We start from the raw sequence: 55,551 nt of genomic DNA on the forward strand, positions 1-55,551 counted from the left end.
TAACCTGCGGCAGAACTCCCGCGCGCTGGGCCTTGGTCTGCGCCGCCTGGGCCTGTTCACCAGCATCGTGTTGTTCGACCAGCGCGTGTCGATGTGGACCAGCCTGCTCGGCCTGACCGTGGCGGTGATCGCCAGCCTCAAGTTCGGCATGGCCTTCCTGCTGGTGTACCTGCTGTGGATCGGCATTACCCGCCTGATCCTCACCATCATGCTGCTGTGCTCCGGCCACAACGTGGGCCCGGCCTACCCGCTGATTCTCTATTACAACCAGATCGTCGGCGCGCTGATGAAGATCTACGTGTTCTTCCGCCTCGACAAGCAGTCCTGGACGCGCCAGCCGACTGCCCTCAAGCGTGACCTCGCCAGTTTTCAACAATGGTTCAACACCTGGTCCTCGCGGACCATGACCTTCTCGGCTGCCAGCATCTTCGTCGCTGTGCTGTTCATGGTCGTGTGAGCCCAACCCGGATCGGAACTAACAGGAACAAACCCAGATGAATACCGCCGTGAACGTCAACGTCGTGCATGAGTCCGAAGCCCAGCGCCAACACGCCCGGGTGCGCATCCCCGCCAAGCTGCGTTTCCTCGACAAAGAGCGCCAGGCCCACGATGTGAAGGTCGACGACCTCTCCGCCGGTGGCCTGAGCTTCCACACCAAACAGCCACTGTCGGTCGGTGAAGTGCTGCGCGGTCGCCTGCAGTTCACGGTCGACAACCTCGGCCTGTCGATGGACATCGAGTTCCAGGTACGTGCCTACGACAGCGGCAGCGGCCGCACCGGCGCGCAATTCCAGAACCTCGAACCCCGCGACATCGCCACCCTGCGTCACATCATCACCACCCACCTGTCGGGTGAGCTGATCACCGTGGGCGACGTGCTCAGCACCCTGCAGCGCGACAACTTCACCAAGGCGCGCAAGCAGAAGGACAGTGGCTCCGGCCTGTCCGCCTTCGGTCGCCTCAAGGCGGTGACCGTGACCCTCGGCGTATTCGTGGTTGGCGTGGCCGCCTTCGGCTTCGTCGCCAAGTCGCTGTACGGCATGTACTTCGTCAGCCATGCCGAAGCCGGCGTCGTCGCTGTGCCGACCACCACTGTCACCATGCCGCGCGACGGCACGGTGAACAGCCTGGCCGAAACCGGTGGGCAGATCGTCAAGGGCGCGCCGCTGGCCAGCTTCACCACCAGCATGCTGGACATGCTCAAGGGCAACCTGGACGACTCGCAGCTGGAGCCGGCGAAAATCGAGGAGCTGTTCGGCAAGCAGCTCTCCGGCACCCTCACCAGCCCATGCGATTGCGTGGTCGCCCGCCAGCTGGTGGACGACGGCCAGTACGCCGCCAAGGGCCAGCCGATCTTCCAGCTGGTACCGCGCACAACCACTCCGATGGTCGAGGCACGCTTCAGCTACCGCCAGTTCGACGAGGTCAAGCCAGGCACCCGGGTCAACTTCCAGGTAGCCGGCGAAGACGAAGTGCGCACTGGCCAGATCGTCAGCAGCGCCAGCCTCAACAGCGACGACCTGGCCTCCGACATCCGCGTGCAGATCAAGCCCGACAGCGCCATGCCGGCTGAACTGGCCGGCCGCCCGGCCTCGGTCAACAGCGACCGCGGCCCGTCGCTGAACTGGCTGATCGACAAAGCCGTCGCCCGTGGTCTGTAAGAGGATCCCGTGATGATCTCCCATAAGAAAAGCGCAAGCCTGGGCCTCTGTGCCCTGGCTGCGGCGATCGCCCTGGCCGGCTGTGCGGGCCTGCCCGACCAGCGCCTGGCCAACGAAGCCCTCAAGCGCGGCGACACTGCGCTGGCCGAGCGCAACTACAAGGCCTTGGCTGACCTCGGTTACAGCGACGCGCAAGTGGGCTTGGCCGACATCAAGGTCGCCACCCGGGACCCTGCAAAAATCAAGGAAGCCGAGGCCACCTACCGCGCCGCGGCCTCCACTTCGCCCCGTGCCCAGGCACGCCTTGGCCGCCTGCTGGTGACCAAGCCCGACAGCACCCAGGCCGAACGTGAAGAAGCCGAAACCCTGCTCAAGCTCGCCGCCAAACAGGGTGAAAGCAATACCCTGATTCCGCTGGCGATGCTCTACCTGACCTACCCGCAGAGCTTCCCCAAGGTCAACGCTCAGCAGCAGATCGATCAGTGGCGCGCCGCCGGCAACCCGGAAGCGGGCTTGGCCCAGGTACTGCTGTACCGCACCCAGGGCACCTACGACCAGCACCTGGGCGACGTCGAGAAAATCTGCAAGGCCGCGCTGAACACCACCGACATCTGCTACGTCGAGCTGGCCACCGTGTACCAGAAGCGCGGCCAGGCTGATCAACAGGCCGCCCTGCTCGGCCAGCTGAAATCCGCCTATGCCCGTGGCGCAGTGCCGGCCACCCGGGTCGACAGCGTCGCCCGAGTGCTGGCTGACCGCAGCCTCGGTCAGACAGACGAGAAAACCGCCAAGGATTTGCTCGAACAGGTCGCCCCGGCCAACCCGGCGTCCTGGGTCAGCCTGGCGCAGCTGCTGTACGACTTCCCCGAACTGGGCGACAACGACCAGCTGATGGCCTACATCGACAAGGGCCGCGAGGCCGAACAGCCACGCGCCGAACTGTTGCTGGGCCGCCTGTACTACGAAGGCAAAACCTTGCCCGCCGATGCGGCCAAGGCTGAGCAACACCTGCAAGCCGCCGCCGACGCAGGCGAAGTCAGCGCCCACTACTACCTGGGCCAACTGTACCGCCGTGGCTACCTGGGCAACGTCGAGCCGCAAAAAGCTGTCGACCACTTGCTCGCTGCCGCCCGTGGCGGGCAGAACAGCGCCGACTACGCCCTCGCCCAGCTGTTCAGCGAAGGCCACGGCATTCGCCCGCAACCGGGCAACGCCTGGGTATTCGCCCAGCTGGCCCAGGTCAACCCTACCCCTCAGTCCAGCGAACTGCTGCAACAGCTCGACCAGCAACTGACGCCTGACCAGCGCAACCAGGCGCAGAGCCTGCTGGCGCAGGAAAAGCAGGCCCGCGGCAGCATGGTCCAGGGCGCCAACAGCACCTTGGCCCTCGAAGCCCTGCAAGACGACGAAAAAGAAGTAGAAGGTGAGGACTCGCTATGACGCTCAATCCATTCGTGAAAGCCGGCATTGGCCTGAGCTTCGCCCTGCTGTGGTCCTGCCCGACCCTGGCGGACATGACCGCCCAGAAAAACTTCGGCCTGGATGTGAAGATCACCGGCCAGTCGGAAGACGACCGTGACCTGGGCACCCGCCCTGGCGGTGACGTCAACGGCCTGGGCCTCGACCTGCGCCCGTGGGTGTACGGCGAGCGGGGTAACTGGAGCGCCTACGCCATGGGCCAGGCGGTCACCGCCACCGACACCATCGAAACCGACACCCTGCGCCAGAACGACGACGGCACCAGTACCGACACCGCCGCCGATGGCCGCAAGCAGGACAAGAGCTACCTGGCCATGCGCGAGTTCTGGGTCGGCTACAGCGGCCTGACCGCCTACCCCGGCGAGCAACTGCGCCTCGGTCGCCAACGCCTGCGCAGTGACGACGGCATGTGGCGCGACACCAACATCGAAGCGCTGAACTGGACCTTCGACACCACCCTGCTCAAGGCCGACCTGGGCGTGGCGCAGCGCTTCAGCGAATACCGCACCGACCTCACCGAGCTGGCCCCGGAAGACAAGGACCGCACCCACTTCTACGGCAACGTCTCCACGCAGTGGACCCCTGGCCACTGGGTCGGCCTGCGCGCCCACCACACCCATGACAGCGGCAGCCTGAAGAACCCGGGCGAGACCGTCGACGCGCTGGACAAGACCCGTACCGGCGACCTCACCTGGCTGGGCCTGGAAGCCAACAGCGACGCCTACAACTGGCGCAATGACCATACCGTCAACTACTGGGGCAGCGTCACCTGGCTGACCGGTGATCGCGACTCCCTCAGCAGCCAGACCGTGGGTGACCAGACCGTGGCCACCGGCAAGCAGAGCGGCAACGTCAACGCCTGGGCCACCGACCTCGGCATCCGCCTGCGCCTGGACCCGCAATGGCAGGTCGGTGCGGCTTACGCCCGCGGCAGCGGCGGCGGTGGCGACGACGGTTCGAACAACTTCGAGCAGACCGGCCTTGAGAGCAACCGCTCCAACTACACCGGTACCCGTTCGCGCGTGCACCGTTTCGGCGAAGCCTTCCGCGGCGAGCTCGGCAACCTGCAGGCGGCCACCCTGTTCGCCTCCTGGCAGCTGCGCGACGACTACGACGCCAGCCTCATCTACCACAAGTTCTGGCGTGTCGACGGCAACCAGAACATCGGTTCCAGCGGCATCAACGCAGTGGTCGACGACAACGGCGTGAACCGCCAACTGGTCGATGGCGAAAAAGACCTCGGCCAGGAAATGGACGTGGTCGTCACCAAGTACTTCAAACAAGGCCTGCTGCCGGCTTCGATGAGCCAGGCAATCGACGAACCTTCCGCCCTGGTACGCCTGCGTGCCGGTGTGTTCAAGCCGGGTGACGCCTACGGCAAGGAAGCGGACTCGTACATGCACCGCGCCTTCGTCGACGTGATCTGGCGCTTCTGAGGCCGGGAGACCCCTGATGAACCTTCACCCGCACATCCGTCACAGCCTCCTGGCCAGCGCATTGCTGCTGGCCAGCGGCTTGGCCACTGCCGCAGAACCCCAGGTGATCGCCAAGGAGCTGCAGCAGGCCAAGACCTACACCGTGGCCAGCGCACCGATCGAGCCGCTGCAGATGGACCCGCCGAAGCTGCCCGACCTGACCGGCTACACCGCCGAAGCGGTGCAGAAGAAGATCGACCGCCGCCACAAAGGCAAGGTCAGCGTGCGCCGCATGTTCCAGGAGGACACCCTCAAGGAATTCGTCGGCGGCGACAACAAGGCCGCCGAATGGGTGCAGCGCCAGCACGGCATTCCCCAGGCGATCTTCATCGATGACGGCCATCTCGACCTGGTCGAGCTGAGCAAGAAGGTGCCCAAGCAGTACCTCAGCGAAGTCGAGCCGGGCGTGTACCTGGCGCGCCTGCCGATCGTGGTCGGGCAGAAGGGCATTCTCGAAATCGACGGCAAGGTCAAGCAGCTGCGCCTGTCCCAGGAAGGCGGCTCGTTCCTGGTCAACGACGGCAAGCTGTTCGTTACCGACACCCAGGTGACCGGCTGGCGCGAGAAGGACAATGGCCCGGCGACTTTCCGCTCGCCCAAGGAATTCCGCCCGTTCCTGCTGTCGTGGGGCGGCACCGAGACCTACATCGTCAACACCAAAATGGCCAGCTTCGGCTACGCCAAGTCCAAGTCGTACGGCGTGAGCATCTCGCAGTACACGCCGAACATGTCCAAGCAGAAAGGCCGCAGCGAGCCGACTGGCTGGATCATCGGCTCGACCTTCAGCGACATGTGGTACGGCTTCTACTGCTACGAGACCCAGGACTTCGTGGTCAAGGACAATACCTACCACGACAACATCGTCTACGGCATCGACCCGCACGACCGCTCGCATCGCCTGATCATCGCCGGCAATACCGTGTATGGCACCAAGAAGAAGCACGGCATCATCGTTTCGCGTGAGGTCAATGACAGCTGGATCATCAACAACAAGAGCTATGACAACAAGCTCTCGGGTGTGGTGATCGACCGTAACAGCGTCAACAACCTGATCGCCTACAACGAGATCTACCGCAACCACACCGACGGCATCACCCTGTACGAAAGCGGCGACAACCTGATCTGGGGCAACAAGCTGATCAACAACCGCCGCCACGGCATCCGCGTGCGCAACAGCGTGAACATCCGCCTGTACGAAAACATCGCCATGGCCAACGGCCTGGTGGGTGTGTACGGGCACATCAAGGACCTGTCCGACACCGACCGCGACATCGCCCTCGACCCGTTCGACACCAAGGTGTCGCTGATCGTGGTCGGCGGCGAGCTGGCGGCCAACGGTTCCGGCCCGCTGTCGATCGACTCGCCGCTGTCGGTCGAGCTGTACAAGGTGTCCATGCTCGCCCCGCGCAAGGCCAGCGGCATCAGCCTCAACGGCGTGCTTGGCGAGCGCCAGGATGAAATCCTCGACCTGCTGGTGCGCCAGCAGAAGGCCGTGCTGATCGACCCGGTCGAACGCCAGACCGAAATGATCGATTAAGGAAGCCCAGACCATGACTCCACACCTGATGAAACTGCTGGGCCTGTCCGCCGCCCTCCTGGCCATCAGCCAGGGCGTGCGCGCCGACGAAGTGAAGGCCCCGACCTTCACCGCCGAGCCTTGCTGCCAGCTGTGCCCCGAGGCGCATGACGCCAGCCGCTACACCACGCGCTACCAGCAGAACTTCACCACGCTGGTGCAGGCCCAGGGCGACTGGCTGTTCCGTACCCGCGAAGACCTGCGTACCGAGTTCAACACCACGCCGGCCGGCTACAAGCGCCTGCAGCAGGTGCACGACGCTTTCAAGAAGCGCGGTGTGGAGCTGGTCGTGGTCTACCAGCCAACCCGTGGCCTGGTGAACCGCAACATGCTCAAGCCGGAAGAGAAAGCCGCCTTCGATTACCAGAAGGCATTGGGCAACTACCAGGCCATGCTCAAGCGCTTCGCCAGCATGGGCTACAACGTGCCCGACCTGTCGCCGCTGACCAACGAACAGCTGGCCGCCGCCGACCAGGGCAAGGACTTCTACTTCCGCGGTGACCAGCACTGGACACCGTATGGCGCCGAGCGCGCAGCGAAGATCGTGGCCGACACCGTGCACAAGATGCCGGCCTTCGAAGGCATCCCGCGCAAGGAATTCGAAACCCACAAGTCCGGGCGCATGGGCAAGACCGGCACCCTGCACAACGTTGCCGGCCAGCTCTGCGGCACCAGCTACGCGGTGCAGTACATGGACCAGTTCGCCACCGAACCGAAAGGCTCGACCGGCGGCGGCGACGACCTGTTCGGTGACAGTGGCAACGCACAGATCACGCTGGTCGGCACCAGCCACAGTGGCAAGAACTACAACTTCTCCGGCTTCCTGGAGCAGTACATCGGCGCCGACGTGCTCAACGTCGCCTTCCCCGGTGGCGGCTTGGAAGGCTCGATGATCCAGTACCTGGGCAGCGAAGAATTCCAGAAGAACCCACCGAAGATCCTCATCTGGGAGTTCTCGCCGCTGTACCGCCTGGACCAGGAAACCATCTGGCGGCAGATCCTTGGCCTGCTCGACGACGGCTGCGATGCGCGCCCGGCTCTGATGAGCGCCAGCACCACGCTCAAGCCTGGCAAGAACGAGCTGATGGTCAACGGCAAAGGCGGCGTGATCAAAGACCTGGTCAACCGCAACCTGCAGATGGACGTCAAGTTCGAAGATCCTTCGGTGAAGGTGCTGCAGGCCACCCTGTGGTACCTCAACGGGCGCCACGAGGACATCAAGCTGGAGAAGCCGGAAACCTCCGACACCGACGGCCGCTTCGTCTTCCAGATGCGTGAAGACGAGGACTGGGCCAGCCAGAACCTGCTGGCCTTCGAGGTCCAGGGACCGGAAAGCGGCACCCAGAAAGTCGAAGCCAAGCTCTGCAAACGCAACAACTTCGCCGTGCCCGCGCAGACTGCGCAGGCTGGCCAGTGAGGCGACCATGACCATGCTCAAGCGAATCTTCAGCCCCGCCCTGCTCACCCTGGCGATGTTCGGCGGTGCCGCACAGGCTGCGCTGGTACCTCCACAGGGGTACTACGAGGGGATCGAAAAACTCAAGACCAGCGACGGCAACTTCCGCTGCGAATCGGCGCCCAAGCCCTACACCGGCCCGCTGCAGTTCCGCAGCAAGTACGAAGGTTCGGACAAGGCCCGGGCCACGCTCAACGTCAATTCGGAAAAGGCCTTCCGCAAGTCTACCGAAGACATCACCACGCTCGAAAAGGGCGTGAGCAAGATGGTCGGCCAGTACATGCGTGACGGCCGCCCGGCCCAGCTCGACTGTGCCCTGACCTGGCTCGGTACCTGGGCACGTGCCGATGCACTGCTGTCCACCGACTACAACCACACCGGCAAGTCGATGCGCAAATGGGCGCTGGGCAGCATGAGCGGGTCGTGGCTACGCCTGAAGTTCTCCAACTCGCAGCCGCTGGCCGCGCATCAGGCCGAGGCCGAGCTGATCGAGAAGTGGTTCGCTCGCCTCGCCGAGCAGACCGTGCGCGACTGGAGCGACCTGCCGCTGGAGAAGATCAACAACCACAGCTACTGGGCGGCCTGGTCGGTGATGGCCACCGCCGTGGCCACCGACCGCCGCGACCTGTTCGACTGGGCGGTGAAGGAATACAAGATCGGCGCCAACCAGGTGGATGACCAGGGCTTCCTGCCCAACGAGGTCAAGCGCAAGCAGCGCGCCCTGGCCTACCACAACTACGCTCTGCCGCCGCTGGCGATGATCGCCAGCTTCGCCCAGGTCAACGGTGTGGACCTGCGCGCCGAGAACAACTTTGCACTGCAGCGTCTGGGCGAAGGCGTGCTGGCGGGCGCGCGCGACCCCATCCACTTCAAGGAACGCGCTGGCGAAAAGCAGGACCTGACCGACCTCAAGGTCGACAGCAAGTACTCCTGGCTCGAGCCCTGGTGTGCGCTGTACCACTGCGTCGGCGACACCCTGCAGCGCAAGCAGCACATGCAACCGTTCAACAGCTTCAGGCTTGGCGGCGACATGACCCGGGTCTACGACCCGAGCGCAGAAAGCAAGAAATGAATTGAACCCCATGTGGGGTCGGAACCTGTGGGAGCGGGCATGCCCGCGAAAAAGGCACCGCGGTGCATGGCAAGGGCTTCGCCCTTGTTCGCAGGCATGCCCGCTCCCACAGGGATCTAGGTGACCTTCCGGTCTTGCACTGGGGGGTTTGGGGGGCGCTGTGCCCCGGATGCTGTGAACAAAAAGGAGAACCGGGATGGTCTTCTCGTCCAACGTGTTCCTGTTCCTGTTCTTGCCGGTTTTCCTCGGCCTGTACTACTTGAGCGGGCAACGCTATCGCAACCTGCTGCTGCTGGTTGCCAGCTACATCTTCTATGCCTGGTGGCGGGTCGACTTCCTTGCCCTGTTCGCCGGCGTGACCCTGTGGAACTACTGGATCGGCCTGAAAGTCGGCGCCGCCGGCGTGCGCACCAAACCGGCCCAGCGCTGGCTGCTGCTGGGCGTGGGCGTGGACCTGGCGATCCTCGGCTACTTCAAGTACGCCAACTTTGGCGTCGACAGCCTCAACGCGATCATTACCTCGTTCGGCCTGGAACCGTTCATCCTCACCCATGTGCTGCTGCCGATCGGTATCTCGTTCTACATCTTCGAGTCGATCAGCTACATCATCGACGTGTACCGCGGCGACACCCCGGCCACCCGCAACCTGATCGACTTCGCGGCATTCGTGGCGATTTTCCCGCACCTGATCGCCGGCCCCGTGCTGCGCTTCAAGGACCTGGTCGACCAGTTCAACAACCGCACCCACACCCTGGACAAGTTCTCCGAAGGCTGCACCCGCTTCATGCAGGGCTTCATCAAGAAAGTGTTCATCGCCGACACCCTGGCGGTGGTCGCCGACCATTGCTTCGCGCTGCAGAACCCGACCACCGGCGACGCCTGGCTCGGCGCCCTGGCCTATACCGCACAGCTGTACTTCGACTTCAGCGGCTACAGCGACATGGCCATCGGCCTGGGGCTGATGATGGGCTTCCGCTTCATGGAAAACTTCAAGCAGCCGTACATCAGCCAGTCGATCACCGAGTTCTGGCGGCGCTGGCACATCAGCCTGTCGACCTGGCTGCGTGACTACCTGTACATCACCCTGGGCGGCAACCGCAAAGGCACCTTCAACACCTACCGCAACCTGTTCCTGACCATGCTGCTGGGCGGCCTGTGGCACGGCGCCAACTTCACCTACATCATCTGGGGCGCCTGGCACGGCATGTGGCTGGCGATCGAACGGGCGCTGGGCATCGACACCAACCCGCAGCGCTTCAACCCGGTCAAGTGGGCCTTCACCTTCCTGCTGGTGGTGGTCGGCTGGGTGATCTTCCGCGCCGAGAACCTGCATGTGGCCGCCCGCATGTACGGGGCCATGTTCAGCTTCGGCGAGTGGCAGCTGTCGGAACTCAACCGCGCCCAGCTCACCGGCCTGCAGGTGGCGACCCTGGTGATTGCCTATCTCACCCTGGCGTTCTTCGGCCTGCGCGATTTCTACCGCAACGCCAAGCCAACGGCAAACGCTACCCCGGTACAGGTCAACGCCGACGGCTCGATCGGCCTGGACTGGACCCGGGTGATGACCCGCGCCCTGATCCTGCTGCTGTTCGCAGCCTCGATCCTCAAGCTTTCGGCGCAGAGCTACTCGCCGTTCCTGTACTTCCAGTTCTGAGGTGGACGACATGAACCGGACATTACGCATCACCTATTCCCTGTCGTTCCTCGGCCTGCTGGTCGGCATGGGTGCTTGGTCCACCGGCGGCTTCGAGAGCTTCCACCGTACCGAGCAGATGACCCTGCTCAACGGCAAACTGGCCAAGGCCGCCGAGACCCACTACGACGACCAGTTCCCGATCAAGCGCCTGGGCACCAACCTCTGGGCCGCGCTGGACTTCAAGCTGTTCAACGAAGGCCGCCCGGGCGTGGTGCTGGGCCGCGACCAGTGGCTGTTCAGCGACGAAGAGTTCAAGCCCACCGCCGGTGCCGAGCAGCTGATGCAGGACAACCTGGCACTGATCCGCGGCGTGCGCGACACCCTGCAGCAGCACGGCAGCCAGCTGGTGCTGGCGATCATCCCGGCCAAGGCGCGGGTGTATTCCGAGTACATCGGCAAGGAGCAACCGGCCAGCCTGCACGACGACCTGTACAACCAGTTCCATGCCCAGGCGCGACAGGCCAACGTGTTCGCCCCTGACCTGATGGCCGCGATGGAACAGGCCAAGGCCCGTGGCCAGGTGTTCCTGCGCACCGACACTCACTGGACGCCGATGGGCGCCGAAGTGGCGGCGCAGGCGCTGGCCGAAGCAGTCAGCCGCCAGAACCTGCTCAATGGCGACCCGCAGACCTTCATCACCGAAGCCGGCAACACCGCCCCGTACAAGGGCGACCTGACCAACTTCCTGCCACTGGATCCGCTGTTCAGCAACCTGCTGCCGGCCCCGGACAACCTGCAGCAACGCACCACCCGGCCAGCCGAGGCCGAAGGCGATGGCGGCGACGCCCTGTTCGCCGACAGCCAGATCCCGGTCGCCCTGGTGGGCACCAGCTACAGCGCCAACCCGCATTGGAACTTCCTCGGTGCGCTGCAGCAGGCACTGCACAGCGACGTTGCCAACTACGCCGAAGACGGCCACGGCCCGCTGCTGCCAATGCTCAAGTACCTGCAGAGCGATGCCTTCAAGAACGCCGCGCCACAAGTGGTGGTGTGGGAATTCCCCGAACGTTATCTGCCCATGACCAACGACCTCAGCAGCTTCGATCCGCAGTGGATCGCGCAACTGAAGAACTCCCGTAAATCCGAAGAAAACCTGGCCTTGTCGTCCACCCGGACGAATCACTGATCGATAGAGAGGAAATGCACATGACTACCAAGACTTCCATTGCCAAAGCCCTCACCCTCGCGGCCGGCCTTTCCCTTGCTTCCATGCAGGCCTTCGCCGGTGCCGACGCCGCCCTGTACGGCCCAAGCGCACCAAAGGGCTCGACCTTCGTGCGCCTGTACAACGCCGCCAGCGCCCCAGCCGCAGCCAGCGTCGGCAACACCCAGATCAAGCAGGTTGGCGCCCAGGCCAGCAGCGACTTCAGTTTCCTGCCAGGCGGTGACTACACCGCCCAGGTCGGCGGCAAGAGCGTGCCGGTGAAGCTGGCGGCGGACAAGTACTACACCCTGGTCAACAGCGCCAACGGCGCCCCGCAACTGATCGAAGAACCGCCGTTCAAGAACAAGCAGAAAGCCCTGGTGCGGGTGCAGAACCTCAGCGACCAGGCGGTAACCCTGAAAACTGCCGACGGCAAGACCGAAGTGGTGCCGTCGGTGGCCACCAACGGCCGTGGCGAGCGTGAGATCAATCCGGTCAAGGTCAATCTGGCCTTGTTCGAAGGCAACAAGAAAGTCAGCGACCTGAAACCGGTCGCCCTGGAGCGTGGCGAAGCGGCCGTGCTGTACGTAACAGGTTCCGGCAGCAACGTGTCGCCGGTGTGGGTAACTCGCCCCGTGGCTAGCAACTGATCCCCCTGCCTCATAACGACTATTGGAGAAACATGATGATCCCGGTAATTCTTTCTGGTGGTAGCGGTTCCCGTCTGTGGCCTCTGTCGCGTAAGCAGTTCCCCAAGCAGTTCCTGGCACTGACCGGTGAACACACCCTGTTCCAGCAGACCATCGAGCGCCTGCGCTTCGACGGCATGGACACCCCGATCGTGGTCTGCAACAAGGACCACAAGTTCATCGTCCAGGAGCAGCTCGCTGCCCTGAAACTGGAGACCCAGGGCATCCTGATGGAGCCGTTCGGTCGCAACACTGCGCCTGCGGTGGCGATGACGGCCATGAAGCTGGTTAACGAAGGCCGTGACGACTTGATGCTGGTGCTGCCCGCCGACCACGTGATCGACGACCAGAAGGCCCTGCAACGCGCCCTGGCCCTGGCCACCGTGGCTGCCGAGCGCGGCGAGATGGTGCTGTTCGGCGTGCCGGCAACCAAGCCGGAAACCGGCTACGGTTACATCCGTTCCAGCCAGGATGCTCTGCTGCCTGAAGGCGTGGCCCGGGTCGCCCAGTTCGTCGAAAAGCCCGACGAGAAGCGCGCCGCCGAGTTCGTCGCCGCCGGTGGCTACTTCTGGAACAGCGGCATGTTCCTGTTCCGCGCCAGCCGCTTCCTTGAAGAACTGAAAAAGCACGACTCCGACATCTACGACACCTGCCTGCTGGCCCTGGAGCGCAGCGATGAAGACGGCGATGTGCTGAGCATCGACGAAGCCACCTTCGCCTGCTGCCCAGACAACTCCATCGACTACGCGGTAATGGAAAAGACCCAGCGCGCCTGTGTGGTGCCGATGTCGGCCGGCTGGAGCGATGTGGGTTGCTGGTCGTCGCTGTGGGAAGTGCACGACAAAGATGCCGACGGCAACGTCACCAAGGGCGACGTGGTGGTGCAGGACAGCCGCAACTGCATGATCCACGGCAACGGCAAGCTGGTGTCGGTGATCGGCTTGGAAAACATCGTCGTGGTCGAGACCAAGGACGCGATGATGATCGCCCACAAAGACAAGGTCCAGGGCGTCAAGCAGATGGTCAAGACCCTCGACGAGCAGGGCCGCAGCGAAACCCAGAACCACCTGGAAGTGTATCGCCCGTGGGGCTCGTACGACTCGGTGGACATGGGCGGCCGCTTCCAGGTCAAACACATCACCGTCAAGCCAGGCGCCAGCCTGTCGCTGCAGATGCACCACCACCGCGCCGAGCACTGGATCGTGGTGTCCGGTACCGCTGAGGTGACCTGTGACGAGAACGTGTTCCTGCTCACCGAGAACCAGTCGACCTACATCCCGATCGCCTCGATCCACCGCCTGCGCAACCCAGGCAAGATCCCGCTGGAGATCATCGAGGTGCAGTCCGGCAGCTACCTGGGCGAGGACGATATCGAGCGCTTCGAGGATGTGTATGGGCGTACCTCGACGCCGGTCGAGCGTGGCGTATCGGTGAAGACCATCGCACAGTAAGCACCACCCCAGGGGCCGCCAATGCGGCCCCTTCCTTTTGAGGCCAAACCGATTTGGCGCTACGATGGTCAGACCTGCGCAACCAAGGTCTGCCTGCCCCATGATCATCGGTGCCTTTCTCATCCTCACCTGGCTGGTACTGCTGTTGCGCTACCCGGCCAAGGCCCTGCCGATCTCCCTCGCTGCCGTCTGTGGCCTCGGCCTGGTGACCCTGCTTGTCATCTGGCAGGACACCCGCGAAGCCTCGCAACTGGCACGCCTTGACCTGCGCTTGAGCTACGCCCCCGAACACTGCCCTGCCGACCGCGCCCTGCAAGTGCGCATGAAGAACGGCAACCAGGCGCCACTGACCGAACTGCGCTGGCGGGTAGCGGCGTATGCACCGGGCGATACCGTGAACCTGGCGGAAAACACCTATAACGCACCGCGCTACCGTGGCCCCGGAGAGTTGCAGCCGGGCGCCGAGTGGAAGGACTGCCTGCCGCTGCCACCCCTGCGCTCCGGTTACCGACCGCAGACCTTGGAATTCCGGGCTGAACACCTGCAAGGCTCATTCGCCAATTAATTGAAGGCTTACTCCATGCCCACCGTCCTGATCACGGGTTGTTCCAGCGGCATCGGCCGCGCCCTGGCCGACGCCTTTCGCGATGCCGGCTACCAAGTCTGGGCTACCGCCCGCAAGCCTGAGGATGTCGAGCGACTGAACGCGGCCGGCTTCAGTGCCCGGCAACTGGATGTGAACGACAGCGAGGCCCTGGCCCGTCTTGCCGAGGAACTCGAAACCCTCGATATCCTGATCAACAACGCCGGCTACGGTGCCATGGGCCCGTTGCTCGACGGTGGCGTCGATGCCCTGCGCCAGCAATTCGAGACCAACGTCTTCGCCGTGGTCGGCGTCACCCGCGCCCTGTTCCCGCTGCTGCGTCGCGCACGCGGCCTGGTGGTAAACATCGGCAGTGTCTCGGGGGTGCTGGTCACGCCGTTCGCCGGTGCCTACTGCGCGTCCAAGGCCGCCGTGCATGCTTTGAGCGACGCCCTGCGCCTGGAGCTGGCGCCGTTCGGTATCCAGGTGATGGAAGTGCAGCCGGGGGCGATTGCCTCGCAGTTCGCCAGCAATGCGCAGCGCCAGGCGGACCAGGTGCTGGCGGCGGATTCGGCGTGGTGGCCGCTGCGCGAACATGTGCAGGCGCGGGCGCGGGCCTCGCAGGACAAGCCGACGTCGGCGGCGGCGTTTGCACAGGGGGTGTTGGCGGCTGTTGGCAAATCGCCGGTGCCGGCTGTGGTGCGGTTGGGCAATGGCAGCACGGCGCTGCCGCTGATGGCCCGCTTGCTGCCGCGGCGGTTGCTGGACTGGGCATTGCGCAAGCGCTTCGGGTTACTGCGGCCCCTGTGAGTCCCTGTACCGGCCCTTTCGCGGGGCAAGCCCGCTCCTACAGGGGATCGCGTTTTCTTGTAGGAGCGGGCTTGCCCCGCGAAAGGGCCAGCACAGGCGACAAAAAATCAGGCAATGGAACGCAGTACCCCGCCATCCACCCGCAAGGCAGCCCCGGTAGTGGCACTGGCCTGCGTGGATGCCAGGTACACGACCATGTTTGCCACTTCCTCGACAGTCGCCAACCGCTTGATCAACGAAGTCGGCCGGTGCTCGGCCAGGAAGTTGGCCTCCAGCTCATCGGTGGAAACCCCCTGCTCCTGCGCCAGCTTGGCGAAGAAGTCGCCCACTCCCTCCGAGCGGGTCGGCCCCGGCAGCACCGCATTCACCGTTACCCCGGTACCGGCCAGCGTCTCGGCCAGGCCACGGGACACTGCCAGCAGCGCCGTCTTGGTCATGCCGTAATGGATCATTTCGGTCGGGATCTGCAACGCCGACTCACTGGACAGGAAGATCACCCGCCCCCACGTGCGCTGCGTCATGCCCTGGGCGTAATGGCGCGACAAGCGCACAGCGCTGAGCACGTTGACGTCGAAGAAGCGCTGCCAGTCGGCATCATCGATTTCGAAGAACGGCTTGGGCTCGAAGATGCCGAGGTTGTTGACCAGAATATCGGTGTGCGGTACTTGGTCGAAGAGCTTCTGCGCACCCTTCTGGGTGCCCAGGTCGGCGGCGATGCCGATGATGCGCGCTTGCGGCAGACGCTCGCGTACCACCTTGAGTGCTTCATCGACACGGGCCTGAGTACGGCCGTTGAGTACCACTTCGGCACCCGCCTCGGCCAGGCCGATGGCAATGGCCAGGCCGATGCCCGCGGTGGAACCGCTGAGGATGGCGCGCTTGCCGTTCAAGGAAATGTGCATCTGTGCTCCCTCTCTAACTGTGAGAATTCTGCGGCTGCTCATCGAATGCCTGCCAGCCACCGCCCAAGGCCTTGTACAGGCCCACCAGCGCCTGCGACACCGCGGCCGAACTGTCGATCCACTGTTCTTCGCTGGCCAGCAAGGCACCCTGCACGGTCAGCACGTTGAGAAAGTCCACCGCACCTTCCACATACTGGCGCTGGGCGGTTTCCAGGGCGATGCGGTTCTGCCGCACCGCTTCGGCCAGGTGGTCGCGACGCAACTGACTGGCGTTGTACAGGCGTAGCACATCGTCGATCTCGTGCCAGGCGCCGAGCACCACTTTGCGGTAGTTCAGTGCCGCTTCCTGCTGCTGCGCCTCGCGCAGTTGCAAGGTGCCCTTAAGCCGGCCGCCCTCGAATATCGGCAACGACAACTGCGGGCCGAAGGCGAAGCGACGCGAATCCCAGCCGCCAAAATCGGCCAGCTGCATGGCCTGGAAGCCGACGCTGCCGGACAAACGGATGCTTGGGTAGAAATCGGCCTTGGCGACACCGATGCTCGCGGTGGCGGCATGCAGGCGCGCTTCGGCCTGGCGGATGTCCGGGCGGCGCTCGGCCAGTTCGGACGGCAAGCCGATGGCGAACGTCTGCTGCGGTGCCGGCAGCTCACCGCCCGGCAGCAACTCGGCCTGCAGGCTGCGCGGCGGCTCGGCGGCGAGCAGGCTGAGGGCGTTGATCAGGTCGTCGCGCCGGGCTTCCAGGCTTGGCAGGCGTGCTTCGATGGAGGCGACCTGGGCACTGGCCTGTGCCACGTCGAGCCGGGTGGCGACGCCTTCGGCCTGACGGTCCTGGGAAAGCTTCAGGCTGTGCTCGGCGACCTTGAGGTTGTCGCGGGTCACGTCCAAGGTATGTTGCACGGCGCGCAGCTGGATGTAGTTGCCGGCGGTTTCCGAAAGCAGCGCCAGCAGCACGCCACGGCGGTCGTTCTCGGCCACTTCCACGGAGGCGTCGGCCGCTTCCACCTGGCGCCGCACGCGGCCCCAGAGGTCCAGCTCCCAACCGGCGACCAGGTCGCCCTGCCAGAGGTTGAAGGCTGACTTACCGGCGTTGCCAGAGGGGTCGCTCAGGCCTTGGGCGCTGTTGCGGGCGCGGCTGTAATCGACATTGGCATCGACCGACGGTGTCTCATCGGCCGCTACCGTGCTGCGCAGGGCGCGGCTCTGCAACAGGCGCGCACTGGCCATCTGCAGGTCGAGGTTGTTGTCGGCAACGCGCTGGATCAATGCGCTCAGGCGGGCATCATGAAAGGTTTCCCACCAACGCAGCTCCAGCGGTTCAGCGTGTGGCTGGCTGGCAGCGGCTTCGCCTTGCAGCGCTGCCCAGTGCTGTGGTGCCTGGCTGGCGGGGCGCTGGAAGTCCGGCCCAAGGCTGCAGCCGGCCATCAGCACGGCCAGCAGCAGCGGGCTCAAGCGTACGGCAGGTTTCATCGCGCGCTCACCTCTTTGCCGGCCAGCTTGTCGCCCTGGGTGTCGATGGTCGCTTCGACCGACATACCTACGCGCAGGCGTTCGAGCAGCGGTTGGCCGTCATCGAAGACGATCTTCACCGGAATGCGCTGCACCACCTTGGTGAAGTTGCCGGTGGCGTTGTCCGGCTTCACCGCAGCGAAGGTCACGCCGGTAGCCGGGGCGATACTCTCGACATGGCCCTTGAGGGTTTCACCCGAGAAGGTGTCGACGCTAATGCTGACCGGCTGGCCGGGCTGCACGTGGGTCAGCTGGGTTTCCTGGAAGTTGCCGACCACATAGGCATGCTGCAGCGGCACCACCGACAGCAGGCGTGCACCTGGGTTGACGAAGGCGCCGACGCGCAGCGCGCGCTCCCCGACCATGCCGTCGATCGGCGCGGTGATACGGGTGTAGGACAGGTCCAGCTGGGCCTTTTCCAGGCCTGCTTCGGCACGTTTCAATTGGCCATCGGCACTGGCCACCTGGGCCGTGAGGATGTCCACTTGCTTGCGTGTTGCCACCAGCGCCGCCTGGGCATTGGCCAGCCGTGCACGGGCCTGGTCGACCCGGCTGCGCGCCTGCTGGGCGTTCTGCACGGTACCGGCGCCCTGCTCGGCCAGGCGGCTGTAGCGGTTGACCTCATGGTCGGCGAACGCGGCTTCAGCCTGGGCCGCCGTCACTGCCGCCTGGGCCTGAGCAATCAGTGCAGCCTGGCGCTCCAGGGTGGCACGGGCATCGGCGCTCTGCGCCTTGGCCACCAGCAGTTGGGCCTGGGCGGCATCCAGCGCGGCCTGGTAGTCACGTGCATCGATGGTCGCCAGCAACTGGCCAGCCTGCACCTGCTGATTATCTTCGACCAGCACTTCCTTGATGAAACCGGCGACCTTGGGTGCGACCACGGTGTAATCGGCGATCACATAGGCATCGTTGGTGCGCTGCCGGTGGTCGCTACCGAACAGCCAGGGGCCGACGATACCGGCCAGCACGGCCACGGCGAGCACCGAGCCGATGAGAAGGGTTTTGCGGTTGTTGGTCATGTTCAGTGTCTCGAATTCATCCAGGGTTCAGGCCACCGCGCGCGGCGGATAGACCCGGGTAGGCACGAATGGGATCAGGCAGATCAGGGCCACGGCGATGCAAGCCATGACCAGGTACAGGTCGGCCGAAGTCAGCACCAGCGCCTGGTCGTGAATACGTTTGGCCAGGCCCACGGCGTTGTCGTCGATCAGCGGGGCATTGCCCAGGCTGTCCACCAGGTGATTGGAATGGAAGTGCCGGCGCAGCGTGCCCAAGGCATCCAGCAGACCACTGGCTATCACGGCAGCCAGGCCCTTGACGGTGTTGAACCAGCCGGAAGCGAACGGGCCCTCCTGCGGGGTCATCCCGTTGGTTGAGAGCATCAGCAGCGGCAGCACGGCCATTGGCTGGCCGAATACCTGCAGCAGGTAGAACGGGTAGAAGTCGCCGCGAATCCACTCGCTGGTCAGCAGGCTACTGCCCGCGCACGACACCGCCAGCATGGCCAAGCCGGTGGCGAGCACCCAACGGCAGTCCACTGCACGGATATTGCACAGCGCTGCAGTCAGCGGCAGGGCGATCAGCTGTGGCATGGCCACCAGCATCATCAGCGGGCTGGTCTGCGCCGGGCGGTAACCCTGGATCTGCGCCAGGTAAGCCGATGGAATGCTGCCTACGCCGGACAGCACGATGAGCACGCCAGCCAGCGTCACCAAGGCGAAGCTGAGGTTGCGCCGCTGCAGCATGCGCAGCTGGAAGAACGGCAGCGGCTCGGACCATTCGTTGTACATGAACAGCACCAGCAGCAGCACGCCACCGCCCAGCAACCAGCAGATCAACGGCGAATCGAACCAGCCCCAACGGTCGCCCAGCGACAAGCCGAGTACGATGCAGCTGATGGCTGGCAGGCCGAGCAACACGCCGCGCCAGTCGAACTGCTTGAAACGCTCCAGGCGCAGCGGGTCCTGCGGTAAGCCCCAGCCGACACAGAACATGGCCAGCGCCGAGGGCAGGATGATCTGCCAGAACGCCCACTGCCAGCCGACGTATTCAGTCCACAGGCCAGCCAGCGGCGTGCCGAGGTTGGGCCCGAAGGTTGCGGTCAAGGCGTAGCAGGCCAGGCCGTAGACCTTGATGCCAGGTGGCAGGAAGCGCAGCGCCACGCTCATCAGCATCGGCGGCAAGGCGCCCGAGGCGAAGCCCTGGAGCACGCGCAGCAGCATCAGGCTGTGCAGGTTGGGGGCAAACGGTTGCAGCAAGCCGAGCACGGCGAACAGGCCGACCGCACTCATGGTGAAGCGGCGCAGGGAAAAGGTGGTGGCAAGCCAAGGGGCGAAGGCCATGGCCGATACCGAAGCGGCGCTGTAAACGGCCAGCAGCCAGGCGCCTTCGTCGGCACCGATGCCCATGGCACCGCGGATATCGGCGAGAGAGATCTTGGTGACCGACTCGTTGAGGCCAGCGCAGAGCACCGCCAACAGTACGCCGAACAGCCCGACCACCACCCGCAGGCCGAACGCCGTCTGCGCAGGCGCGGCCGGCGCGGGGGCGACGGCAATCGCGGCAGAAGGGGCGGACAGGGAACTCATGGGCAGACATCTCCAGCAACAAATTTGCGACTGGAGCAAGTCTAAGAAGGTCGAATGCTGACGAAAACTGACTTCTCGGCAGGTTTAAGTTGCGCCAGGCGCAATCCGGCTCAAGGATCGACGCTACAACAGGCCTTCAAGGTCTGGCGCAGCCAGCGATGCGCCGGGTCGTTATGAAAGCGCGGGTGCCAGGCCTGCAGTACCGTCACCCGCTCCAGCGGCACCGGGATCTCGAACGAGCGCAACGGCAGCCCGAGCTTGTGCACGCTGTTGAGGATATTGGCCGGCATTGGCAGGATCAGGTCGGAATCCGGCAGGGAGAACAGCGCCGAGTGAAAGCTCGGAGTGATCAGCGCCACCCGCCGCTGCACCTTGAAGTTAGCCAGTTCGACATCGATCGGCCCGTTGGCGCGGCCACGGCGGGACACGCTGATCTGTGGATAACTGGCAAAGCTGTCAGGGGTGATGGCTTGGTCGAAGATCGGATGATCGCGTCGGGCCAGGCCGACATAGTAAGTCTGGAACAGGCTCTGCACCTTGATCTCCGGGCCGAGGTCGACGGTCGAGCTGATGATCAGGTCGGTGCGCCCATCGCGCAGCACGCTGTCGTCATCGCCACCGGGGCTTTCCGGTACGAAACGCAGCACCGTGCGCGGTGCCTGTTCGTGCATGCGCCGTAACAGCTGGGCGCCATACAACGCGATGAACAGGTCATTGGTGCGAATGTTGAAGGCGCGATCGAGCCGAGGCAGGTCGACTTCATCGGCACTGCGGAACACCTCACCGGCCTGCTCCACCAGCGCCGCCACCTGCTCACGCAGGGCCAGCGCCCGCGGCGTCGGCACCAGACCACGGCCGGCACGCACCAGGATCGGGTCGCCCAGGGCATCACGGATACGCCCCAAGGTGCGGCTCATCGCCGCCGGGCTCAGGTTCATGCGCTGCGCGGCGCCGACCACGCTGCCTTCATCGAGCAGGGCATCGAGGGCGACGAGCAGGTTCATGTCCGGGAGTTGCATGGCCGTTTTCCGTTACAGCTGTGGGAAAGGCGATGTTAGCAGGTTGGCCGATTGCACCAGACGCAATGCGCTCGTGCGTGGTGAGGCATTTATTCAGTGAGTGAATTGAGCCAAGAATGATGGATGGCAGGTTCGGCCCTTTCGCGGGCGAGCCCGCTCCCACAGGGACAGCACAGGACTTGAAGCCTACGGTGTACCTGTGGGAGCGGGCTTGCCCGCGAAGAGGCCCGGACAGGCAACCACTCAGCCAGCTGCAAACAAGGATCTCCATGCCCAGCCCCGTCCTGATCGCCATCGATGCCTCACCCGCTTACGCCGCCCTGCTCACTCCCGCCCGCCGCTACTGCCGCCCCGGCGAACACGAACTGCACGTGCTGCTGGCGATCGACTCGACCTTTGCAGTGCACGACAAGCCCGCGCCCTACACCGCCGAGGAACTGGAGGAATACCCCGCCGCCTGCGAGGAACAACGACTGGGCGACCGCGCCGTGGCCGAAGCGGTGGCGCTGCTGCAACAGGCCGGTTTCAGCAGCCAGGGCTGCATGGTCGCCGGGCAGCCGGTCGAGGCGATTGTCGCCAAGGTACAAGAACTGGATTGCGAGCTGATCATCATGGGCCACCGCCACCTGTCGCGACTGGGGCGATTGCTGGATCCGTCGATCAGCGCGAAGGTGATTGACCGGGTCAAGGTGCCGGTGTTGGTGGGGGCTGCTTGAACCGCTGATCAGTCAGGTAATGCGACTGCATTGACCAGACAATGCGATCGCATTACCTTGATGGGCGTTGTTGCAACCCTATGGACACTACCCATGGCTACCACCTTCGAAGTCGAGTCCACGTTGACCGATCGCTACCAGACCACCGTTCCTGAAACAGTGCGTCGTGCACTGGGTTTGAAAAAGCGTGACAAGATCCATTACTCGATTCGCCCTGACGGTGGGGTGATACTTACCCGCGCGGAGGCAACCGAAGACGATCCCGTGCTAGGCCAGTTCCTGAACTTTCTGGCTCACGATATCGCAACCAATCCCCAACGGCTGCAGGTTGTCGATGCCGACCTCATCGCTCGCCTCGACACGCTCGTGGGGGATGCAGAGGTCGACCTGGATCAACCTCTGTCGGCGGAAGATGAATGAGTGATGCGAACAGGAAGCCGCTTGTAATTCATGGATGGACCGTTTTTGCCCACCCGCTGTTCCTGGCCAAACTGGAAGCGCTCAGCGCGCAAGTTCAGGCCCAGATGCAGAGAGATCCAGCGGGTTATACGAAGAAGAATGCATTCAAGCGGCTGGCGGCAATCAGACGCTTGGCATTTGATGTGATCCCCCAGGACCCGACCAAAGCGGAGTATCGACAGGGCACGACGCTGGGTGATGACCACAAGCACTGGTTCAGAGCAAAGTTCTTCCAGCAATACCGGTTGTTCTTTCGCTACCACACTGCCAGTCGCATCATCGTGCTGGCGTGGGTCAATGACGAATCTTGCAAGCGGGCCTACGACAGCAGTGACGACGCTTACAAAATTTTCCAGAAGATGCTGCTAAGCGGCCGCCCTCCGGACGATTGGGATCAATTGCTGCTAGAGTCCGGGCCTGCGTATGTCAGGCCCGACTAGCAGCATTTACTCCTCGCCCGGCTTCACCACCACCGTACAGGTCGTCCCCGCCGCCAGCAGGAACCCGTCCGGCACTTCATCGATGTGGATCCGCACCGGCACCCGCTGCGCCAGGCGCACCCAGTTGAAGGTCGGGTTCACGTCGGCGATCAGCTCGCGGCTCTGTGGATTGTCGCGGTCGTAGATGCCGCGGGCGATGCTCTCCACATGGCCCTTGATGCGCTCACCACTCATCATCTGCAGCTCGGCCTGGTCGCCGACCTTCACATGCGGCAGCTTGGTCTCCTCGAAGAAGCCGTACACCCAGAACGAGTTCTCGTCGACCACCGCCATCACCGCTTCACCGGTCCGCGCATAGTCGCCCTTGTGGATGTTCAGGTTGGTCACGTAGCCGTCCACGGTGGCGACGATATGGGTGCGTTTGAGGTTCAGCTCGGCCGCTGCCAGTTCGGCAAGGGCCTGTTGGTAGTCGGCTTGGGCGGAGTTGGCGATGTTGCTGGCGTCGTCGCGGTTTTCCTTGGAGATCACCAGGTTGTCCATGTCGGCGCGGCGCTTGGCGTTGACCTTGCGCATCTCCCAGGTGGCCTTGCGTGAAGCGACCAGGGCCTTGGCCTGGTCGACCGCCAGCAGGTAATGCTCAGGGTCGATCTGGATCAGCAGGTCGCCCTTTTTCACCCGCTGGTTGTCCTTGACCGGCACATCCACCACATAGCCCGGCACGTCGGCGGCGACGTTGATGATGTCGGCGCGCACGCGGCCGTCACGGGTCCACGGTGTGGTCATGTAATGCAGCCACAACTGGCGACCGATCACCACGGCAGCGGTCAGCACCAACAAGGTGGCGATCAGGCTGAAAAACTTTTTCATCGAAGGATTCTCACCAGTAGAGCGACAGCGCCAGGGCGCCGAACAGGCAGACGAACAGGCTCAGGCGCAGCAGCGCCGGGTGCCAGAAGAAGCGGTAGCCATCATGGCTGGCGATGAACCGGTCCAGGCCCCAGGCCAGGCCCAGGGCGAACAGAAACATCAGGGTCATGGTGGGCATGTACACGCCATGGAAGGCGATTTCACGGGGCATGATTCAATCCTTTCGCCGGTGCCAGTGGCGACTGTGGGTCCAGCAGGGAAGAACGGATGAAGTGCAGGTAGCTCTGCGCACGGCGCAGCACCGAGGTGTCGAAGTGCCGGGCAAACGGTTCGTCGGTGGCCTGCACGCAGGCGATGGCGTGGTCCACCGCGACCAGGGCACGTTCGTGGTTGCTGGCGCTGGGCTGCAGGAACAGGCGGGCCAGGGCGCGGCCCATGACGCGAATGGCCTGGCGCCACGGCTGCGACTCGGCGTAGGCCGGGTGGATCGGCGCGCGGTCCTGCTCCTTGCGCAGCTCGATGATGGCGTGGCCGATTTCCAGCACGGTGAACATCCAGCCCATCAGCTGGCTCTGTACCTGCGGCTTGCCGGCAGCCAGGCCATAGGCCTGGTGCAACAGGTCGCGAGTGCGGCTTTCGAAGGCCGAACCTATGCCGCGCAGGCGCCCGCTGATGGCGAACAGCACCTGTTCACGCAGTTCCTGCTCCAGCCGGCTCCACAGCCAGCGGCTGTTCGGCGGCAGGATGATCGCACCCGCTGCAGCGCAGACGAACATGCCGATGACCATGCCGATGTAGTCGTTGATGAAGCTGTACGGGTCGTAGACGGTCAGGTTGTTCGGCACCGAGCCGATGGCGAAGAACACCAGCAGGCCGATGCCGTAACCGGCGTACGCCGGCCGCGACGAGAGGAAGGCACCGAGCACGAAGACCGGCGCCAGGACCATGCACAGCAGCGGGAAACCGTCGATCCAGGGGAACACGAAGAAGGTTTCGAAGAAGCCGATGAAGGCACCGATCGCCGTGCCGCAGGCCATCTGGAACGACATGCGCTTGGGGTTAGGCGAAGCGGCCGAAAGGCCCACGGTGACAGTGGCGATCAGGGTCATCATGGCGCCGCTGGGCCAGTCGCTCATCAGCCAGTAGCTGCCCAGTAGCAACAGCACCGCCGACGCACGCACACCGGCAGCCAGCGACACCAGCCAGCTGGTCTGTGCTACGTAAGGCTCGTCCCACTGCTCGCGTTCGTGCTTGTGCGCGGCCAGCGAGGCGTGGGTTTCGGCGTAGCTGTACATCTCGTCGACAAAGCGGTAGAGCAGCTCGAACGCAGTGTGGAAATCGAGCAGGTCGGATTCGCTGGGCTGGGTTGCCACATAGTCGGCCCGCAGGCCACGCACCTGCGCCTGCAAGCCTTCCTTGTAGGCCGCCAGCTCCAAGGTCAGGCGCAGCGCATCGGCGTCGGTCAACGCCCGGCCCACATAGGGCTGCAACAGCTCTACCAAAGTGTTCAGGCCCGGCTCGATGGCGCCGACGATCTGCAGTGGGCCGCGGGCGCGCAGGCGCTCCAGCAGGCGGTGCAAGGCGTTGAAGCGTGTGGTGATGGCCATGAACTCGCTGTTCATGCGCACCAGGCGGCCAGAGCGGCGACGCATGTGCGGGTCTTCGAAGGCGGTGACGTTGCGCAGGCTTTCCAGGCCCACCGCCTCGGCGACGAAGCGCACGTTGCTGCTCTCGAAACGGTCGCGCTGGCTATCGCCGCGCAGGGCTTCGACCACCACTCCGGCGAATACGCCAAAACGCTGGTACAAGGCGTTGCGCATGGCGGCACTGGCCGACTGCGGCAAAATCGCGGCGCTGACGAAGGTCGACACCAAGATGCCCAGGGCGATCTCCAACACCCGCCACACCGCGGCCATGAAGGCCTGGTCCGGGTGCTGCAGCACCGGCAGGCCGATCATGGCCGCGGTGTAGCCGGCGAGGACGAAACCATAGGCGCGGAAGGTGCGGTAGCGCATGGCACCGGCCGAGCACAGGCCGACCCACACTGCCAGGCTGGGCAGGAACAGCTCGGTGTTCTGCGGGAAGATTGCGATCAGCGCGACCATCATCGCCGAGCCGGCCAAGGTGCCAAGCACCCGGTAGAAACTCTTGGCGAACACATGGCCGCTCTGCGGCTGCATGACGATGAACACGGTGATCATTGCCGTACGCGGTTGCGGCAGTTCCAGGCGCATAGCCAGCCACAGGGTGATGAACGCGGCCGCCAGCACCTTGAAGATGTAGACCCAGGTCACCCCGTCGGTGCGCGCCCAGGCAAAAAAGCCCCGGCGCCATTCGAGGCTCTGCAGCCAGCGCACGGGCAAACTGGAAGTGCTCATTCGGCGTTATCCGGCTTCTTGTCGAAAATGGCCAGGGTGGCCGGGGTTTTCGGTGCGGCCTGGCGCTCTTCCTTCGGCGCGTCCTGGCCGGCCTGCAGACCGCCGCCCAGGGCGGTGACCAGTTCGGCATGGGCGATCAGGCGCGCCGCCTGCACCTGCTGTTGCACCTGCTGTTGGCGGAACAGCAAGGTCTGCGCGTTGAGCACGTTGAGGTAGTCGGTCAGGCCGCGCTGGAAGGCCACCGTGGCGATGTCGTAGGTCTTCTGCGCCGCGGCCACCGACTCGGCGGCGAAGTGCGACTGTTCCTTCATCGATTCACGGCGGATCAGCTGGTCGGAGATGTTCTTCAACGCGCCGACCACGGTCTGGTTGTAGCGCGCCACGGCCACGTCATAACCCGCCGAGGCAACGCCCAGCTGTGAGCGCAGGCGGCCGCCGTCGAAGATCGGCAGGCTGATCGCCGGGCCGACGTTGTAGTTGAATTTGCGCCCGGTCAGAAATTCCAGCGGGCCACCACCGGTGGCCATGAAGCCGAGGCTGCCGATCAGGTCGACGTTGGGGAAGAAACCCGCATGGGCGACGTCGATGCCACGGGCCTGGGCCGCCACTTGCCAGCGGCTGGCGACCACGTCGGGGCGCTGGCCGACCAGTTCGGCGGGCAGGTTCGATGGCAACTGCAGCGGCGCCGCCAAGGTCAGGGTCGGACGCTGCAATTGCGCCCCCTCTCCAGGGCCCTTACCGGCCAGCGCCGCCAGCTGGTTGCGAGTCAGGGCGATTTCTTCGTCGAGGCTGTCGAGCTGACGATGGGTTTCAGGCAGCGGTGCCTCGGCCTGGCTGACCTCGAAATGGGTGCCGATGCCACCGTCCAGGCGGCGCTTGGCCAGGGCCAGGATCTGCTCCTGCTGCTCGAGCTCGGCCTTGACGATGTCGCGCTGGGCAAAATGCAGGCTCAGCTGAATGTAGGCACGCACCACGTTGTTCTGCAGTTCCAGCTGCGCCTGACGGGCCTCGGCCACGCTCATGTGCGCCTGGTCCACTGCCTGTTCGCTGGCGTTGCGCTCGCGGCCCCACAGGTCCAGCGCGTAGCTGAAGCCGAAGGCGGCGTTGTTGTCCCAGGTGTTGGCGCCGGACAGCGCGCCAGGGCCGTAGAACTGATCCTCGGGCCAGTTGTGCCGTTTGAGGGTGGCGTCACCGTTGACCTGGAGCTTTTCCGCCGACTCGACCACGCCGGCCATGGCCTTGGCTTCACGCACACGCGCCGCCGCCATGGCCAGGCTCGGACTACCGGCCACGGCCAGGTCGATCCAGCGGTCGAGTTGTGGGTCGCCATAGGCCTGCCACCAGCGCTGGTCGGGCCAGTGCGCGTCGCTGGCCGCTTCGCGTATGGCCGCGTCGGTGCTCAAGGTGTTGGCTTGCAGGGTCTTGCTTTGCGGGGCGATACCCCAGGTTCCGATACAGCCGCTCAAGGTGAAACTAAGGGCACAGGCACTGAACACTTGAAGCGTTCTGATGATGCGACGCGGCACAGCTGCGATTTCCCGAGGAAGAGGTGGAGGGGCCGGGCAATTCTAGGGGGCCGCCGCACTGGCGATAAGCGTATATTCCTGCGAATCTTTGTTACCGAAACAGCGATAATCCGGCTTTGGTCGAACGCACATTCGCGTTACTTCGTGACACAATTTTGTCCTCTACCTTGAGAGTGACCCATGGACACCCTGCAAAACATGCGTGCTTTCAGTTGCGTAGCCCAGCTAGGCAGCTTTACCGCCGCCGCGGCGCAACTGGATACGACCACCGCCAACGTGTCGCGGGCGGTCTCCAACCTGGAAGCCCATCTGCAAACCCGGCTGCTCAACCGCACCACCCGGCGCATCGCCCTGACCGAGGCAGGCAAGCGTTACCTGATGCGCTGTGAACAGATCCTTACCTATGTCGAAGAAGCCGAGGCCGAAGCCAGCGACGCCCATGCCCGGCCTGCCGGCCAGCTGAAGGTGCATTCGATGACCGGGGTCGGCCAGCATTTTGTGGTCGATGCCATTGCCCGCTACCGCGAGTCGCACCCGGACGTGACCTTCGACCTGACCATGGCCAACCGCGTGCCCGACCTGCTCGACGAGGGCTACGACGTGTCCATCGTGCTGGCCACCGAGCTGCCGGACTCCGGTTTCGTCTCGCAGCGCCTGGGCATCACCTACAGCATTGTCTGCGCCTCGCCCGAATACGTGGCCAAGCACGGTTTTGCACAAAAGCCGGTCGACCTGCTTAAGCATGCCTGCCTGCGCATGGTCAGCCCGGTGATCCCGCTGGAAAAGTGGCTGTTCGACGGCCCGGAAGGCCAGGAACTGGTGAACATCACCAGCTCGCCGTTCCAGGTCAACTCGGCGGATGCCATGAAAACCGCGATCCGCTGCGGCATGGGCATGGGCGTACTGCCGATCTACTCAGTGATCGATGGCTTGCGTGACGGCAGCCTGGTGCGGGTGATGCCGGAGTACCGGCTTCAGGAGCTGAACCTGTATGCCATCTACCCGTCGCGCCAATACCTGGATGCCAAGATCAAGACGTGGGTCGAGTACCTGCGCAACTCGCTGCCGGAGATTCTGGCGGCCCATGAGGCCGACCTGAAAACCCATGAGTTGCTGATCGCCAACTGAAAAAGCTGCTGCAAGGCGGCGGTGGACAATGGTAGGTTGCTAATCAATCAATCGACCCACCGCCTTGCAGAGAAGTTGCCCGATGAAAAAGACCGTCCTGGCCTTCAGCCGCATCACCCCGGCCATGGCCGAGCGCCTGCAGCAAGACTTCAACGTGATCGTGCCGAACCCCAAGCTCGGCGACATCAGTGCCCAGTTCAACGAAGCACTGCCAGAGGCCCACGGCCTGATCGGCGCCGGCCGCAAGCTCGGTCGCGCCCAGCTCGAAGGTGCGGGCAAGCTCGAAGTGGTGTCCAGCGTCTCGGTAGGCTTCGACAACTACGACGTCGAGTACTTCAACGAGCGCGGCATCGCCCTGACCAACACCCCCGACGTGCTCACCGAAAGCACCGCCGACCTGGGTTTCTCGCTGATCATGGGCTGCGCCCGCCGTACCGCCGAACTCGACGCCTGGACCAAGGCCGGCAACTGGCAGGCGACCGTTGCGCCATCGCACTTCGGTAGTGACGTGCATGGCAAGACGCTGGGCATCGTCGGCCTGGGCAACATCGGCGCCGCCATCGCCCGCCGTGGCCGCCTCGGCTTCAACATGTCGATCCTGTATGCCGGCAACAGCCGCAAGACTGCACTGGAGCAGGAACTGGGCGCCCAGTACCGCAGCCTGGAGCAACTGCTGGCGGAGTCTGACTTCGTCTGCCTGGTGGTGCCGCTGTCCGATGCCACGCGCAAGCTGATCGGCGCCCGTGAATTGAAGCTGATGAAACCGAGCGCGTTCCTGATCAATATCGCCCGGGGCCCGGTGGTCGACGAGGCGGCGTTGATCGAGGCGTTGCAGAACGGCACGATTCGCGGCGCCGGCCTGGATGTGTATGAAAAGGAGCCGCTGAGCGAATCGCCGCTGTTCCGGCTGCCCAATGCGCTGACCTTGCCGCACATCGGCTCGGCGACTGCCGAGACCCGTGAGGCAATGGCCAACCGCGCGATGGAGAACCTGCGTGCGGCGCTGCTGGGCGAGCGGCCGCGGGATCTGGTGAATCCCCAAGTGTGGAAGGGGTGATAGCTTTTTAGCGTCTGTACTGGCCTCTTCGCGGCTGAAGCCGCTCCTACAGAGACCCCACAATACCTGTGGGAGCGGCTTCAGCCGCGAAGAGGCCGGCACCGGCAATACACATCACCTGGGTTGCCGCCGCCTGCCCAGCACCTTTCTCACCACATACCGGGGCCGATGCTTGGTCTCTTGGTAAACCCGGCCGACGTACTCCCCCAATATCCCGATGCCGATCAACTGCACCCCACCGAGGAACAGAATCGCCGTCATCATCGAGGGATAGCCCGGCACATCATTGCCGTGCAGCATCTTGTCGACCAGCATGTACACGGCAAAGGCAAAGGCGAACAGCGACACCCCTGCCCCCACGTAGCTCCATAGCCGCAACGGCACGGTGCTGAACGAGGTGATGCCATCCAGTGCCAGGTTCCACAAGCGCCAGAAGCTGAACTTGCTGTTGCCCGCCGCGCGCTCCGGCCGGTCGTATTCGACGATCGCAGTGCGAAAACCCACCCACGACAATACACCCTTCATGAACAGCTGCTGCTCGGGCAACTGGCGGATCGCTGCCACCACCTTGCGGTCAAGCAGGCGGAAATCGCCGACGTTTTCTTCAATATGGGTGGAGGCGATGCGATTGTGCAGGCGATAGTAGAGACGCGCGCTCCAACGCTTGAGCGGCGTGTCGGCGGCGCGGCTGCGGCGCTTGGCCAGCACCACGTCGGCGCCATCATGCCAACGTTCGATCATCTGCGCGATGACGTCGACCGGGTCTTGCAGGTCGACATCGATCGGCACCACGGCATCGCCTTCGGCCAATTCAAGGCCGGCGAACAGCGCCGACTCCTTGCCGAAATTGCGCGAAAAATTGACCACCGTGACCCACTCGTCCCGCGCCGCCAACTCGGCGCAGATATCTTCGCTGGCATCGCTGCTGCCGTCATTGACGAACAGGATCTCCACAGTCACGTCCTGTAGCGTCGGCTCGCTGCGCACGGCGTCATAGAAGCGCTCCAGGGTGTCCTCTTCGTTGTACACCGGCACGATCAGGGTAATGTTCATGGCGCTTTCCGTCTGAATACCACGGTGTGCGAGAAGCAGTAGCCGGCGACCAGGCTGATTGCCGAGAAGGTCACCAGGGTCAGCAAGGGCGATAGGCCCGCCAGGTCGGAAAGGCCTCCCGTTGCCAGGCTGAGGCAGCCCATGCCAAGCAGGAACAGCAAATAGCGCTTGCCGGTTGGCCTGGAGGCGAAGGTGTAGCGGGCGTTGAGCTGGTAGGAGACGGTGGCGGCCACGGTAAAGGCCAGCAGATTGCTCGGTGCCTGCTTGAAGCCCAGCGTCAGGTGCAGACCCAGGAACACCAGCCAGTGCACCAACGTGTTGCCGATGCCGATCAACCCGTAGCGGGCAAAATGGTGCCAGGTCAATGGCCGTACCCCTCGGGGACCTTGACCAGCACGTAGACGTCATCGCCGACCCGATAGATGTCGTAGAGCCTGCTGGAGACCAGCGGTGTGGAACCCTGGGCCAGTACCTGCTGCCGGTCCAGCGGTGGCGGCCTATAGAACGTGTGCAGGTCGTCAATACCTGCCCGGGGCAGCATCTCCGGCAACACAACGTAGTTATAGGCATGAATCTTTGCCATGGCCGGCATGCTTTTCAGTGTTCCTTCAGCAGCCGGAATCCATGGACGCTCCAGCCAGAAGTCGAGCACGTAGTAGTGCCTGGCGCCATTGAGCGGTGGCCTCGACAGGTCCTGCGCCAATGCCTGGGCGTTGGCCTGATGCAGTTCTTTCTCAAGCGCCATCACCCGGCCATAGGCGTACGAGAATGACAGCATGAACAGTAACGGAACTGCCAGGGCCAGCAAGCGCAGCCGCGGCCATCGCGCCAGCGCACCGTGGTTAAGGTAGTGGAGCAACGTCAACAGCACGCCCAGCCCCATCAATACGCGCACCGAGTCTTCGAAATGCCTCAGCAGCAGGATGAGGCCGGGCACGCAGAGCAGAATCACCACCATCGGCATCAGCACGGCAGCCATCAATGCCAGCCGCTCGCCTGCGCCAAGCGGCCGCTGCCACACCTTCTGCAGACCACGCGACAGCATCAGCAGCGCCCCAAGCAGCAGCGCCACGAACAGCCAGGCATTGCCGGGGGTGATCAACAGGCCGACCACCCCGGCTGTCATACGCAGACGCAGCTGTATCTCCGTCAGCAATTGCCCATCCAGCGCCAGCATGCTGGAGCGCGTCGATATGACCATCCAGGCACTGCTGGCGTAGTACACGGCCACTGCTACCAACAACTGGCCGAAGCGCGAGGCCGCATGCCGCCAGACATCGCCAGCCCTGCCGTCATCCATGGCCCGGCGCATCACCTCGACTCCGCACAACCCGACGAACACGTTCATGCTGGGCTGGTAGAGTGCCGCAGCAGCAGCGACCAGCAGCATGCCGCCCAGCCAATAGCGCCAGCACCTGATATCCGTGGTGATTGCCCAGACCACCGCGGCCAGCGACAGCGCCATGGTCGCGCCGTCGTACTGATACGAGAGGTTTTGCAGGAAATACGGCTGATACCACAGTGGCAGCACCACCAGCACACCACTGAGCGTCGGTATCACAAACCACTGCCGCACCAGGCGGGCCAGCGCCAGCGCAGCGACCAGCACAGCCAGCAGTAATGGCAACGGGTAAAGGTTGATGGCGCCTGAAGCGAAGCTGAGCGCGGCAAACACCACGACCATCAGAGGCCGTCCAACGTCAGCCCAGTCGTTGCGCGCCAGTTGCTGGCGCGCATAGTCGTCGAGTAAAGGATGGTCCGCCATCAGTAACGGCAGGATGTGCAAGGCCAAAGCCACAACGCAAATCAACCAGAGTTGCATCTGCGTAAGTGGCCTGTCCCATGTCGATGCTGCTGCCATCTGCCTTCCCCGGCCAAGTCCTTCCGGCCAAGTCTAGTCAGCCCAGCAATCTGCGCATCTGTCATTATTGCCAGTTGCGCATCAGGTGCGCGCCAGTGCAGCAGAGGCTTTGACGCTTGGCTTGCGGAACACCAGCACATTGCCCGCCATCACCGCCACCAGGCCCAACAGCGCCGGTGTCGTCCACTGATACCCCTCGGCAAAGGCCGACACGTTCAGCGCAACAAGCGGGAACAGCACGGTGCAGTAGGCGGCCCGCTCCGGCCCCATGCGCCCGACCAGGGTCAGGTAGGCGGTGAAGCCGATCACCGAACCGGGGATGACCAGGTACAGCAGCGAGCCGATGTAGCGGGTATTCCATTCCATGGTGAAGGGGATGCCGCTGACCAGGCAATACACCGCCAGCATCAACGCGCCATAGACCATGCCCCAGGCATTGGTGGTCATGGGCTTGAGCCCGGCCTTCTGCTGCATGCTGGAAAGCATGTTGCCGGCCGAAAAGCACAGCGTGCCGAGCAGTGCCAGGCCCAGGCCGTAGAGGGTCTCGCGGCTGGCCGTGTGGTGCGAAAGCTCGGGCCAGAACAGCAGGCCCAGGCCGAGCAAGCCAAGCGCACCGCCAGCGAGGACATTGCTGGCGATCTTCTGGCCGAAGAAGATCCGGGCGTTAAGGGCATTCCACAGCGTGGCAGTCGAGAACACCACGGCGATCAGGCCGCTGGCGACCCATTGGCTGGCAGTGAGGAAGCACATGAAGTTGACGCAGAACAGGCACAAGCCCTGCGCCACGCAGATCAGGTGGCCGCGTCGGTTCATCGGTTGCAGGCGGCGGGTCAGCAGGAGCATGGCGAACAGGATCAGGCCGGCCAGGGCGAAGCGGTAGACAATCGATACCGGGATGGCGACCACCCCAAGCTGCAGTTTCAGGGCGATCCAGGTGGTGCCCCAGATGAGGACGGTGAGCAGGTACAAAGAGAGGTTCATGGCGGCGGTTCCTTGGGCCTTTCAAATTCAACGCCATCAGTGTTCTCCCAGACCTGCACCCTGCGCTTGCACAAACTTGCGCTTTTCCAGCCCAGGTAGCTGTCACCGGCATTCAGGCGCAGTACGATGAGCCCCAGAGGAGCCGCCTATGACCCCACTCACCCAGCTGCAAGTGTTCAACGCCATGCACGCCTCGCCCAACGCCCGGCTGGAGCTGAGCGCGCACCTGGGCGACGGGCTGGCGGCGGCGCTGTGGAGTAACCGCGACGACGCCCGCGACTATCAAGCGCCGAGCCATCACACGCTGTCGTGCTACATCGCTGACGGCACCGGCACCTTCCGTCGCCAGCGCCCGGCCGACAAGGGTGCACCGAACAAGCTCTGCATCATGCCGGCGGGGCACGAGTCGAACTGGGTGGTCAACGGTGCGATCCGCCTGGCCCACCTGTACATCAGCGAAGCGCAGTTCGCCCTGGGCTGCGTGCGCCTGCTCGACCGCGAGCCACGCGAACTGCAGTTGCAGGAAGCGACCTTCCTCGATGACCCGCAGCAATCCGTGCGCTTTCGCCAGCTGATCACCCTGGACTGGGATGAGCCCGCCGAACGGTTGCTGGCCAGCAGCCTGGCCCACGAGATCGTCGATCATGCCGTGCTCAGCCAGGTTGGCCTGCGCCAGGGGTTGCGCCTGAAGGGGGGGCTGGCACCGAACCTGCGCCGGCAACTGGTGGAATACATCGAGGCACACCTCGACCAGCCGATTACCCTGGGTGAGCTGGCACTGCGCTGCAACCTGTCCGAATATCACTTCGCGCGGATGTTCCGCACCAGTTTCGGCCTGCCACCGCATCAGTATCTGCTGGCGCGACGGCTGCATCAGGCTTGCCAGTTGCTGCGCCTTGGCAAGTTGCCGTTGGGCCAGGTAGCGCTGCTGTGCGGGTTCGCCAGCGCCAGCCATTTCAGCAACCGCTTCCGTCAGGCATTCGGTGCAACCCCCGGCGAGTACCGTTCGGCAGTGAGCGCGTGAAACTGGGGCCGCTTTGCGGCCCATCGCCGGCAAGCGCGGCTCCCACCTGGACGGCGCTGGCCTGAAGGCTGGTGCTATCCCTGTGGGAGCCGCGCTTGCCGGCGATGGGCTGCAAAGCAGCCCCAAGTACTTAGAATTCGAAGGTGCTGGACAGGCTCACCTGCCGCGCATCGCCAATAGCGACAAAATACTGGTTCACCGCCGAGCTGTAGTAGACCTTGTCGAACAGGTTCTTCACGTTCAGTTGCAAGCGCACATTATGCTCCTCGAGCTTGGTCTCGTAGGTGGCAAACGCATCAGCCACGGTATAGCTCGGCAGGTCGAAGGTATTGGTCGAATTCCCCGGCCGCTCGCCCACATAGCGCGCCCCGGCGCCGAAACGCAGGCGATCGCCGCCGAACAGGCTGCCGAAGTCATACACCGCCGACAGTGAACCGCTATGCCGGGCCACGTTCTGCAAGCGATTACCTTGCAGATCGGGATCCTTGGTCACCTTGGCATCGGTATAGGCGTAACTGCCAATCAGGCTCCAGCGCTCGCTGAGCTGCCCGGTCAGGTCGAGTTCGACGCCGCGCGAGCTCACTTCCCCTGCGTTGCTGTAAACCGTCTCGCCGGTGCCACTGTCGAAGTTGGCGACCAGCACATTGCGCTTGGTGATGTCGAACAGCGCCAGGGTACCGGTGAGGCTGCCCGGCATGTCCAGTTTGGCGCCCAGTTCCCAGGACTTGCCCTCCTCCGGTGCTACCGACGCGTCCAGCACCACGCCCCCCGTCAACGGGGCGATGCTGGAGTTGGGCTTGAACGATTCGCTGTAACTGCCATAGAACGACAGTTGGTCATCGACCTTGTAGACGATGCCGGCATGCGGCACCCAGGCCTGACCGCTGGCGTCAGTGTTGGCCTTGAATGGCCGGCCGCGGCCGGCATACTGGTCGTACTGCTGGTAACGCGCGCCCGCCACCAGGATCCAGTGCTCGTCCAGGTGTAGCGCATCCTGCAAGAACAAGGCATCGGTACGCAGCTTGTCGGTCTGGTCACTGTCACTGGCGCGCACCGTGGTGCCCTCCACTTCCTGGCCATAGACCGGGCTCACGTAGCTGAAGGTGGATTGAGCGGTCTGGCGAATCAGGTCGCCGCGAAAGATCTTGCGGTCTTCGTGGTCGATACCGAACAGCAGGTCGTTCTGCAGGCCGGCCAGCTCGACATTGCCATTGAGGCTCAAGGTGGCGAACTGGTCGCGGCTCATGGCGTTATGGGTACCGTCGATGCTTCGCGTCAGCGTGCCCTTGGCTTCGTTCACGCCGGTAACGCGAACCTGGCTGGCATCGTAGGTCTCGCGGTTGAAGCTGTAGCCGAAGTGCAGCTTCCAGTCGTCAGCCAGCTGGTGGTCGACTTCCAGGCGGTAAAGGTCGGAGCGTCCTTCCATGTCGTTGAACGGCTCGTCCAACCGGCGGGTAGCGGGAATGTCCAGTGGGTGGCCGTTGCTGCCGAACGCCGTGCCGCGGTCGAACGGGGAGAGAAATTCCCGGTGCTCATAGGCCAGCACCACCTGGGTATCTTCGCCGAGCCAGGCCAGCGACGGCGCCAGCAGTGACTCGCGGTGCACACCGAAGTTGCGCCAGTAGTCCTCGTCCTCGTGATCGACGATCAGGCGGTAGGCGAAATTGCTGTCACCCAGCGCGCCGGTACTGTCGAAACCACCGCCGCTGCCATTCTTGCCACTGCCATAGGTGGAGCCGCGCACGGTCAGGGCGTTGTATTGCTGCAGCTGCGGACGCTTGCTGACCACGTTGATCACGCCGCCCGGGTCCTGAATGCCATACAGCAACGAGGCCGGGCCCTTGAGCACCTCGACCCGCTCGGTGCTGGCATTGAGGCTGCGGCCCTGCACCAGCGGCATGCCATCGCGCATGATCGAGCCGTCGCGGTTGTCACCGAAGCCGCGCTTCATCACGGTGTCTGAAGTGCCACCGAAGTTGTTGCCCTGGGTGATGCCGCTGACGTTGGCCAGGGCATCGTCGAGGTTGCGCGGTGCCTGGTCGCGGATGACCTGGGCCGGCACCACGTTGATCGCTTGGGGGATTTCCTGGGACGGGCCCTGGCCGCGCATGATCGAAGCACTGGCCGGCGGTTGATAGCTGTAGCTGTCCATCTGGGAGGTCACCGTGGTGGCCTGCAGGTTGAGGGCGCCAGAGGTGTCCACAGGTTCGAGCGTCAGGGTGCGGGCGTCGAGGCGGCGCCAGGTCAGCCCGCTGTTGCCCAGCAACTGCTGCAGGGCCTGCTCGGCGCTGAACGAGCCATTCAGGGCCGGGGCCTGCACACCTAGCAGTTCGAGGGTGTAGACGACACTCTGGCCAGTGGCACGGCTGAAGGCGCTCAAGGCTTGCGCGAGCGTCTGGCTGGGCTGGGCGAAGCTGTGCAGCTGCAGTTGCTCGGCAGCCATGAGGCCAGGGGCAGCGGTGATGGCCGAGCACGCTGAAAGACCGAGCCAGAGGGGAACGCAACGCGAGGTGAACTTCATGAACGCTGACCTGTGAGAGGGTTATTACTGCGAATGAATCGCACTTCCACTCATTACACGGATGCCGCCTCCTGTTACCTCATCGGCTTTTCCATTTTTTTCAGCGGATCACGGTCAAGCGCCCCAACAGCGTTTGCCGCGAAAAGCCCAGCACCTTGCCCAGCGAGTCCAGTGCTGCCAAAGGCTCATCCGCCGGGAAGCTGCCACTGACCTTGCGCTGAGCCAAATCGCCGTCGAGCATGACGATGCGGCCCGGGTAGTAGCGGCCCAGGTCTGCAACCACCTGCGCCAGCGGCACCTGGTAGTAGTTGAGCCAGCCTTGGCGCCAGGCCAGGCGGCTGTCGCTGTCCACACTCGACAGCTCGCCTGCTTGACCGTCGGCATAGACCAACTGCTGGTTGGCCGTCAGTAGCTGGCCTTCCTGCCCCGCCACCGGGATGACCGCCACGCGCCCGCTGCGCACGGTCACCTGCGCGCCCTGCCCTTGATCACGCACTTCGAACTGCGTGCCCAGCACTCGTACTTCGCCGCCAGCGGCTTGCACCACGAACGGCTGCCCCGTGTGGGTGACCTGGAAAAACGCTGCGCCATGCAACAGGCGTACGCGGCGTTCGCCTTGCTGGAAGTCGACGGCGATGGCGCTGCCAGCGTCCAGCGTCACCTGGGTCTGGTCCGCCAGGGTCACCTGGCGAATCGCATCACTGCTGCTGAAATCAGCCTGCAGGTTCAGCAACCAGTCACTCGGCCGCCAACCACCCGCCACACTGGCCGCCAGCACCAGGCACGCCGCGGCCACCGCCAGACCGGCGCGCCGCCAATGCCCTTGGGTAGGCGCCTTGCCCATGGCCACCAGGTAGCGCTGCAGGTCCGCGTTTTCTTCCTCGGCCAGACCCGCTGCCGGTGCTTCGCTGAGCTGCCACAGCAACTGGGCCTCGGCGTAGGCTTCGCGATGTCGGGGGTCGGCCAGCAACCAGCGCTTGAACGCCGCGCTGCTGGCCACTGCCGGCTGTTCATTGATGCGGATCAGCCACTGCAAGGCAGCCTCGGACTGGGCAGCGGTGATCAGGTCTGGATGGCTCATCGGCGGGCGCTCCCAGGCCTGCGAATAAAGGTCGCGGGCTCGGCAACACTGGCCTTGCACGCTTCCAGGGCGCGCATCATATGCTTTTCCACGCTGCTCTGGGAAAGCTGCATGGCGCTGGCGATCTCAGCGTATTTGCAGCCGTGGATCCGATTGAGCAGAAAGATCTGCCGGGTACGCTCAGGCAGGGCACGCAGGGCGGTTTCGATGCGCTGCAGGTCATGATCGATTTCCACGGCCTGTTCTGGCGCCTGGGCCAGGCCAGTTTCATCCACCGGCAGCGATGCTTCGGCGACGCGTTCGCGGCTGCCTTCACTGCGCAGGTGATCGATGGCCAGGTTACCGGCACAGCGCAGCAGGTAGGTGTCGAGCGCTTCTACCTTGACCTCGGGGCGACGCCAAAAGCGCAAGAACAGCTCTTGAACCAGGTCGGACGCGGTGGCCCGGCAGCCAACCCGACGACTGACCAACGCCTCCATGCGCCCACGCTGGGCCAGGAACACCTCGACGAAGCGCGCGCGGGTGCTGTCGCTATCGGTTTCGCTCAAGGCATCACCCAGCTAACACGGCCAACAACGGGCCCAGCACGAGGCTGATTGCCGCCAGGCCCAGCAATGCTCGCGGCATATAGGGCAAGCCGAACACCCACAGGGTAACGCCGGCCATCAACAGCGCGACCCACTCCACCAGACCGTGAGCCCAGCCACGCCATTGAATGGAAAGGACCAGCGACAGTATCAGCAGTAGCCAGCCGCCAACGCGCAGTGCACGCAACTGAGCGGGGCCGGGCTTGCGCTTGAGCAAGTCGCTGAAGTGTTTTTCCATCGCCAGGCACAGTGCGGCGAAACCGGCAAAACCGATCAAGGCAATGCTCAGCATCACTGTACCTCGGCCATTTCAGGCGAAACCTTGGCCGCCTTCGGCGCACGTTTTGCGGCAGGCTTGACTGGGCGCAGCATCTTGCTCGCGGCCCAAGCCAGGAACAGACCACATGCCAGGGCGGTAAGGTCGAAACCGGCCATGGCCCAGTCGCCTGCAAGTACAGAGGCATTCAACCCTTGGCCGGTGCTCAGGGCGTTGAGCAGTGGCAGCAGCGCAAAGGCCAACGCGCCCAGCGCCAGCTGCTCGCCCCAGGCCTTGCGCCCGGGGCGCAGCACGGCGTGCAGCAACGATGCCGACCAGACCAGGAAGAACGTGTTCACCTCCCAGTCGGCTCGCCCCTGGAGTGCCACGGGCAGCAACCGGTTGGCCCAGAAGAACCCGGCCACCGCCAGGATCAAGCCACTCATGCTGGCGATGTTGAGCACTTCGACCAGGCGCAGTTCGCCCGGCAGGCGCTCGCTCTTGGCATGCTTGAGCTGGCGCTTGCCCAGCCACATGACCAGGCCAGTGCCGATCACCGCCGTGCCGGCAAGCCCGCAGGCGAAGTACAACCAGCGCAGCCAGGGCCCAGCGTAGTTGCCCATGTGCAGCCCGGCGAAACTGAATGAGGTCAACATCGTGGCGCTTTCCGGTGCGCCCTGTTTCAGCAGTTCGCCGGTGGCACCGTCGAAGGTCCAGTTGGCACTGCGCTTGTAGGGGACGTTGTCCGCCGACGACTGGGTGAAGGTGACACGGGCATTGCGATCACCTGCGTTCTGCACCTGGATGAAACCCATGCGAGCGCCTGGCACCTGCTCCTGGACTTTGGCATAGAGGTTCGCCAACGGCACCAGTGGCATAGCGACATTGGCCACCTTGGGCGCCTCGTCGCGGCCGAACAGATCATTGAAGTAATCACCGGTATTGCCATAGCTGGCCATGATGCTGGCCGGCATGACCATGTACATGAACAGCACCAAGCTGCTGTAGCTGATCATCAGGTGGAACGGCAGCACCAGCACGCCAATGGCATTGTGGCCGTCCAGCCACGAGCGCTGGCCCTTGCCGGGGCGGAAGGTGAAGAACTCCTTGAAGATCTTCTTGTGGGTGATGATCCCGGTGACCAGCCCCAGCAGCATGATGAAGGCGCACAACGTCGACAGCCAGCGGCCCCACGGGTAGGGCATCTGCAGTTCGAAATGGAAGCGGTAGAAGAACTCGCCGCCAAGGCTGTCACGCGCTTCGACAGGCTGCCCGCTCTGTGCGTCGAGATCCTTTCTGACAAAGCCCCGGCGCCCGCCTTGCGGGTCGCGCCAGCCGACGTTCAAGGAAGCCTCGCGCTCGCTGGGCAGGCGGATCATCCAGCTGCCCGAATGTGCGGCGTTGCTCTCCAGATAGCGCTGGGCCTGGCCCAGGCTGGCCATCGGGTCGAGTGCATGGCGGCGCACTTCCGGCTGCGCCCAGTGGCTCACTTCATCCTTGAAGTACGACAAGGTGCCGGTCAGGAAGATGGCGAACAGCAGCCAGCCGAAGATCAGGCCGGTCCAGGTGTGCAGCCAGGCCATGGCCTGGCGGAAGCCTTCCTTCATGGGCTTTTCATCCAGTAGGCGAACCCGCCGAGCAGCCCCAGCACCAGGCTCGGCAGCAATACGCCAAGCCAGGCACGCCAGGCGCTGCGGCAGGCGAAGCACCAGATGAAGGCAAGCAGGTAGACCACGAACGAGAGCATCAGGCCGGTTAGCGTGGCGTCGACCTGGGGCAACGGCAGCAGCAAGGCCAGGCAGACACTGGCCAGCGACGCCAGCAGATAGCCGCCCAGCAGTGCGGCCAGGCTGCGTGAGCCCACGGCAAGGCGATAGCTGAGACGGAGTCCGACGGCGGAGCGCTTCATGGCGAGGGTCCGGGGAATGGGGGTTCAATAGTAATGAGTTTAATTCTCATAAGCAAAGACTGGTGAGGCCTTGGTATCTGCCCCATCCTGGATAACTAACCGGAGCCGCTTTACGGCCCCCTCTGCTGAATTTGCAACAGAAAATTTATTTTCAAAAAGGGGTTGAATTCGCTTCGCCGTTGCCTGACCTTAGAGTCAAGAGGCGCAGAATTACCAAGGCCCTCAATGGCCTAGGCACGCCTCCATGCGAGCAAGCTGAATAAGGATTGGAATCATGCAAATCCAGGTCAACAGCAGCAACCATATCGAAGGCAACATCCGTCTCAACGAGTGGGTCCGCAGTACGCTGGAAGCCACGCTCGAACGCTTTGATGACGACCTCACCCGCATCGAGGTGCATCTGCGCGACGAGAACGGCGCCAAGCCCGGCCCGCATGACAAACGCTGCCAGTTGGAGGCTCGCCCGAAAGGCCATCAGCCGATTTCCGTGACCCACACTGCCACTTCACTGGACCAGGCGGTCGACGGTGCCGCCAGCAAGCTGAGCAATGCACTGGAACACTTCTACGGCAAGCTGCGCAGCAAACGCGGCGTACTGGAACTGAGCGACCCCGACGCCTGATCGGCATCCTGAACAGCAACGCCCGGCCTGAGCCGGGCGTTTTCATTTGCACCGATCAATGGGCCTGAACCAACCTGCGGCTTACCCGGTCAACTTCTGCAGTCATCCATTGCAGGCCCCGACCATGAACAATCCTTTCGACCAGATCAGTGCCGCCTTCGCCCCCGAATACCGGGTCAACCTGAGTATCGAACGGCTGGACGGCAGCATCATGCTGACCCTCTCCGACGACGCCGGGGCGGTCGCCAAGCGCTTGATCACCCAAGCCCAGCGCAACGACCCAGTGCGCCTGCAGCGGGTCATCGACAGCATCCGCCTGGGCCTGGCCATCGAGCTGGGGCAGAACCCGTTGCAGGTCCTCGCTGCCCTCACCCGCGACAGCCGCCACGAGCCACGTCACTTGGCTGGCCTCGCCAACTGAAGGCTACTTGCCTTCTTCCACTTCCTTGCCGCTGGCGTCCAGCACCTTGGTCGACGGGTAGCGGTACGAGGCGTAGCGCACCACCAGGATCGAAAACGCCAGCAGCAGGATGCCGCCACACACATACAGCAGCCCGGCGTCCGGCGCCTTGTGGTGCGACACATCGCCGATCAGCAGGCGCGTCAGCGCGGTGATTGCCACATACAACAGGAAGCGGATCGGCATATGGTTGGTCTTGAAGTAGATGCCGACCATCGCCCCAAGCTCCAGGTAGATAAACAGCAGCAGGATGTCGTCGACGCTCACCCCGCCCTTGCCGAGCATGTCCAGGAAGGTCACCACCGCCGCATAGGCGGTGATTGCACCAATGCCGAACAGAGCCAGGTAGTGGAACGCTTCCACACACAGGTTGCCCAGCGAGTCGGCCGAGCCGTGCAGGCCCTTGCGCAGTTTTTCTGCCCATTTGATGTCCACGATGTGCAATTCCCCGATACGACATGAAGGATGATGCGTCACCCCTGTGACGCTTGTGCCATGCAGTTAAAGGGCCAGGCCCCTGCCTTGGAAGGCGACCGATTGCCGCAAGGCACGGGCGGCATGCGATTTCCGCAGAGCTACAATTTCCGGTTGCGAAATGCCCTCATTGCCATTACTGTATATCGATACAGTATTGGGTGAGGGCAATCTGCCTGACTGCCTGGATAGCAACTGAACCGCAAAAAGCAGAAGAAGGCGCACGGCCGCCCCCTGCTACCACTGACCGAGAGGCCTCGTATGGCTGTTGAGATTCTTTACCGCAGCACGCGCGATTTGGAGACCACGTTCTTGGACCGCAAACTCGCAGACGCCCATGACCAGATGCTGGAACTGGCCGAGGTGCTTACTCAGGTGCTGGTGAAACATGTACCTGGGCTGGATGAAAACATGGCCGAAGAGGCAAGCATTTTCATGGCCAAGAACCGAGCCGTATTTGCGGCGGCGTTCAAGAACAATGCAGCGGCTTTGGCGGACCTGGATGCGACGGAAAAAAGCGGCGAGTAAGCGGCACTTGAAGTCATGCGGTTCGGGGGCGAAGGGCTAGGCATCATTCACCTTCGCTCGCCCATCGGCACTTATGTCTGCAACAAACGTTGGTCCGCTCAAGTCTGTAAAGAGCCCTTGCTTACCCTTGCGCTGGGATCAGCGCCTGCAAGAGCACTACCTTCCTTTGCAGTTGCTCGATCTGTGCCTGCTCTGCGCGCAGCGCCGAACGCAATTCGCGGTTCTCTGCCTCCCAGATCTGCGCCCAACGCGCGTTCTTCTGGCAGGCAAGGCCCATCTTCCATAGCTCGTGCAGCCTCAAACTCTGGTACAGCAGGACCAGCAGAATGATGCCCATCACCACAACTGCGCCTGTCGCAATCAATTCCCACATACTCATTTCCTTTTCCTTGAGAGAGCCATGAAGACGAGGAAAATATATGTAGAGTTTGGCGACAGATCTAGAATGTAGACTTATACAGGTAAACTACTCGTGCACGTTTAGATGCCTCTGAGAAGCAGGTTTCAGGCGAGCAATGGCATCAAAAATAGCTTTTTGATATCACTCAGAAATGGTGCCGACCAGACGACGTGGGCGGTTGATGGCCAAATGCCCTTGAGGCGACCATACAATGCGCGAAGTCGTGATCATGACAAGACCTCACGATAGACATGACCTAAAACTTTACACATAATCGCGCTTCCGATACGCACCCCAGTCATTCCTTCTCAGGAGAGGTCATGAAACGCAAGCAAACCGTTGAGCAGGTACGCTGGGACCTGGCACTGCGCTACAAGCTGATCGAGACCGTCGCCTGGTGGGAAGGCCGCCTGACCACCGGCCACCTGATGCAGAGTTTCGGCATCAGTCGGCAGCAGGCGTCCAAGGACATCAATACCTACATCACTGAGCATGCGCCGAAGAACCTGGCGTACGACAAACAGCTCAAGGGTTATGTACCCAGCAAGCAGTTCAAACCCAAGTTCATCGAGGACAGCGCAAGCGCTTATCTGCACCTGCTGTATCAGAACGGTGAGCGCGCCCCGCACATTGACGGCCTGGCGCTGGCCTATGCCCACACCAAGGTACTGGAAGTGCCGGATCGGCCTATCCGGCCGGAAGTGCTGCGCCCCCTGCTCAAGGCCTGTCGTGAAGGGCTGCGCCTGGAGACCGAATACGTTTCACTCAACACACCGAACGTCGAGGTGCGCCTCATCGCGCCGCACACACTGGTCTACACCGGCATGCGCTGGCATGTGCGGGCTTATTGTGAAAAGAACGGCCAGTATCGCGATTTCGTGCTCAGCCGATTGCGCGGGCAGCCGGACCTGCTTGATGAGTCGCCCAATAGCCGGGAGCCGGACGAAGACTGGAATGCCGAGATCCCGGTAATCTTCGAGCCTGACGGGCGTTTGAACGCGGCGCAGAAGGCGATCATCGAAGCCGATTTCGGCATGATCGACGGGCAGCTGGTCGTGCCGAGCCGCAGGGCGCTGGTGAAGTATGTACTGCAGCGTTATCAGATCGACCCGCGCAACGTAGCGACCAGCCCTGAAGCGCAACAAATCGTGGTATCCAACCTCAAGGACCTGCGGCCATGGCTGATGCATGACTGACGCAACCGCCGCCTTGGCTCAACCGTAAAGCAAGCGCTCGGCCAACCTCTGTGCCACCCTGGCCGGCGAACGCTTTTCCGCTTGGGCATGGCCGAACACCTCGGTTAGCCGCGTCGGTATCTGCGCCAGGTGCGCGGTGATCGTGCCCAGGTCGCCCCCCCGATGCTTCAACGCCACGTAGATCAGGCCACCCGCATTGATCACATAATCGGGGGCGTAGAGGATGCCGCGCGTCTCCAGCTGGTCGGCCACCTGCAAGGTAGTCAGCTGATTGTTCGCCGCCCCCGCCACCGCTGCGCATCGCAGCTGCATCACTGTCTGGCCATTGAGCACCGGCCCAACGCCACAGGGCGCAAAGATATCGCAAGGCGTGCTGATGAGAGCATCATTGGTCACCGGGTGAGCACTGAACTGCTCCACTGCCAAGCGCACCCGGCCGGGGTCCAGGTCGCTGACCAGCAACTCCGCGCCCGCCGCATGCAGTTGCTCGGCCAGGGCATAACCGACATTACCGAGCCCTTGCACAGCCACGCGCAGGCCTTCGAGGTTACTGCTGCCCAGGCGCGCCTGCGAGGTGGCGCGGATGCCGGCGAACACGCCCATGGCGGCATGCGGGGACGGGTCACCGGACGCCGTGGTGCTGGTGACATGTGGTGTGCTCTGGGCGATGCAGTCCATGTCCAGAGTCGAGGTACCACTGTCCACGGCGATGATGAAACGCCCTTGCAGAGTATCGATGAAGCGGCCGAATGCCTCGAACAGTGCTGCGCGGTTTTCCACGTGGGGGTTACGCATGATCACCGCCTTGCCGCCACCCAACGGCAAGCCCGCCAGCGCCGCCTTGTAGCTCATGCCCTGGGCCAGGCGAATGGCGTCGGCCATGGCGCTCTCGTCATCGGCATAGGGGAGATAGCGGCAACCGCCCACCGCCGGGCCCAGTTTCTCGCTGTGAATCGCCACGACGGCCTTGAGGCCGGTGGGCGGGTCAATGAACAGGTGCAGCGACTGGGTACGGGTGCTTTGCATCAGCGCGAACATCGACGGGCTCCCCAACGAGGTGCTCCTACCAGTATAGGCACGGGCCGGGCAGCGACACCGCGGGCGGACCACTGGACGAATGCACGCGCTCCAGCTAATACTCAAGCGTGTGTGGAGAGCCCCCCATGAAGCCACGTCAAGCCTGCCTGGCCTGCCTGGAACGCGAGCCAGTCGCCCTGCTGGAAGCTGCGCTGTGGATCGCCGTCGAGCATGACCGAGAGGTCGAGCCGGCGGCCAGCCTTGCTGCACTGCACAACCTGCAAGGCCAGATCAGTGCCAGCTTGCCGATGCTGCCGTTGTCCGAACTGGCCCAGCCACTGCTGCGCCAGCTCAATGCGCTGGGTTTCCAGCAAGATGAATACCACCCGCTGCGCCCGCAGGCGGCGCTGCTGGACAAGGTCCTGCAACGCCGCCGCGGCCAGCCCCTGGCGCTGGCCATCATTACTCTGGAACTGGCCCGGCGCTTGTCCATACCGCTTGAGGGTGTGGCATTTCCTGGACACTTCCTTCTGCGCGTGCCCGGTGCCGATCACCTGCTCGACCCCTGTGGCGGCCGGCGCCTGTACCCAACTGATTGCCGCGAACTGCTGGCGCGCCAGTTTGGCCCGCATGTGCCGCTGACTGCCGAACACCTGCGCAGTGCCAGCGCCATGCAGATGCTGCAGCGCCTCTCGCGCAACCTGCGCCAGTTGCATCTGAGCAACGACAACCACCTGGCCGCGCTGATCGACGCCGAACGGGTCATGCAACTGGGCCCGGCCCAGGTCAGTGACTACATGACCCGCGCAACGCTGTATCAGCACCTGGATTGCCCACAGGCCGAACGGTTCGACCTGGAGCATGCCCTGCTGCTGACCGATGACCCGGTCCAGCGCCTAAAGCTGTCCGAGCGAATCGGCAAGCTACCGACGGTGAACCGTTCGATTCACTGAGCCGGTGTGTCTCCCTGGCAGGACGGATGCGCCCTGGCGAACGCCGGATGCCCCTTGGCCAGCGCTGCGACCCGGGCAATTCGCGGGTAGCCGCCGAGGTCGATGTTGAAGCGCTCGGCCGCATACAACTGCGCAATCAGGTAGATATCCGCCAGCCCCGGCTCATTGCCAAAGCAGTAACCGCGATCGCCAATCAATTGCTCCACGGCGGCCAGCCCCTGGCCGATCCAGTGTGCGATCCACTGGTTGACCTGCGCCTCGTCATGCCCAAGCTGGCGCAGCTGGTTGAGCACGCTGACGTTGTGCAGCGGGTGCACATCGCAACCGATGATCGCCGCCACGCCACGCACCTTGGCGCGCATTGCTGCACCCGCCGGCAACAGGGCCGGCTGTGGATAAACCTCTTCCAGGTACTCGATGATCGCAGGCGACTGCACCAGCAGTTCACCGTCATCGGTACGCAAGGCCGGCACCCGGCCTTGCGGGTTCACCGCGACGAAGGCATCACCGCGATGCTCACCTTTGAGCAGGTTGACCGGCACGGCCCGGACGTCCAGGCCCTTGAGTGCCAAGGCAATGCGCACCCGGTAGGAAGACGTGGAACGGTAATAGGTATACAGCTCCATGGCCGACTCCCTCAGTTGGCTGCGATGATCTTGCCGCGGCACTCGCCGAAGCCGATGCTGGCCACGCCATCACGCGCGCAGCGGGCGCGCAGGATGATCTCGTCGCCGTCCTCGAGGAACTTGCGGATCTCGCCACTGGGCAGTTCCACCGGTTGCTTGCCGCCCACCGTAGTCTCCAACAGGCTGCCATAGGCATCTGGCGTAGCGCCGGACAGGGTGCCGGAACCGAACAGGTCGCCTGGCTGCAGCTGGCAGCCGTTGACGCTGTGATGGGCAATGAGCTGGGCCACGGTCCAGTACATGTTCAACGTGTTGCTCAAAGCCAGGCGGTGCGCCGGCAGGTTCTGCTCGCGCATGCGCTCGGTGAGCAGCAGCACTTCCAGTTCGATATCGAAGGCGCCCTTGGCCTGGTCGCGCTGATCTAGCAGGTAAGGCAGCGGCTGCGGGTCACCTTCCGGACGGGCCGGCTGGGCGCAGCGGAAGGGCTCCAGGGCTTCGGCGGTAACTACCCACGGCGAAATCGTGGTGATGAAACTCTTCGACAGGAACGGGCCCAGCGGCTGGTATTCCCAGGCCTGGATATCCCGCGCCGACCAGTCGTTGAGCAGACACAGGCCGGCCAGATGCTGGTCGGCTTCGGCAATCGGGATGGCCTGCCCGATGTCGTTGCCCTGGCCGATCCAGATGCCCAGCTCCAGCTCGTAGTCCAGGCGCGCGCAGGGACCGAAGCTCGGCTCGGTGTGGCCGGCCGGCAGGGTCTGGCCTTTCGGGCGACGTACCTCGGCACCGGATGGGCGCAAGGTCGAAGCGCGGCCGTGGTAGCCGATCGGTACGTACTTGTAGTTGGGCAGCAGCGGGTTGTCGGGGCGGAACAGCTTGCCGACGTTGGTGGCGTGCTGGATGCCGACGTAGAAGTCGGTGTAGTCGCCGACCTTGGCCGGCAGGTGCAGTTGGCACTCGCTGGCCGGAAGCAGGGCAGCCTTTAGCACAGCCTGATGTTCGCTGTGTTCGCCCAACAGTGCCAGCAGACGCTCGCGCAGCGCCACTCGGGCTGCCCGCCCCAGCGCGAAGAAGGCGTTCAGCGCACCACCACGAGTGGCCTCCACTGCAGCCTTGGCCTGGCCATCGAACAGGCCCGCAGTCAACACGGCTTCCAGATCAAGAATGGCATCGCCGATGGCGACGCCACAGCGCTGCGCTTCACCCGGGCGGCTGAAGATGCCCAGCGGCAGGTTCTGCAGCGGGAAGTCGCGGTGCCCGTTGGCGTGCTCGACCCAGCTACGGGCAATGGCGGTCTGGTTCATGGGTTATCTCCGGTTCGGGTTGAAGGTGCTCGGCAAGGTGGCCCAGCAACTATCGTAGTCGGCCTGCAATTGCGGGCTGTCGAGTGCCTGCAGGCTCGGGCGCAGCACCTGGCTGGTCTCGAACATGAAAGCCATGGTGTTGTCGATCTTGTGCGGTGCGAGCTCGGCGGCGATGGCCTTCTCGCAGGTTTCGGCATCCGGCCCGTGGGCGCTCATTACCCCGTGCAGTGAGGCACCACCTGGCAGGAAGCCTTCGGCCTTGGCATCGTAGGCACCGCTGATCAGGCCCATGAACTCGTTCATCAGGTTGCGGTGGAACCACGGTGGACGGAAGGTGTTCTCGGCCACCATCCAGCGTGGCGGGAAAATGACGAAGTCCATGTTGGCCATGCCGTGCACGCTGGTCGGCGAAGTCAGTACGGTGAAAATTGACGGGTCCGGGTGGTCGAAGCTGACCGTGCCGATGGTGTTGAAGCGACGCAGGTCGTACTTGTAGGGCACGTTGCTGCCGTGCCAGGCGACCACGTCCAGCGGCGAGTGCTGCAGCTCGCAGGCCCAATGCTCACCGAGAAACTTCTGTACCAGCTGCACCGGGCCTTCGACTTCTTCGTAGTGCGCCACCGGGGTGAGGAAATCACGCGGGTTGGCCAGGCCATTGCTGCCGATTGGCCCGAGGTCCGGCAGGCGCAGCGGCGCGCCATGGTTCTCGGCGATGTAGCCGCGGGCCTGGCCATCGAGCAGCTCGACGCGAAACTTCATGCCACGCGGGATAACGGCGATTTCCATCGGCTCGACGTCCATCACACCCAGTTCGCTGGCGATGCGCAGGCGGCCTTGCTCCGGCACCAGCAACAACTCGCCATCAGCGTTGAAAAATACCCGCTCCATGGAGCGATTGGCGCGGTAGATGTAGATGCTGACCCCGGCCGGTTTTTCAGCGGCCGAATTGGCCACCATCGGCAACCAGCCTTCGATGAAGTCGGTCGGCTCACTGGGAATTGGCTGCGGGCTCCAGCGCAAGCGGTTGGGCGTGACCGCGCCCGACGGGCCGCTCAATGGCTGACGCTGCAGGCGCTCGAAGCGCGGGTGCAGGGCCGATGGCCGGATGCGATACAACCAGGTGCGGCGCAGTTCGCTGCGGGCCATGGTGAACGCGGTGCCCGACAGCAGCTCGGCATAGAGGCCATAGGGAGCCTTCTGTGGCGAGTTCTGCCCAACCGGCAGGGCGCCGGGCAATGCTTCGCTGGCGAATTCGTTGCCGAAGCCGCTCAGGTATTGAAGATCGGGGGACGTGTCGCGGTTCATCGAAGCCTCCGGGCTCTTGCCGAGCCGATGCGGGCAGCTGGCTGCTTGCGCGGCAGCGGGTCTGCATTGTTTTTATCGTAATCAGATTACGAATAACGTAATTTGCTCAGGGCAAGGCGTCAAGCTATAAAGGCCCGACTCGAACAATCCGGAACCACGAAAACCCATGGCCAAAGCCAGCTCTCCCGCCGACAACGGCAAGCAGAAAGTCCGTTCGGCGGAAGTCGGCACCGATATCCTCAAGGCCCTCGCCGAACTCTCCCCTTCCACCTCGCTTTCACGCTTGGCCGAGCATGTACAGATGCCGGCGAGCAAGGTGCATCGCTACCTGCAGGCCCTGATCGCCAGCGGCTTTGCCGAACAGGACGCCGCCACCAACCACTATGGGCTGGGGCGCGAGGCATTGCGTGTAGGTCTGGCAGCGCTGGGCAGCATCGATGTGCTGAAAGTGGCGGCGCTGCCGCTGTCGCAGTTGCGCGATGAGCTCAACGAGAGTTGCTTCCTCGCCGTCTGGGGCAACCAAGGCGCCACGGTGGTCAGCATCGAGCCCGCCGTGCGGGCGGTCACGGTGGTGACCCAGATCGGCTCGGTACTGCCGCTGCTGAGCTCCTCCACCGGTTTAGTGTTCGCCGCCCACCTGCCCGAGCGTGAGACCGTGGAGCTGCGTGACCGTGAGTTGGCCGTGCTGCAGCAGAGCGCCAGCGATTACCAAGGCTTGCTGGCAGGGATCCGCAAACAGGGCTTGCACCATGTGCATGGCCTGTTGATGCCGGGTGTGGATGCGCTGTCTGCGCCAGTGTTCAACGCCATGGGGCAGATTGCTGCGGTGATGACCGTGGTCGGCCCGACCTCGATCTTCCACGCCGATGAACACGGCCCCGCAGCCCAGCGCCTGCTGAAGGCAGTACAGGACACCAGCTGGCGCATGGGCTACTCGCCGGAGGCCTGAAACGTCGGCAGGAGACTGTTGCCCGAAACGTAAAGGTGAATGTCACAAGCGGCTATTTTTCCCACCGGATCAACCGCTTATTCTTACCTCACTGGCCGGCATGAAGGGCTCTACCCCCCGCCTTTCAGGCCCGCGAGGTTCACCGACGTTGATTTTGAAGCTCCTTGATCTAACGTCTCGATTGGCCGCTGCGTTTGCAGCGGCCTTTTTTATGGGCGTGCGCAAATGCATGGGTAGCAAGGGCATGCCTTGAGAGGTATAACGCCTGCGATAACCCCAGGCGATGAGCGCGGTTTCAGGACCAGGCAACGCTCTGCGGCAGGTAGCTCAGGAGCTGTTCACGAAAGGCCAGATAGTGGCGCAGCACCTGTACCGGCGCTTCCGTGTGCGGGTAGTGGCCGATGCCCTGCAACTGCACGGTGTCTGGATTGGGCACCAGCTGCCGATAGCGCTCGACCATGAGCGCACCGGACAAAGGGTCTGCGATACCGTTTATGAACCGAAGCGGCACACCATCGCGCTGCAGTGCCCCGACCCAACGTTCGCGGTACTGCCTGCGCTCAGGCTGGTAGCCCACCAGCTTGTGCAGGATGCGCGTACCCTGGTTGGCAGCGATCAGGCTCCAGCAATCGTCCAGCGCGCTTTCACTGGGATGGGTGCACGGGCCGTAGATACGCGTCACGTTGCGCACCAGGTCGTCGCGACCAAACGAACGCCCCACCAGCCAGCCCAGGCGGCTGAGCAATAGCTTCTGGATCAGTGGTATCCGGCAGCTCTCCGCGAACAGCCCACTGTTGAGAAACACGCAGCTGGCGATGTCGGCGCGCTGTTCGTGATGTCGCGACAGCAATTCCTGAGACACGCTACCGCCGTAGTCGTGTGCCAGCAGGTGCACTGGCTGTTCAACCTTCAGGTGCGCCAGCAGCGCCTGTTGCAGGTCCGCTTGCTCGATCAGGCTGTAGCAGTGGTTGAGCGGCTTGGCGGAATCGCCGAAGCCGAGCATGTCGCAGGCAATCACCCGGAAGCGTTGGGCCAGCGGAGCCCAGAGGTAATGCCAGTCCCAACTCGCGGTGGGAAATCCATGCAGCAGAAGCAGGGGCTCTCCTTGCCCTGCGGTCCAGTAGCGGATGCTCTGGCCCCGGAATGAAAAACTTTGCCCCCGGGTACGCCAGACGCGCAATGGAATCTCGGCCATAGGCATCAGAGTCGTCCCGGTGGAGGGATGTTGACGGAATAGGGCAAGGCTGCGGTCATTGCATGTCACCTCGGCACTTTCATGTGCTCTCTATGTCGAGGTGGAGTCTAATCAGCAGCCCGTCATGTGAAAATTGCGTTACCAGCCAGCTTGATGACCGAGCGAGTCAGTGGCACGCAAGGTCACAGAACCATCGCCAGCAACGGCGCGGCGAACAGGTTGAGCAGGCCGGTGAGGACCATGACCAGGCCGGCCACCGAGCCCTCTTCATGGCCCACTTCCTGGGCCCGGCTGACCCCAGCACCATGCGCGCCAACACCGAACAGTGCGCCCCGCGCCAGCGGTGTACGCAGCGGCAACCAGCGCAGCAGCACGCCGCCGAACATGGCCCCTAGCACCCCGGTGAACATCACGAACACCGCCGTCAGTTCAGGCACTCCACCCAGGTCATGGGCCAGCGGCATGGCAAAGGGTGTGGTGATCGAACGCGGCACCAGCGACAGGCTGATCGCGTCGTCCAGCGCCAGCAGGTGCGCCAGGCTCCAGGAACTGGCGATCGACGCCGCACTGCCCGCCACCATGCCCACCAGCAGCGCCGGCCAATGACGCGCCAGCATCGCTCGCTGCTGCCAGATCGGCACAGCAAAAGCCACGGTCACTGGCCCCAGCACGCCCATCAGCCAATGGGTGTTGCGCGAGTACTCGGCATAGGCCGTGTGCAGCGGCACGGCCACGGCCAGGAGCAGAGCCGGGACCAGAATCAGCGGCGACATCAGGTAGCGCCCGGTGCGCCGATACAGCCAGCGGCTGGCCAGATAAGCCGCCAAGGTCAGTGCCAGCCAGAACAGCGGCATGGGTTCAAGGCTCATGGCGCAACCTCCAGCGGCACACCAGTTCCACGGTCACGGCGGTCACCACCATGACCATCAGGGTACTCACGGCAATGACCAGCAAAATGCGCCAGCCTTCGCTGCGCACCAGGCTGCCGTAATCGAGCAGGCTCATCAGTGCCGGAATGAAAAACAGCAGCATTTCCGCCATCAGCCAGCCAGCGCCCAGTTGCAAGGTAGCCGGCTTGATTACACCGCAGGCGAACAGCAGCAGAAGCAGGCCCAGGCCCATTACCCCACCGGGGATCGGCCAGCCCAGCCAGGCGGCCAGCTGGCCACCGAACAAAAACAGGGCAAGCAGGACCGCCAGCTCGGCGAGTAGGCGCAGGGGCTTTTTCAAGAATGCGGGTTTCATGGGCGGTTCCTCGACAGGCCCTCATTTTAAGATTCGGCTGCCTAGGCCAAAAGCGAATTGTTAGACTTACAGCCATTCCACAATGGAATCGCTAACATGGAATTCAAACAACTACGCAGCTTCATTGAAGTGGTCCATCGCGGCGGCTTTACCCAGGCCGCCCAGACCCTGCACATCAGCCAGTCCGCTGTGAGCAAGCAGGTCGCCCAACTGGAGCAAGATGTGGGCCAGCCACTGCTCGAGCGCCAGGCCTCGCAGCTACATCTGACAGCGGCCGGTCGCATCGTGCTGGAGCGCGGCGAGGCGCTCCTGCGCCAGCGTCAAGACCTGCTCAGTGAGCTGGACGACCTCAGCCAGATGGCGCGCGGTGACTTGCGCCTGGGCCTGCCGATGCTGGGCAGCGATACGTTGTTCGCCGGGTTGTTCGCCGAATACCGCAGGCGGCATCCGAACATCACCATTCAGCTGCTGGAAGGCGGCAGCCGTAGCGTCGAACAGGCGGTGAGAAATGGCGAACTGGAGCTGGGCGGCAGCCTCACCCCAAGCGACCCGGCGTTCGAGTACCAGCCGTTCTGCAATGAACCGCTGGATGCCCTGTTACCGGCCGGGCATGCGCTGGCCGGGCTGAATCAGGTGAGTCTGAAGCAGCTGGCCGATACACCTTTTCTGCTGTATCAGCGCAGCTTCGTGCTCAACGACCGCTTGCTCAAGGCTTGCCAGCAGCAGGGCTTTACGCCGAAAGAAGGTGGACGCAGCGGCCAGGCAGACTTCCTGGTGGCGCTGGTTGCAGCCGGGCAGGGCGTGGTGCTGCTGCCCCGTGTGGTGGCACAAGCGCTGGAACGCCCTGGCGTGGTGCGGCTGGCGCTGAAGGCGCCGACGGACCTGCGCTGGGATATCGCCTTCATCTGGCGGCGTGGGGCTTATCTGTCGCGAGCGGCGCAGGCATGGCTCGCATTGTTGCAGGAGAAATCGCCTCAGGCGTTCAGTGCTTGAGCCAGCTCTGCCAGCCAAGGCTCGGCATCAGCCTCCGGGGTCACTGTTTCACTGGCATCGAGTTTGAGCATCGGCAGCACTTCACGCACACCCAGCTCGGCAAACAGCTCGCGCATCTGCTCGCCACCGCCACAGTAGGTATCGCCATAGCTCGAATCACCCAGGGCGATCACCGCGCCCGGCAGCCCACGCCAGGCCGCTGGCAGGGTGTCGCGAATGCTGCTGTACAGCGGCATCAGGTTATCCGGCAACTCACCCATGCCAGTAGTCGACGTCACCGCGAGCAGCGCTTCGGGGGCAAAACCTTCGAGATCCTGCTGGGTAGCGCGGGCAGCGTGCCAGGCTTCAAAGCCTGCAGCTTTGAGCAACGACGCGGCATGACGGGCAACTTCTTCGGCGGTGCCGTACACCGAGCCGGAAATAATGGCGACTTTCATCAGGAAGAGGATTCCGAAACTGAGTGAAAACGTAGGATACTAGCATTCGGCGCTGGCAAAAGGCCGCCTCTACCAAAGTCCCCTTCATTGCCCACATGGTCCGGACATGATCAACGCGCAGCTGTTGCAATCGATGGTCGACGCATCCAACGACGGGATCGTGGTCGCCGAACAGGAAGGCGACGACACCATCCTGATCTACGTGAATGCCGCCTTTGAACGCCTGACCGGCTACAGCCGTGACGAGATCCTCTATCAGGATTGCCGCTTCCTGCAGGCCGACGATCGCGACCAACTGGGCCGGGCACGCATTCGCAAGGCGTTGGCCGAAGGCCGTCCGTGCCGGGAAGTGCTACGCAACTACCGCAAGGATGGCAGCGCGTTCTGGAACGAACTGTCGATCACCCCGGTGAAGCACGATGCTGATAATCGCACCTATTTCATTGGCATCCAGAAAGACGTCAGCCGCCAGGTGGAACTTGAGCGCGAACTGGCCGAAGTGCACGCTCGTCGGAATACCGACGAACGCGGCTGAACCAAGCGCTTTGAGCACGGTCAATTGCCGTTGAAGAAATCGTCATCACCGAGTTCGATCATGCAAGCAGACGCGCTCCTGACCCAGGACGAACTGGATTTCATCCAGGACATGCAGCATTCCCCACAATTGAACCTGGCCGACCCCATGTCGAGCCTACGGGTCAATGGTGACCGCCGTATCCAGTCTCTGCTCGCCCGCTTGGTGGCCAACGAGCAGGTGACCCTGCAGGCACAGTTCAACAACCAGCAGATCAGCTTCCCGCTGCAACTGGTGGAAGACGAATTCCACGCCGTGCACCTGCAGATCGGCTCTCCGGAAATCTACGAAGACGACGGCCCGATGCTGCGCCCCTGGCGC

At 63.6% G+C, this 55,551-nt stretch carries 56 protein-coding genes and 1 pseudogene (1 of these 57 only partly in view); 28 read left to right on the forward strand and 29 right to left on the reverse strand.

What is annotated here, in order from left to right; all coding sequences use genetic code 11:
* The 13 genes and pseudogenes from APH28_RS08995 to APH28_RS09055 all read left to right on the forward strand — a co-directional run.
* A pseudogene (locus APH28_RS08995) lies at positions 1-457 on the forward strand (glycosyl transferase); the annotation flags it as partial.
* Positions 458-494: 37 nt separating this feature from the next.
* A complete protein-coding gene (locus tag APH28_RS09000; RefSeq protein WP_060508598.1) occupies positions 495-1,661 on the forward strand; it encodes an alginate biosynthesis protein Alg44 in 1,167 nt (388 codons plus the stop codon).
* A gap of 12 nt (positions 1,662-1,673) precedes the next feature.
* Positions 1,674-3,101, forward strand: coding sequence for an alginate biosynthesis TPR repeat lipoprotein AlgK (algK, locus tag APH28_RS09005; RefSeq protein ID WP_060508599.1), 1,428 nt, complete (start codon positions 1,674-1,676; stop codon positions 3,099-3,101).
* A complete protein-coding gene (locus APH28_RS09010) occupies positions 3,098-4,576 on the forward strand; it encodes an alginate export family protein (RefSeq protein ID WP_060508600.1) in 1,479 nt (492 codons plus the stop codon). Before algK ends, APH28_RS09010 begins: the two co-directional genes overlap by 4 nt.
* 16 nt (positions 4,577-4,592) lie before the next feature.
* The gene (algG, locus tag APH28_RS09015; RefSeq protein WP_060508601.1) at positions 4,593-6,152 is read left to right on the forward strand and encodes a mannuronan 5-epimerase AlgG; all 1,560 of its coding nucleotides are present in this window, start codon (positions 4,593-4,595) and stop codon (positions 6,150-6,152) included.
* Between the two features lie 13 nt (positions 6,153-6,165).
* Positions 6,166-7,608, forward strand: a complete 1,443-nt coding sequence (locus tag APH28_RS09020; RefSeq protein ID WP_060508602.1) for an alginate O-acetyltransferase — start codon at positions 6,166-6,168, stop codon at positions 7,606-7,608.
* Between the two features lie 7 nt (positions 7,609-7,615).
* The gene (locus tag APH28_RS09025; protein WP_060508603.1) at positions 7,616-8,719 is read left to right on the forward strand and encodes a mannuronate-specific alginate lyase; all 1,104 of its coding nucleotides are present in this window, start codon (positions 7,616-7,618) and stop codon (positions 8,717-8,719) included.
* A gap of 196 nt (positions 8,720-8,915) precedes the next feature.
* Positions 8,916-10,373, forward strand: coding sequence for an MBOAT family protein (locus APH28_RS09030; RefSeq protein ID WP_060508604.1), 1,458 nt, complete (start codon positions 8,916-8,918; stop codon positions 10,371-10,373).
* Between the two features lie 10 nt (positions 10,374-10,383).
* Positions 10,384-11,541: an alginate O-acetyltransferase gene (locus APH28_RS09035; protein WP_060508605.1), complete on the forward strand. Its 1,158-nt coding sequence runs from the start codon at positions 10,384-10,386 to the stop codon at positions 11,539-11,541.
* 20 nt (positions 11,542-11,561) lie between these two features.
* Positions 11,562-12,209 carry an alginate O-acetyltransferase AlgF gene (locus APH28_RS09040; RefSeq protein WP_060508606.1) on the forward strand — a complete coding sequence of 216 codons (648 nt, stop codon included), beginning with the start codon at positions 11,562-11,564 and terminating at the stop codon, positions 12,207-12,209.
* Between the two features lie 35 nt (positions 12,210-12,244).
* Positions 12,245-13,699 (forward strand): mannose-1-phosphate guanylyltransferase/mannose-6-phosphate isomerase, encoded by a 1,455-nt coding sequence (locus APH28_RS09045; RefSeq protein WP_060508607.1) that lies wholly within the window; start codon positions 12,245-12,247, stop codon positions 13,697-13,699.
* A 100-nt stretch (positions 13,700-13,799) separates the two neighbouring features.
* A complete protein-coding gene (locus APH28_RS09050; protein ID WP_060508608.1) occupies positions 13,800-14,264 on the forward strand; it encodes a hypothetical protein in 465 nt (154 codons plus the stop codon).
* Positions 14,265-14,279: 15 nt separating this feature from the next.
* Positions 14,280-15,092, forward strand: coding sequence for an SDR family oxidoreductase (locus APH28_RS09055; RefSeq protein WP_060508609.1), 813 nt, complete (start codon positions 14,280-14,282; stop codon positions 15,090-15,092).
* A gap of 107 nt (positions 15,093-15,199) precedes the next feature.
* On the opposite strand, the gene APH28_RS09060 is transcribed toward APH28_RS09055, so the two are convergent.
* From APH28_RS09060 to APH28_RS09080, 5 genes are all read right to left on the reverse strand, one after another.
* Positions 15,200-15,994, reverse strand: coding sequence for an SDR family NAD(P)-dependent oxidoreductase (locus APH28_RS09060; protein WP_060508610.1), 795 nt, complete (start codon positions 15,992-15,994; stop codon positions 15,200-15,202).
* Positions 15,995-16,007: 13 nt separating this feature from the next.
* Complete coding sequence (locus APH28_RS09065; protein ID WP_060508611.1) at positions 16,008-17,462, reverse strand: efflux transporter outer membrane subunit; 1,455 nt, start codon at positions 17,460-17,462, stop codon at positions 16,008-16,010.
* On the reverse strand, positions 17,459-18,520 hold the full coding sequence (locus APH28_RS09070; RefSeq protein WP_060508612.1) for an HlyD family secretion protein: 1,062 nt from the start codon (positions 18,518-18,520) through the stop codon (positions 17,459-17,461). Before APH28_RS09070 ends, APH28_RS09065 begins: the two co-directional genes overlap by 4 nt.
* 27 nt (positions 18,521-18,547) lie before the next feature.
* The gene (locus APH28_RS09075) at positions 18,548-20,089 is read right to left on the reverse strand and encodes an MFS transporter (protein WP_060508613.1); all 1,542 of its coding nucleotides are present in this window, start codon (positions 20,087-20,089) and stop codon (positions 18,548-18,550) included.
* 110 nt (positions 20,090-20,199) lie between these two features.
* On the reverse strand, positions 20,200-21,108 hold the full coding sequence (locus tag APH28_RS09080; protein WP_060508614.1) for a LysR family transcriptional regulator: 909 nt from the start codon (positions 21,106-21,108) through the stop codon (positions 20,200-20,202).
* A 269-nt stretch (positions 21,109-21,377) separates the two neighbouring features.
* On the opposite strand from APH28_RS09080, the gene APH28_RS09085 reads away from it, so the two are divergent.
* The 3 genes from APH28_RS09085 (at position 21,378) to APH28_RS09095 (ending at position 22,723) form a co-directional block, all read left to right on the forward strand.
* A complete protein-coding gene (locus APH28_RS09085) occupies positions 21,378-21,824 on the forward strand; it encodes a universal stress protein (RefSeq protein ID WP_060508615.1) in 447 nt (148 codons plus the stop codon).
* 93 nt (positions 21,825-21,917) lie between these two features.
* Positions 21,918-22,244: a type II toxin-antitoxin system PrlF family antitoxin gene (locus tag APH28_RS09090; RefSeq protein WP_060508616.1), complete on the forward strand. Its 327-nt coding sequence runs from the start codon at positions 21,918-21,920 to the stop codon at positions 22,242-22,244.
* A complete protein-coding gene (locus tag APH28_RS09095; RefSeq protein WP_060508617.1) occupies positions 22,241-22,723 on the forward strand; it encodes a type II toxin-antitoxin system YhaV family toxin in 483 nt (160 codons plus the stop codon). The genes APH28_RS09090 and APH28_RS09095 overlap by 4 nt, the downstream gene beginning before the upstream one ends.
* 6 nt (positions 22,724-22,729) lie before the next feature.
* Here APH28_RS09095 and APH28_RS09100 read toward each other — a convergent pair whose 3' ends face one another.
* From APH28_RS09100 to APH28_RS09115, 4 genes are read right to left on the reverse strand one after another with little or no spacing between them, the layout of a single operon-like run.
* Positions 22,730-23,590, reverse strand: coding sequence for an HlyD family secretion protein (locus APH28_RS09100; protein WP_060508618.1), 861 nt, complete (start codon positions 23,588-23,590; stop codon positions 22,730-22,732).
* Positions 23,591-23,600: 10 nt separating this feature from the next.
* Entirely contained in the window at positions 23,601-23,801 is a 201-nt protein-coding gene (locus tag APH28_RS09105) for a DUF1656 domain-containing protein (RefSeq protein WP_008097766.1), read from the reverse strand.
* Complete coding sequence (locus APH28_RS09110; RefSeq protein ID WP_060508619.1) at positions 23,791-25,968, reverse strand: FUSC family protein; 2,178 nt, start codon at positions 25,966-25,968, stop codon at positions 23,791-23,793. Before APH28_RS09110 ends, APH28_RS09105 begins: the two co-directional genes overlap by 11 nt.
* Positions 25,965-27,494 carry an efflux transporter outer membrane subunit gene (locus APH28_RS09115; RefSeq protein ID WP_060508620.1) on the reverse strand — a complete coding sequence of 510 codons (1,530 nt, stop codon included), beginning with the start codon at positions 27,492-27,494 and terminating at the stop codon, positions 25,965-25,967. Before APH28_RS09115 ends, APH28_RS09110 begins: the two co-directional genes overlap by 4 nt.
* Before the next feature lie 180 nt (positions 27,495-27,674).
* Between APH28_RS09115 and APH28_RS09120 the strand changes: the two genes are divergently transcribed.
* Both APH28_RS09120 and APH28_RS09125 read left to right on the forward strand, forming a co-directional pair.
* On the forward strand, positions 27,675-28,622 hold the full coding sequence (locus APH28_RS09120; protein ID WP_060508621.1) for a LysR family transcriptional regulator: 948 nt from the start codon (positions 27,675-27,677) through the stop codon (positions 28,620-28,622).
* A gap of 82 nt (positions 28,623-28,704) precedes the next feature.
* Positions 28,705-29,679 (forward strand): D-glycerate dehydrogenase, encoded by a 975-nt coding sequence (locus tag APH28_RS09125; RefSeq protein WP_060508622.1) that lies wholly within the window; start codon positions 28,705-28,707, stop codon positions 29,677-29,679.
* 114 nt (positions 29,680-29,793) lie between these two features.
* Here APH28_RS09125 and APH28_RS09130 read toward each other — a convergent pair whose 3' ends face one another.
* The 4 genes from APH28_RS09130 to APH28_RS09145 form a co-directional block, all read right to left on the reverse strand.
* Entirely contained in the window at positions 29,794-30,732 is a 939-nt protein-coding gene (locus tag APH28_RS09130) for a glycosyltransferase family 2 protein (protein ID WP_060508623.1), read from the reverse strand.
* The gene (locus APH28_RS09135) at positions 30,729-31,097 is read right to left on the reverse strand and encodes a GtrA family protein (RefSeq protein ID WP_060508624.1); all 369 of its coding nucleotides are present in this window, start codon (positions 31,095-31,097) and stop codon (positions 30,729-30,731) included. Before APH28_RS09135 ends, APH28_RS09130 begins: the two co-directional genes overlap by 4 nt.
* Positions 31,094-32,554, reverse strand: coding sequence for a glucosyltransferase domain-containing protein (locus APH28_RS09140; RefSeq protein WP_060508625.1), 1,461 nt, complete (start codon positions 32,552-32,554; stop codon positions 31,094-31,096). Before APH28_RS09140 ends, APH28_RS09135 begins: the two co-directional genes overlap by 4 nt.
* Before the next feature lie 120 nt (positions 32,555-32,674).
* Positions 32,675-33,574 (reverse strand): DMT family transporter, encoded by a 900-nt coding sequence (locus APH28_RS09145; RefSeq protein ID WP_060508626.1) that lies wholly within the window; start codon positions 33,572-33,574, stop codon positions 32,675-32,677.
* A 148-nt stretch (positions 33,575-33,722) separates the two neighbouring features.
* Here APH28_RS09145 and APH28_RS09150 point away from each other — a divergent pair, with 148 nt between their 5' ends.
* Positions 33,723-34,598 carry a helix-turn-helix domain-containing protein gene (locus APH28_RS09150; protein ID WP_060508627.1) on the forward strand — a complete coding sequence of 292 codons (876 nt, stop codon included), beginning with the start codon at positions 33,723-33,725 and terminating at the stop codon, positions 34,596-34,598.
* 130 nt (positions 34,599-34,728) lie between these two features.
* Here APH28_RS09150 and APH28_RS09155 read toward each other — a convergent pair whose 3' ends face one another.
* The 6 genes from APH28_RS09155 to APH28_RS09180 all read right to left on the reverse strand — a co-directional run bounded on the left by APH28_RS09155 (position 34,729) and on the right by APH28_RS09180 (position 40,952).
* The gene (locus tag APH28_RS09155) at positions 34,729-37,119 is read right to left on the reverse strand and encodes a TonB-dependent receptor (RefSeq protein ID WP_060508628.1); all 2,391 of its coding nucleotides are present in this window, start codon (positions 37,117-37,119) and stop codon (positions 34,729-34,731) included.
* A 100-nt stretch (positions 37,120-37,219) separates the two neighbouring features.
* Positions 37,220-38,200: a FecR domain-containing protein gene (locus tag APH28_RS09160; RefSeq protein WP_060508629.1), complete on the reverse strand. Its 981-nt coding sequence runs from the start codon at positions 38,198-38,200 to the stop codon at positions 37,220-37,222.
* Positions 38,197-38,748, reverse strand: coding sequence for an RNA polymerase sigma factor (locus tag APH28_RS09165; protein ID WP_177334252.1), 552 nt, complete (start codon positions 38,746-38,748; stop codon positions 38,197-38,199). The genes APH28_RS09160 and APH28_RS09165 overlap by 4 nt, the downstream gene beginning before the upstream one ends.
* Positions 38,749-38,752: 4 nt before the next feature.
* Positions 38,753-39,079: a DUF3325 domain-containing protein gene (locus APH28_RS09170; protein ID WP_060508631.1), complete on the reverse strand. Its 327-nt coding sequence runs from the start codon at positions 39,077-39,079 to the stop codon at positions 38,753-38,755.
* Positions 39,079-40,650 carry a PepSY domain-containing protein gene (locus APH28_RS09175; RefSeq protein ID WP_060508632.1) on the reverse strand — a complete coding sequence of 524 codons (1,572 nt, stop codon included), beginning with the start codon at positions 40,648-40,650 and terminating at the stop codon, positions 39,079-39,081. Before APH28_RS09175 ends, APH28_RS09170 begins: the two co-directional genes overlap by 1 nt.
* Positions 40,647-40,952 carry a DUF3649 domain-containing protein gene (locus tag APH28_RS09180; protein WP_060508633.1) on the reverse strand — a complete coding sequence of 102 codons (306 nt, stop codon included), beginning with the start codon at positions 40,950-40,952 and terminating at the stop codon, positions 40,647-40,649. The genes APH28_RS09175 and APH28_RS09180 overlap by 4 nt, the downstream gene beginning before the upstream one ends.
* A gap of 274 nt (positions 40,953-41,226) precedes the next feature.
* Here APH28_RS09180 and APH28_RS09185 point away from each other — a divergent pair, with 274 nt between their 5' ends.
* Complete coding sequence (locus tag APH28_RS09185) at positions 41,227-41,574, forward strand: HPF/RaiA family ribosome-associated protein (RefSeq protein ID WP_060508634.1); 348 nt, start codon at positions 41,227-41,229, stop codon at positions 41,572-41,574.
* A gap of 124 nt (positions 41,575-41,698) precedes the next feature.
* A complete protein-coding gene (locus APH28_RS09190; RefSeq protein ID WP_060508767.1) occupies positions 41,699-41,995 on the forward strand; it encodes a DUF3509 domain-containing protein in 297 nt (98 codons plus the stop codon).
* A 3-nt stretch (positions 41,996-41,998) separates the two neighbouring features.
* Here APH28_RS09190 and APH28_RS09195 read toward each other — a convergent pair whose 3' ends face one another.
* A complete protein-coding gene (locus APH28_RS09195; RefSeq protein ID WP_060508765.1) occupies positions 41,999-42,469 on the reverse strand; it encodes a phosphate-starvation-inducible protein PsiE in 471 nt (156 codons plus the stop codon).
* Positions 42,470-42,769: 300 nt separating this feature from the next.
* Here APH28_RS09195 and APH28_RS09200 point away from each other — a divergent pair, with 300 nt between their 5' ends.
* On the forward strand, positions 42,770-43,036 hold the full coding sequence (locus tag APH28_RS09200) for a YebG family protein (RefSeq protein WP_060508635.1): 267 nt from the start codon (positions 42,770-42,772) through the stop codon (positions 43,034-43,036).
* Positions 43,037-43,157: 121 nt separating this feature from the next.
* Here APH28_RS09200 and APH28_RS09205 read toward each other — a convergent pair whose 3' ends face one another.
* Positions 43,158-43,415 (reverse strand): hypothetical protein, encoded by a 258-nt coding sequence (locus APH28_RS09205; protein ID WP_060508636.1) that lies wholly within the window; start codon positions 43,413-43,415, stop codon positions 43,158-43,160.
* Positions 43,416-43,756: 341 nt separating this feature from the next.
* On the opposite strand from APH28_RS09205, the gene APH28_RS09210 reads away from it, so the two are divergent.
* Complete coding sequence (locus APH28_RS09210; RefSeq protein WP_060508637.1) at positions 43,757-44,632, forward strand: WYL domain-containing protein; 876 nt, start codon at positions 43,757-43,759, stop codon at positions 44,630-44,632.
* An 18-nt stretch (positions 44,633-44,650) separates the two neighbouring features.
* Here the strand turns inward: APH28_RS09210 and APH28_RS09215 are convergent, their stop codons facing one another.
* The gene (locus APH28_RS09215) at positions 44,651-45,670 is read right to left on the reverse strand and encodes a Glu/Leu/Phe/Val dehydrogenase dimerization domain-containing protein (protein WP_060508638.1); all 1,020 of its coding nucleotides are present in this window, start codon (positions 45,668-45,670) and stop codon (positions 44,651-44,653) included.
* 125 nt (positions 45,671-45,795) lie between these two features.
* Here APH28_RS09215 and APH28_RS09220 point away from each other — a divergent pair, with 125 nt between their 5' ends.
* A complete protein-coding gene (locus APH28_RS09220) occupies positions 45,796-46,602 on the forward strand; it encodes a SirB1 family protein (RefSeq protein ID WP_060508640.1) in 807 nt (268 codons plus the stop codon).
* Here APH28_RS09220 and maiA read toward each other — a convergent pair.
* Genes maiA through hmgA form a run of 3 tightly spaced genes read right to left on the reverse strand, consistent with a single transcriptional unit; the run spans position 46,596 to position 49,837 of the window.
* Positions 46,596-47,228: a maleylacetoacetate isomerase gene (maiA, locus tag APH28_RS09225; RefSeq protein ID WP_060508642.1), complete on the reverse strand. Its 633-nt coding sequence runs from the start codon at positions 47,226-47,228 to the stop codon at positions 46,596-46,598. The two genes, APH28_RS09220 and maiA, sit on opposite strands and share 7 nt — an antisense overlap.
* Before the next feature lie 11 nt (positions 47,229-47,239).
* Entirely contained in the window at positions 47,240-48,532 is a 1,293-nt protein-coding gene (fahA, locus tag APH28_RS09230) for a fumarylacetoacetase (protein WP_060508644.1), read from the reverse strand.
* A gap of 3 nt (positions 48,533-48,535) precedes the next feature.
* Positions 48,536-49,837 (reverse strand): homogentisate 1,2-dioxygenase, encoded by a 1,302-nt coding sequence (gene hmgA / locus APH28_RS09235; protein WP_060508646.1) that lies wholly within the window; start codon positions 49,835-49,837, stop codon positions 48,536-48,538.
* 166 nt (positions 49,838-50,003) lie between these two features.
* Between hmgA and APH28_RS09240 the strand changes: the two genes are divergently transcribed.
* A complete protein-coding gene (locus tag APH28_RS09240; RefSeq protein WP_060508648.1) occupies positions 50,004-50,786 on the forward strand; it encodes an IclR family transcriptional regulator in 783 nt (260 codons plus the stop codon).
* A gap of 295 nt (positions 50,787-51,081) precedes the next feature.
* Here APH28_RS09240 and APH28_RS09245 read toward each other — a convergent pair whose 3' ends face one another.
* The 3 genes from APH28_RS09245 to APH28_RS09255 form a co-directional block, all read right to left on the reverse strand.
* A complete protein-coding gene (locus APH28_RS09245; RefSeq protein ID WP_060508650.1) occupies positions 51,082-51,987 on the reverse strand; it encodes an alpha/beta fold hydrolase in 906 nt (301 codons plus the stop codon).
* Positions 51,988-52,163: 176 nt separating this feature from the next.
* Positions 52,164-52,850: an LrgB family protein gene (locus APH28_RS09250; RefSeq protein WP_060508652.1), complete on the reverse strand. Its 687-nt coding sequence runs from the start codon at positions 52,848-52,850 to the stop codon at positions 52,164-52,166.
* On the reverse strand, positions 52,840-53,226 hold the full coding sequence (locus tag APH28_RS09255; protein WP_060508654.1) for a CidA/LrgA family protein: 387 nt from the start codon (positions 53,224-53,226) through the stop codon (positions 52,840-52,842). The genes APH28_RS09250 and APH28_RS09255 overlap by 11 nt, the downstream gene beginning before the upstream one ends.
* A 96-nt stretch (positions 53,227-53,322) precedes the next feature.
* On the opposite strand from APH28_RS09255, the gene APH28_RS09260 reads away from it, so the two are divergent.
* Entirely contained in the window at positions 53,323-54,219 is an 897-nt protein-coding gene (locus APH28_RS09260) for a LysR family transcriptional regulator (protein WP_060508656.1), read from the forward strand.
* Here the strand turns inward: APH28_RS09260 and APH28_RS09265 are convergent.
* A complete protein-coding gene (locus tag APH28_RS09265; protein ID WP_060508658.1) occupies positions 54,201-54,656 on the reverse strand; it encodes a flavodoxin in 456 nt (151 codons plus the stop codon). The two genes, APH28_RS09260 and APH28_RS09265, sit on opposite strands and share 19 nt — an antisense overlap.
* Before the next feature lie 106 nt (positions 54,657-54,762).
* Between APH28_RS09265 and APH28_RS09270 the strand changes: the two genes are divergently transcribed.
* Complete coding sequence (locus APH28_RS09270) at positions 54,763-55,191, forward strand: PAS domain S-box protein (RefSeq protein ID WP_060508660.1); 429 nt, start codon at positions 54,763-54,765, stop codon at positions 55,189-55,191.
* Positions 55,192-55,251: 60 nt separating this feature from the next.
* A protein-coding gene (locus tag APH28_RS09275) for a PilZ domain-containing protein (RefSeq protein WP_060508662.1) crosses the window boundary here: on the forward strand, positions 55,252-55,551 show its 5' end (the start). It continues 321 nt past the right edge of the window; only the first 300 of its 621 coding nucleotides appear in the window; it begins with the start codon at positions 55,252-55,254; its stop codon lies off the right edge, out of view.

This window comes from Pseudomonas sp. NBRC 111124 (genome assembly GCF_001320245.1).
GTDB lineage: Bacteria > Pseudomonadota > Gammaproteobacteria > Pseudomonadales > Pseudomonadaceae > Aquipseudomonas.

Excerpts from the sequence above, each read along its gene's own strand:
- APH28_RS09000 (WP_060508598.1), top strand. The coding sequence starts at position 495 with ATGAATACCGCCGTGAACGTCAACGTCGTGCATGAGTCCGAAGCCCAG.
- algK (WP_060508599.1), top strand. The coding sequence starts at position 1,674 with ATGATCTCCCATAAGAAAAGCGCAAGCCTGGGCCTCTGTGCCCTGGCT.
- APH28_RS09010 (WP_060508600.1), top strand. The coding sequence starts at position 3,098 with ATGACGCTCAATCCATTCGTGAAAGCCGGCATTGGCCTGAGCTTCGCC.
- algG (WP_060508601.1), top strand. The coding sequence starts at position 4,593 with ATGAACCTTCACCCGCACATCCGTCACAGCCTCCTGGCCAGCGCATTG.
- APH28_RS09020 (WP_060508602.1), top strand. The coding sequence starts at position 6,166 with ATGACTCCACACCTGATGAAACTGCTGGGCCTGTCCGCCGCCCTCCTG.
- APH28_RS09025 (WP_060508603.1), top strand. The coding sequence starts at position 7,616 with ATGACCATGCTCAAGCGAATCTTCAGCCCCGCCCTGCTCACCCTGGCG.
- APH28_RS09030 (WP_060508604.1), top strand. The coding sequence starts at position 8,916 with ATGGTCTTCTCGTCCAACGTGTTCCTGTTCCTGTTCTTGCCGGTTTTC.
- APH28_RS09035 (WP_060508605.1), top strand. The coding sequence starts at position 10,384 with ATGAACCGGACATTACGCATCACCTATTCCCTGTCGTTCCTCGGCCTG.
- APH28_RS09040 (WP_060508606.1), top strand. The coding sequence starts at position 11,562 with ATGACTACCAAGACTTCCATTGCCAAAGCCCTCACCCTCGCGGCCGGC.
- APH28_RS09045 (WP_060508607.1), top strand. The coding sequence starts at position 12,245 with ATGATCCCGGTAATTCTTTCTGGTGGTAGCGGTTCCCGTCTGTGGCCT.
- APH28_RS09050 (WP_060508608.1), top strand. The coding sequence starts at position 13,800 with ATGATCATCGGTGCCTTTCTCATCCTCACCTGGCTGGTACTGCTGTTG.
- APH28_RS09055 (WP_060508609.1), top strand. The coding sequence starts at position 14,280 with ATGCCCACCGTCCTGATCACGGGTTGTTCCAGCGGCATCGGCCGCGCC.
- APH28_RS09060 (WP_060508610.1), bottom strand. The coding sequence starts at position 15,994 with ATGCACATTTCCTTGAACGGCAAGCGCGCCATCCTCAGCGGTTCCACC.
- APH28_RS09065 (WP_060508611.1), bottom strand. The coding sequence starts at position 17,462 with ATGAAACCTGCCGTACGCTTGAGCCCGCTGCTGCTGGCCGTGCTGATG.
- APH28_RS09070 (WP_060508612.1), bottom strand. The coding sequence starts at position 18,520 with ATGACCAACAACCGCAAAACCCTTCTCATCGGCTCGGTGCTCGCCGTG.
- APH28_RS09075 (WP_060508613.1), bottom strand. The coding sequence starts at position 20,089 with ATGAGTTCCCTGTCCGCCCCTTCTGCCGCGATTGCCGTCGCCCCCGCG.
- APH28_RS09080 (WP_060508614.1), bottom strand. The coding sequence starts at position 21,108 with ATGCAACTCCCGGACATGAACCTGCTCGTCGCCCTCGATGCCCTGCTC.
- APH28_RS09085 (WP_060508615.1), top strand. The coding sequence starts at position 21,378 with ATGCCCAGCCCCGTCCTGATCGCCATCGATGCCTCACCCGCTTACGCC.
- APH28_RS09090 (WP_060508616.1), top strand. The coding sequence starts at position 21,918 with ATGGCTACCACCTTCGAAGTCGAGTCCACGTTGACCGATCGCTACCAG.
- APH28_RS09095 (WP_060508617.1), top strand. The coding sequence starts at position 22,241 with ATGAGTGATGCGAACAGGAAGCCGCTTGTAATTCATGGATGGACCGTT.
- APH28_RS09100 (WP_060508618.1), bottom strand. The coding sequence starts at position 23,590 with ATGAAAAAGTTTTTCAGCCTGATCGCCACCTTGTTGGTGCTGACCGCT.
- APH28_RS09105 (WP_008097766.1), bottom strand. The coding sequence starts at position 23,801 with ATGCCCCGTGAAATCGCCTTCCATGGCGTGTACATGCCCACCATGACC.
- APH28_RS09110 (WP_060508619.1), bottom strand. The coding sequence starts at position 25,968 with ATGAGCACTTCCAGTTTGCCCGTGCGCTGGCTGCAGAGCCTCGAATGG.
- APH28_RS09120 (WP_060508621.1), top strand. The coding sequence starts at position 27,675 with ATGGACACCCTGCAAAACATGCGTGCTTTCAGTTGCGTAGCCCAGCTA.
- APH28_RS09125 (WP_060508622.1), top strand. The coding sequence starts at position 28,705 with ATGAAAAAGACCGTCCTGGCCTTCAGCCGCATCACCCCGGCCATGGCC.
- APH28_RS09130 (WP_060508623.1), bottom strand. The coding sequence starts at position 30,732 with ATGAACATTACCCTGATCGTGCCGGTGTACAACGAAGAGGACACCCTG.
- APH28_RS09140 (WP_060508625.1), bottom strand. The coding sequence starts at position 32,554 with ATGCAACTCTGGTTGATTTGCGTTGTGGCTTTGGCCTTGCACATCCTG.
- APH28_RS09145 (WP_060508626.1), bottom strand. The coding sequence starts at position 33,574 with ATGAACCTCTCTTTGTACCTGCTCACCGTCCTCATCTGGGGCACCACC.
- APH28_RS09150 (WP_060508627.1), top strand. The coding sequence starts at position 33,723 with ATGACCCCACTCACCCAGCTGCAAGTGTTCAACGCCATGCACGCCTCG.
- APH28_RS09155 (WP_060508628.1), bottom strand. The coding sequence starts at position 37,119 with ATGAAGTTCACCTCGCGTTGCGTTCCCCTCTGGCTCGGTCTTTCAGCG.
- APH28_RS09160 (WP_060508629.1), bottom strand. The coding sequence starts at position 38,200 with ATGAGCCATCCAGACCTGATCACCGCTGCCCAGTCCGAGGCTGCCTTG.
- APH28_RS09170 (WP_060508631.1), bottom strand. The coding sequence starts at position 39,079 with ATGCTGAGCATTGCCTTGATCGGTTTTGCCGGTTTCGCCGCACTGTGC.
- APH28_RS09175 (WP_060508632.1), bottom strand. The coding sequence starts at position 40,650 with ATGAAGGAAGGCTTCCGCCAGGCCATGGCCTGGCTGCACACCTGGACC.
- APH28_RS09180 (WP_060508633.1), bottom strand. The coding sequence starts at position 40,952 with ATGAAGCGCTCCGCCGTCGGACTCCGTCTCAGCTATCGCCTTGCCGTG.
- APH28_RS09185 (WP_060508634.1), top strand. The coding sequence starts at position 41,227 with ATGCAAATCCAGGTCAACAGCAGCAACCATATCGAAGGCAACATCCGT.
- APH28_RS09190 (WP_060508767.1), top strand. The coding sequence starts at position 41,699 with ATGAACAATCCTTTCGACCAGATCAGTGCCGCCTTCGCCCCCGAATAC.
- APH28_RS09200 (WP_060508635.1), top strand. The coding sequence starts at position 42,770 with ATGGCTGTTGAGATTCTTTACCGCAGCACGCGCGATTTGGAGACCACG.
- APH28_RS09205 (WP_060508636.1), bottom strand. The coding sequence starts at position 43,415 with ATGAGTATGTGGGAATTGATTGCGACAGGCGCAGTTGTGGTGATGGGC.
- APH28_RS09210 (WP_060508637.1), top strand. The coding sequence starts at position 43,757 with ATGAAACGCAAGCAAACCGTTGAGCAGGTACGCTGGGACCTGGCACTG.
- APH28_RS09215 (WP_060508638.1), bottom strand. The coding sequence starts at position 45,670 with ATGTTCGCGCTGATGCAAAGCACCCGTACCCAGTCGCTGCACCTGTTC.
- APH28_RS09220 (WP_060508640.1), top strand. The coding sequence starts at position 45,796 with ATGAAGCCACGTCAAGCCTGCCTGGCCTGCCTGGAACGCGAGCCAGTC.
- maiA (WP_060508642.1), bottom strand. The coding sequence starts at position 47,228 with ATGGAGCTGTATACCTATTACCGTTCCACGTCTTCCTACCGGGTGCGC.
- fahA (WP_060508644.1), bottom strand. The coding sequence starts at position 48,532 with ATGAACCAGACCGCCATTGCCCGTAGCTGGGTCGAGCACGCCAACGGG.
- hmgA (WP_060508646.1), bottom strand. The coding sequence starts at position 49,837 with ATGAACCGCGACACGTCCCCCGATCTTCAATACCTGAGCGGCTTCGGC.
- APH28_RS09240 (WP_060508648.1), top strand. The coding sequence starts at position 50,004 with ATGGCCAAAGCCAGCTCTCCCGCCGACAACGGCAAGCAGAAAGTCCGT.
- APH28_RS09245 (WP_060508650.1), bottom strand. The coding sequence starts at position 51,987 with ATGCCTATGGCCGAGATTCCATTGCGCGTCTGGCGTACCCGGGGGCAA.
- APH28_RS09250 (WP_060508652.1), bottom strand. The coding sequence starts at position 52,850 with ATGAGCCTTGAACCCATGCCGCTGTTCTGGCTGGCACTGACCTTGGCG.
- APH28_RS09255 (WP_060508654.1), bottom strand. The coding sequence starts at position 53,226 with ATGAAACCCGCATTCTTGAAAAAGCCCCTGCGCCTACTCGCCGAGCTG.
- APH28_RS09260 (WP_060508656.1), top strand. The coding sequence starts at position 53,323 with ATGGAATTCAAACAACTACGCAGCTTCATTGAAGTGGTCCATCGCGGC.
- APH28_RS09265 (WP_060508658.1), bottom strand. The coding sequence starts at position 54,656 with ATGAAAGTCGCCATTATTTCCGGCTCGGTGTACGGCACCGCCGAAGAA.
- APH28_RS09270 (WP_060508660.1), top strand. The coding sequence starts at position 54,763 with ATGATCAACGCGCAGCTGTTGCAATCGATGGTCGACGCATCCAACGAC.